Origin of the sequence: Paenarthrobacter sp. CAP02, from assembly GCF_040137855.1 — a bacterium.
In the GTDB taxonomy this organism is placed as follows: Bacteria; Actinomycetota; Actinomycetes; order Actinomycetales; family Micrococcaceae; genus Arthrobacter.
Genome location: NZ_JBEEII010000002.1, coordinates 352,192 through 409,216, shown reverse-complemented (window position 1 = coordinate 409,216; position 57,025 = coordinate 352,192). Strand labels below are relative to the sequence as shown.

54 protein-coding genes (1 of these 54 cut by a window edge) are annotated in these 57,025 nt (G+C 60.2%); 30 read left to right on the top strand and 24 right to left on the bottom strand.

The genetic code is table 11. From position 1 onward, the window contains the following. The 5 genes from ABHM97_RS04750 to ABHM97_RS04730 form a co-directional block, all read left to right on the top strand. Positions 1-250, top strand: partial view of a GAF and ANTAR domain-containing protein gene (locus ABHM97_RS04750; protein WP_235519107.1) — the end only. It extends 488 nt beyond the left edge of the window; the window shows 250 of its 738 coding nt (coding positions 489-738); the start codon falls outside the window, past its left edge; the stop codon is at positions 248-250. A gap of 131 nt (positions 251-381) precedes the next feature. Continuing rightward, the gene (locus ABHM97_RS04745) at positions 382-1,746 is read left to right on the top strand and encodes an MFS transporter (protein ID WP_349469796.1); all 1,365 of its coding nucleotides are present in this window, start codon (positions 382-384) and stop codon (positions 1,744-1,746) included. Positions 1,747-1,968: 222 nt separating this feature from the next. Next, the gene (locus ABHM97_RS04740) at positions 1,969-2,964 is read left to right on the top strand and encodes an NADP-dependent oxidoreductase (protein ID WP_349469795.1); all 996 of its coding nucleotides are present in this window, start codon (positions 1,969-1,971) and stop codon (positions 2,962-2,964) included. A 45-nt stretch (positions 2,965-3,009) separates the two neighbouring features. Beyond that, entirely contained in the window at positions 3,010-3,855 is an 846-nt protein-coding gene (locus tag ABHM97_RS04735; RefSeq protein ID WP_349469794.1) for an alpha/beta fold hydrolase, read from the top strand. Positions 3,856-3,867: 12 nt separating this feature from the next. Continuing rightward, complete coding sequence (locus tag ABHM97_RS04730; protein WP_349469793.1) at positions 3,868-4,470, top strand: TetR/AcrR family transcriptional regulator; 603 nt, start codon at positions 3,868-3,870, stop codon at positions 4,468-4,470. 2 nt (positions 4,471-4,472) lie between these two features. Here the strand turns inward: ABHM97_RS04730 and ABHM97_RS04725 are convergent, their stop codons facing one another. Next, positions 4,473-5,660 (bottom strand): TerC/Alx family metal homeostasis membrane protein, encoded by a 1,188-nt coding sequence (locus ABHM97_RS04725; protein ID WP_349469792.1) that lies wholly within the window; start codon positions 5,658-5,660, stop codon positions 4,473-4,475. A gap of 177 nt (positions 5,661-5,837) precedes the next feature. Here ABHM97_RS04725 and ABHM97_RS04720 point away from each other — a divergent pair, with 177 nt between their 5' ends. Then, positions 5,838-6,281, top strand: a complete 444-nt coding sequence (locus ABHM97_RS04720; protein ID WP_349469791.1) for a hypothetical protein — start codon at positions 5,838-5,840, stop codon at positions 6,279-6,281. Further along, positions 6,278-6,583, top strand: a complete 306-nt coding sequence (locus tag ABHM97_RS04715) for a winged helix-turn-helix domain-containing protein (RefSeq protein ID WP_349469790.1) — start codon at positions 6,278-6,280, stop codon at positions 6,581-6,583. Before ABHM97_RS04720 ends, ABHM97_RS04715 begins: the two co-directional genes overlap by 4 nt. Before the next feature lie 68 nt (positions 6,584-6,651). On the opposite strand, the gene ABHM97_RS04710 is transcribed toward ABHM97_RS04715, so the two are convergent. Together ABHM97_RS04710 and ABHM97_RS04705 are read right to left on the bottom strand one after the other, a co-directional pair. Next, the gene (locus tag ABHM97_RS04710) at positions 6,652-6,891 is read right to left on the bottom strand and encodes a PLDc N-terminal domain-containing protein (RefSeq protein WP_349469789.1); all 240 of its coding nucleotides are present in this window, start codon (positions 6,889-6,891) and stop codon (positions 6,652-6,654) included. Between the two features lie 46 nt (positions 6,892-6,937). After that, a complete protein-coding gene (locus ABHM97_RS04705; RefSeq protein WP_349469788.1) occupies positions 6,938-7,489 on the bottom strand; it encodes a hypothetical protein in 552 nt (183 codons plus the stop codon). Positions 7,490-7,627: 138 nt separating this feature from the next. Here ABHM97_RS04705 and ABHM97_RS04700 point away from each other — a divergent pair, with 138 nt between their 5' ends. After that, positions 7,628-8,449 (top strand): hypothetical protein, encoded by an 822-nt coding sequence (locus tag ABHM97_RS04700; RefSeq protein WP_349469787.1) that lies wholly within the window; start codon positions 7,628-7,630, stop codon positions 8,447-8,449. 32 nt (positions 8,450-8,481) lie between these two features. Here the strand turns inward: ABHM97_RS04700 and ABHM97_RS04695 are convergent, their stop codons facing one another. Both ABHM97_RS04695 and ABHM97_RS04690 read right to left on the bottom strand, forming a co-directional pair. After that, positions 8,482-8,889: an SRPBCC family protein gene (locus tag ABHM97_RS04695; protein ID WP_349469786.1), complete on the bottom strand. Its 408-nt coding sequence runs from the start codon at positions 8,887-8,889 to the stop codon at positions 8,482-8,484. Next, complete coding sequence (locus ABHM97_RS04690; RefSeq protein ID WP_349469785.1) at positions 8,882-9,214, bottom strand: ArsR/SmtB family transcription factor; 333 nt, start codon at positions 9,212-9,214, stop codon at positions 8,882-8,884. Before ABHM97_RS04690 ends, ABHM97_RS04695 begins: the two co-directional genes overlap by 8 nt. 406 nt (positions 9,215-9,620) lie before the next feature. On the opposite strand from ABHM97_RS04690, the gene ABHM97_RS04685 reads away from it, so the two are divergent. After that, on the top strand, positions 9,621-9,833 hold the full coding sequence (locus ABHM97_RS04685) for a hypothetical protein (protein ID WP_349469784.1): 213 nt from the start codon (positions 9,621-9,623) through the stop codon (positions 9,831-9,833). Positions 9,834-9,942: 109 nt separating this feature from the next. Here the strand turns inward: ABHM97_RS04685 and ABHM97_RS04680 are convergent, their stop codons facing one another. Then, entirely contained in the window at positions 9,943-10,110 is a 168-nt protein-coding gene (locus tag ABHM97_RS04680; protein WP_349469783.1) for a hypothetical protein, read from the bottom strand. A gap of 768 nt (positions 10,111-10,878) precedes the next feature. On the opposite strand from ABHM97_RS04680, the gene ABHM97_RS04675 reads away from it, so the two are divergent. Continuing rightward, on the top strand, positions 10,879-12,177 hold the full coding sequence (locus ABHM97_RS04675; protein ID WP_349469782.1) for a hypothetical protein: 1,299 nt from the start codon (positions 10,879-10,881) through the stop codon (positions 12,175-12,177). Then, positions 12,164-12,937, top strand: coding sequence for a DUF6308 family protein (locus tag ABHM97_RS04670; protein WP_349469781.1), 774 nt, complete (start codon positions 12,164-12,166; stop codon positions 12,935-12,937). Before ABHM97_RS04675 ends, ABHM97_RS04670 begins: the two co-directional genes overlap by 14 nt. 68 nt (positions 12,938-13,005) lie before the next feature. Here the strand turns inward: ABHM97_RS04670 and ABHM97_RS04665 are convergent, their stop codons facing one another. Both ABHM97_RS04665 and ABHM97_RS04660 read right to left on the bottom strand, forming a co-directional pair. Continuing rightward, complete coding sequence (locus ABHM97_RS04665; protein ID WP_349469779.1) at positions 13,006-14,613, bottom strand: SIR2 family NAD-dependent protein deacylase; 1,608 nt, start codon at positions 14,611-14,613, stop codon at positions 13,006-13,008. Between the two features lie 6 nt (positions 14,614-14,619). After that, positions 14,620-15,600, bottom strand: a complete 981-nt coding sequence (locus ABHM97_RS04660) for a hypothetical protein (protein WP_349469778.1) — start codon at positions 15,598-15,600, stop codon at positions 14,620-14,622. Between the two features lie 646 nt (positions 15,601-16,246). Here ABHM97_RS04660 and ABHM97_RS04655 point away from each other — a divergent pair. The 5 genes from ABHM97_RS04655 to ABHM97_RS04635 are packed head-to-tail and all read left to right on the top strand — an operon-like array spanning position 16,247 to position 23,209. Beyond that, on the top strand, positions 16,247-18,733 hold the full coding sequence (locus tag ABHM97_RS04655) for a Z1 domain-containing protein (protein WP_349469777.1): 2,487 nt from the start codon (positions 16,247-16,249) through the stop codon (positions 18,731-18,733). Next, positions 18,730-19,722 (top strand): PD-(D/E)XK motif protein, encoded by a 993-nt coding sequence (locus ABHM97_RS04650; protein WP_349469776.1) that lies wholly within the window; start codon positions 18,730-18,732, stop codon positions 19,720-19,722. The genes ABHM97_RS04655 and ABHM97_RS04650 overlap by 4 nt, the downstream gene beginning before the upstream one ends. Then, positions 19,719-21,560: a hypothetical protein gene (locus ABHM97_RS04645; protein WP_349469775.1), complete on the top strand. Its 1,842-nt coding sequence runs from the start codon at positions 19,719-19,721 to the stop codon at positions 21,558-21,560. Before ABHM97_RS04650 ends, ABHM97_RS04645 begins: the two co-directional genes overlap by 4 nt. 55 nt (positions 21,561-21,615) lie before the next feature. After that, on the top strand, positions 21,616-22,428 hold the full coding sequence (locus ABHM97_RS04640) for a hypothetical protein (protein ID WP_349469774.1): 813 nt from the start codon (positions 21,616-21,618) through the stop codon (positions 22,426-22,428). Position 22,429: 1 nt separating this feature from the next. Next, the gene (locus ABHM97_RS04635; protein ID WP_349469773.1) at positions 22,430-23,209 is read left to right on the top strand and encodes a DUF6339 family protein; all 780 of its coding nucleotides are present in this window, start codon (positions 22,430-22,432) and stop codon (positions 23,207-23,209) included. Between the two features lie 15 nt (positions 23,210-23,224). On the opposite strand, the gene ABHM97_RS04630 is transcribed toward ABHM97_RS04635, so the two are convergent. Then, positions 23,225-24,736: a DNA cytosine methyltransferase gene (locus tag ABHM97_RS04630; protein WP_349469772.1), complete on the bottom strand. Its 1,512-nt coding sequence runs from the start codon at positions 24,734-24,736 to the stop codon at positions 23,225-23,227. Between the two features lie 730 nt (positions 24,737-25,466). Here ABHM97_RS04630 and ABHM97_RS04625 point away from each other — a divergent pair. Next, complete coding sequence (locus ABHM97_RS04625) at positions 25,467-26,858, top strand: APC family permease (RefSeq protein WP_349469771.1); 1,392 nt, start codon at positions 25,467-25,469, stop codon at positions 26,856-26,858. Positions 26,859-26,874: 16 nt separating this feature from the next. Here the strand turns inward: ABHM97_RS04625 and ABHM97_RS04620 are convergent, their stop codons facing one another. The 3 genes from ABHM97_RS04620 to ABHM97_RS04610 form a co-directional block, all read right to left on the bottom strand. Then, entirely contained in the window at positions 26,875-27,726 is an 852-nt protein-coding gene (locus tag ABHM97_RS04620) for an SDR family NAD(P)-dependent oxidoreductase (RefSeq protein WP_349469770.1), read from the bottom strand. A gap of 78 nt (positions 27,727-27,804) precedes the next feature. Continuing rightward, positions 27,805-28,179 carry a TfoX/Sxy family protein gene (locus ABHM97_RS04615; protein ID WP_349469768.1) on the bottom strand — a complete coding sequence of 125 codons (375 nt, stop codon included), beginning with the start codon at positions 28,177-28,179 and terminating at the stop codon, positions 27,805-27,807. A 44-nt stretch (positions 28,180-28,223) separates the two neighbouring features. Then, a complete protein-coding gene (locus ABHM97_RS04610) occupies positions 28,224-29,468 on the bottom strand; it encodes a flavin-containing monooxygenase (RefSeq protein ID WP_349469767.1) in 1,245 nt (414 codons plus the stop codon). A gap of 101 nt (positions 29,469-29,569) precedes the next feature. On the opposite strand from ABHM97_RS04610, the gene ABHM97_RS04605 reads away from it, so the two are divergent. Continuing rightward, on the top strand, positions 29,570-29,770 hold the full coding sequence (locus ABHM97_RS04605) for a hypothetical protein (RefSeq protein ID WP_349469766.1): 201 nt from the start codon (positions 29,570-29,572) through the stop codon (positions 29,768-29,770). 230 nt (positions 29,771-30,000) lie between these two features. Further along, entirely contained in the window at positions 30,001-30,204 is a 204-nt protein-coding gene (cspE, locus tag ABHM97_RS04600) for a transcription antiterminator/RNA stability regulator CspE (protein ID WP_011773907.1), read from the top strand. Between the two features lie 69 nt (positions 30,205-30,273). Here the strand turns inward: cspE and ABHM97_RS04595 are convergent, their stop codons facing one another. The 3 genes from ABHM97_RS04595 to ABHM97_RS04585 all read right to left on the bottom strand — a co-directional run bounded on the left by ABHM97_RS04595 (position 30,274) and on the right by ABHM97_RS04585 (position 32,393). After that, positions 30,274-31,002 (bottom strand): hypothetical protein, encoded by a 729-nt coding sequence (locus tag ABHM97_RS04595; RefSeq protein ID WP_349469765.1) that lies wholly within the window; start codon positions 31,000-31,002, stop codon positions 30,274-30,276. 205 nt (positions 31,003-31,207) lie between these two features. Continuing rightward, on the bottom strand, positions 31,208-31,846 hold the full coding sequence (locus tag ABHM97_RS04590; RefSeq protein ID WP_349469764.1) for an ABC transporter ATP-binding protein: 639 nt from the start codon (positions 31,844-31,846) through the stop codon (positions 31,208-31,210). A gap of 64 nt (positions 31,847-31,910) precedes the next feature. Further along, a complete protein-coding gene (locus tag ABHM97_RS04585) occupies positions 31,911-32,393 on the bottom strand; it encodes a hypothetical protein (RefSeq protein WP_284986050.1) in 483 nt (160 codons plus the stop codon). 934 nt (positions 32,394-33,327) lie between these two features. On the opposite strand from ABHM97_RS04585, the gene ABHM97_RS04580 reads away from it, so the two are divergent. From ABHM97_RS04580 to ABHM97_RS04570, 3 genes are all read left to right on the top strand, one after another. Further along, entirely contained in the window at positions 33,328-35,883 is a 2,556-nt protein-coding gene (locus tag ABHM97_RS04580) for a LuxR C-terminal-related transcriptional regulator (RefSeq protein ID WP_349469763.1), read from the top strand. A 66-nt stretch (positions 35,884-35,949) separates the two neighbouring features. After that, a complete protein-coding gene (locus ABHM97_RS04575) occupies positions 35,950-37,221 on the top strand; it encodes an APC family permease (RefSeq protein ID WP_349469762.1) in 1,272 nt (423 codons plus the stop codon). Positions 37,222-38,337: 1,116 nt separating this feature from the next. Continuing rightward, positions 38,338-38,853: a nucleoside/nucleotide kinase family protein gene (locus ABHM97_RS04570; RefSeq protein ID WP_349469761.1), complete on the top strand. Its 516-nt coding sequence runs from the start codon at positions 38,338-38,340 to the stop codon at positions 38,851-38,853. A gap of 4 nt (positions 38,854-38,857) precedes the next feature. Here ABHM97_RS04570 and ABHM97_RS04565 read toward each other — a convergent pair whose 3' ends face one another. Then, entirely contained in the window at positions 38,858-40,249 is a 1,392-nt protein-coding gene (locus ABHM97_RS04565; protein WP_349469760.1) for a UDP-glucose dehydrogenase family protein, read from the bottom strand. After that, a complete protein-coding gene (locus ABHM97_RS04560; protein WP_349469759.1) occupies positions 40,246-41,412 on the bottom strand; it encodes a glycosyltransferase family 4 protein in 1,167 nt (388 codons plus the stop codon). Before ABHM97_RS04560 ends, ABHM97_RS04565 begins: the two co-directional genes overlap by 4 nt. A gap of 201 nt (positions 41,413-41,613) precedes the next feature. On the opposite strand from ABHM97_RS04560, the gene ABHM97_RS04555 reads away from it, so the two are divergent. Together ABHM97_RS04555 and ABHM97_RS04550 are read left to right on the top strand one after the other, a co-directional pair. Continuing rightward, entirely contained in the window at positions 41,614-43,485 is a 1,872-nt protein-coding gene (locus ABHM97_RS04555; protein ID WP_349469758.1) for an FG-GAP-like repeat-containing protein, read from the top strand. 133 nt (positions 43,486-43,618) lie between these two features. Continuing rightward, entirely contained in the window at positions 43,619-45,520 is a 1,902-nt protein-coding gene (locus ABHM97_RS04550; protein ID WP_349469757.1) for an FG-GAP-like repeat-containing protein, read from the top strand. 71 nt (positions 45,521-45,591) lie between these two features. Here the strand turns inward: ABHM97_RS04550 and ABHM97_RS04545 are convergent, their stop codons facing one another. After that, positions 45,592-46,035 (bottom strand): MerR family transcriptional regulator, encoded by a 444-nt coding sequence (locus tag ABHM97_RS04545; protein WP_502921253.1) that lies wholly within the window; start codon positions 46,033-46,035, stop codon positions 45,592-45,594. Positions 46,036-46,180: 145 nt separating this feature from the next. Here ABHM97_RS04545 and ABHM97_RS04540 point away from each other — a divergent pair, with 145 nt between their 5' ends. The 3 genes from ABHM97_RS04540 (at position 46,181) to ABHM97_RS04530 (ending at position 47,605) form a co-directional block, all read left to right on the top strand. Continuing rightward, positions 46,181-46,603, top strand: a complete 423-nt coding sequence (locus tag ABHM97_RS04540; protein ID WP_235519155.1) for an Hsp20/alpha crystallin family protein — start codon at positions 46,181-46,183, stop codon at positions 46,601-46,603. A 226-nt stretch (positions 46,604-46,829) separates the two neighbouring features. Further along, positions 46,830-47,231, top strand: a complete 402-nt coding sequence (locus ABHM97_RS04535) for a J domain-containing protein (protein ID WP_349469756.1) — start codon at positions 46,830-46,832, stop codon at positions 47,229-47,231. Further along, on the top strand, positions 47,228-47,605 hold the full coding sequence (locus ABHM97_RS04530; RefSeq protein ID WP_141283126.1) for a hypothetical protein: 378 nt from the start codon (positions 47,228-47,230) through the stop codon (positions 47,603-47,605). Before ABHM97_RS04535 ends, ABHM97_RS04530 begins: the two co-directional genes overlap by 4 nt. A 21-nt stretch (positions 47,606-47,626) precedes the next feature. On the opposite strand, the gene ABHM97_RS04525 is transcribed toward ABHM97_RS04530, so the two are convergent. Together ABHM97_RS04525 and ABHM97_RS04520 are read right to left on the bottom strand one after the other, a co-directional pair. Further along, positions 47,627-47,851 (bottom strand): NfeD C-terminal domain-containing protein, encoded by a 225-nt coding sequence (locus ABHM97_RS04525; protein ID WP_502921252.1) that lies wholly within the window; start codon positions 47,849-47,851, stop codon positions 47,627-47,629. Positions 47,852-47,855: 4 nt separating this feature from the next. Next, positions 47,856-49,334: a flotillin family protein gene (locus ABHM97_RS04520; RefSeq protein ID WP_257368776.1), complete on the bottom strand. Its 1,479-nt coding sequence runs from the start codon at positions 49,332-49,334 to the stop codon at positions 47,856-47,858. 467 nt (positions 49,335-49,801) lie between these two features. Between ABHM97_RS04520 and ABHM97_RS04515 the strand changes: the two genes are divergently transcribed. Further along, a complete protein-coding gene (locus ABHM97_RS04515; protein ID WP_349469755.1) occupies positions 49,802-51,133 on the top strand; it encodes a cell division protein PerM in 1,332 nt (443 codons plus the stop codon). A 30-nt stretch (positions 51,134-51,163) separates the two neighbouring features. Here the strand turns inward: ABHM97_RS04515 and ABHM97_RS04510 are convergent, their stop codons facing one another. Next, positions 51,164-51,613 carry a hypothetical protein gene (locus ABHM97_RS04510; RefSeq protein WP_257368774.1) on the bottom strand — a complete coding sequence of 150 codons (450 nt, stop codon included), beginning with the start codon at positions 51,611-51,613 and terminating at the stop codon, positions 51,164-51,166. 11 nt (positions 51,614-51,624) lie between these two features. On the opposite strand from ABHM97_RS04510, the gene purN reads away from it, so the two are divergent. Beyond that, the gene (purN, locus tag ABHM97_RS04505; RefSeq protein ID WP_349469754.1) at positions 51,625-52,188 is read left to right on the top strand and encodes a phosphoribosylglycinamide formyltransferase; all 564 of its coding nucleotides are present in this window, start codon (positions 51,625-51,627) and stop codon (positions 52,186-52,188) included. A gap of 37 nt (positions 52,189-52,225) precedes the next feature. On the opposite strand, the gene ABHM97_RS04500 is transcribed toward purN, so the two are convergent. From ABHM97_RS04500 to ABHM97_RS04490, 3 genes are all read right to left on the bottom strand, one after another. After that, on the bottom strand, positions 52,226-53,578 hold the full coding sequence (locus ABHM97_RS04500; protein ID WP_349469753.1) for an MFS transporter: 1,353 nt from the start codon (positions 53,576-53,578) through the stop codon (positions 52,226-52,228). Between the two features lie 61 nt (positions 53,579-53,639). Then, complete coding sequence (gene murQ, locus ABHM97_RS04495) at positions 53,640-54,590, bottom strand: N-acetylmuramic acid 6-phosphate etherase (protein WP_349469752.1); 951 nt, start codon at positions 54,588-54,590, stop codon at positions 53,640-53,642. Next, positions 54,565-55,509 (bottom strand): N-acetylglucosamine kinase, encoded by a 945-nt coding sequence (locus tag ABHM97_RS04490; RefSeq protein WP_349469751.1) that lies wholly within the window; start codon positions 55,507-55,509, stop codon positions 54,565-54,567. Before ABHM97_RS04490 ends, murQ begins: the two co-directional genes overlap by 26 nt. A 236-nt stretch (positions 55,510-55,745) precedes the next feature. On the opposite strand from ABHM97_RS04490, the gene ABHM97_RS04485 reads away from it, so the two are divergent. Then, complete coding sequence (locus ABHM97_RS04485; protein ID WP_349469750.1) at positions 55,746-56,675, top strand: endonuclease domain-containing protein; 930 nt, start codon at positions 55,746-55,748, stop codon at positions 56,673-56,675. The last annotated feature ends 350 nt before the right edge of the window (positions 56,676-57,025 follow it).

Sequence of the window (57,025 nt, the reverse complement as noted above, 5' to 3'; positions counted from 1 at the left end):
GCTTCGCCTTGCGTTGAAGATTGCCCAGCTCAGCGACGCCCGGAACGACCTCGCGGCCGCAATGCAGTCGCGTACCGTGATCGACCTTGCGGTGGGGGCCATCATGGCGCAGAACCATTGCAGCCAGGACGAGGCATTCGAAATCCTCCGCACCGCATCGAGCAACCGCAACATCAAGCTGCGGCACCTGGCACGGTCCATCATCGCAGCGGTTTCCTCGGGCAAGGTCACAACCCACTTCGAGGAGTAACGCCGGCAATCTCTTGCTTGGCCCTAAATCCCGTATTCGCCATATCGGATACCTGGGACAGCAGGCAGTTGATGGTCCGCCCTATGAGCCCGTTTCGTGACCCGAGGCAACCATGGAGCAAACTTGGGTAGGTGACTGCCAACAACCCCCGCCCCGGCTTGGCTATTGCGGCGTTGAGCCTGGGGACGGCGCTGAACCCGTTGAACTCATCCATGATCGCCGTTGCGTTGGTGGTGCTGCGGGAGCATTTCTCGCTGGACGTCGCCACGGTCACCTGGGTCATCACGTCGTTCTACCTGGCATCCGCCGCCGGGCAGCCGTTGATGGGCAGGCTCGCGGACCGCTTCGGCCCCCGCCGACTGTTCATGTTCGGCATGGCGTTGGTCGCAGTCACCTGCGCGATCGCCCCGTTCCTGCCCAACTTCGCGCTCGTCTGCGTGGCCCGCGCACTGATGGCTGTCGGGACCGCGACGGCGTACCCATCCGCCGTCGTGATGGTCACCGAACTCAGCCGGCTGGCTAAGCTGCCGCCCACACGACCGCTGGGCCGGATCCAGATGGCGAATACGTCCGCCGCGGCTGTCGGTCCGGTGGTGGGCGGGCTGTTGGTGAGCCTTGTCGGGTGGCAGGCGCTGTTCGCGATCAACGTGCCTATCGCTTTGCTTGCGTTGTTCGTGGTTCGGCAGACGGCGCCCGCGGACGCTCATCGCGAGACCGGTTCCTTGGGGACGCTGATCCGCGACTCCGACATCCCCGGCATCTTGGCCTTCGTCACCTCGCTCATGCTCGCGATGATGGCGCTCTTGAACGTCATGCCGGGCTACCGGTGGTACCTGCTGGGCGCTGCCACAGTGATCGGGGCGCTCTTCGCCTGGCGTGAGCTGCGCTTCCGTCCGCCATTCCTGGATCTGCGTTTGCTGGGGCGGAACCGTCCGCTGTTGCTGGTTTACCTGCTGTTTATCGTCTTCAGCGGCGTCTACTATTTCGCGTTCTTCGGCCTTCCGCAGCTGCTTCAGGAGGCAGGCCATTACGACGCCGGCATAGTAGGCCTGCTGATGCTGCCCCTTGCGGCGTTGTCGGTTGTGGTGACGCCGCTGACGGTGCGGTTCATAGAGCGGTACGGCGTCCGGCCTGTATTGATCACCGGCGTTCTGATTCTTACTGCTGCGGCAGGAACGTTGGGCGCGTTGACGTTGACGCTGTGGGCGCCGCTGGTGTTCGTGCTGACCGCGTTGATGGGTGTTCCGTATGGGATGGTCAGCACAGCATCCAATCAGGGTCTCTACGTTTCCGCCCGGCCCGAAGAACGCGGAGTGGCCGCCGGGATTTTCCAGACCTGCCGCTACCTTGGCGCAATCACCGCGACGGTGCTGATCGGCGTGTTCTACGGCCCTGGTGTGAACCAGGCCAACTGGGGGCTCATGGTACTGGTGATGCTGGGGCTCAGTGCCGTGGTGCTGGTGCTCGCAGTGATGTGGCGGAAGCCGGCGACGTAACGCTTCAGGCCGGCCATTTCGATGATTCGCTGCGTATTCGACGTTTCCTGCCGTCTTATACGCAGCGAGTCGTCTAAACGGGGCTCAGCAGTCCCACCGGCGCCGTCTCCCGGGGTAGCGTGCGGGCGTCTCCGACGGGGGAGGTCCGCAGCTTCCCTTGCTTAAAATACTGAGTAGACTCATAATTGAGTTAAGTCAGAAATCAAACACGGGAGACCCCTTATGAAAGCCTTCGTCCTCAACCAGTACAAGAAACCACTGCAGCAGATCGACGTACCTGAACCGGTGCTCGGCGATCGCGATGTGTTGGTGGAGGTTCACGCAGCCGGCCTGAACCAGTTGGACGAGAAGATCAGGCTGGGGGAGTTCAAGCAGATCCTCCCGTACAAACTGCCGCAGGTTCTTGGTCACGACGTCGCTGGCGTGGTCCTGCAGGTGGGGCCGAAGGTGCGGTCCTTCACGCCCGGCGACGAGGTCTTCGCTCGCGCAGGGGACCACCGGATCGGCACGTTCGCGGAGCGCATCGCGGTGGCCGAAGAAGACCTGGCCATCAAGCCGGCCACCATCAGCATGGAAGAAGCGGGCTCGCTTCCGTTGGTGGCCTTGACCGCGTGGCAGGCGCTGGTGGAGCGCGGAAACGTAAGCCCCGGGCAGAAGGTGTTCATCCATGCCGGTGCCGGGGGAGTAGGCTCCATCGCCATCCAGCTGGCCAAGTACTTAGGCGCAACCGTAGCGACGACGGTCAGCGCCGGGAACAAAGACTTTGTCCGTGAGCTGGGCGCTGATGTAGTGATTGACTACCGCGCCGAGGACTTCGTGGAGATCCTTCATGACTACGACCTCGTTCTGGACAGCCTCGGCGGCGAGAACCTGGAACGGTCCCTGAAGGTCTTGAAAAAGGGTGGCAAAGCCATCGGCATCGCGGGCCCGCCCGACGCAGACTTTGCCCGGCAGCTGGGCGGAAACCCTGTGCTGCTGGGTGCGACGACCCTGCTGAGCTCGGGTATCCGCCGCAAGGCCCGCCGCCTGGGCGTTAGCTACCAGTTCCTCTTCATGCGTGCAGACGGCGACCAGCTTCGCCGCATTGCGGGACTTATCGATGCGGGGGAGATCAAGCCGGTCCTTGGCCGGGTGGTGCCGTTCGATCAGACGGCCGATGTCCTTGCTGCCATGGAAAAGGGCGGCGTCCGCGGCAAGACCGTTGTCAGCCACCTTTAGCCAAAAACCTTACGCCAGCAACAACCACAGGACAGGACGAACATCATGAGCAGTGAACAACAGTCATATTTGCAAGTACCCGCTAAGACCGTGACAGCAGGCGGAGTCACGTACGCGTACCGGGAGATGGGGCCCAAGGGTGGGGTTCCGGTGGTCTTCCTGATTCACCTCGCCGGGACCATGGACAACTGGGATCCGCGCATCATCGACCCCATCGCCGCGAAGCACCACGTCATCACCTTCAGCAACCGAGGAGTAGGCGCGTCCACTGGCACCGTTCCGGACAGCATCGACGGCATGGCCGACGACGCCGCCACCTTCATCGAAGCTCTCGGATATCAGCAGGTGGATCTCTTCGGCTTCTCGCTCGGTGGCATGATCGCGCAGTCGTTGGTGCTCAAGCACCCCGGTTTGGTGCGCAAGCTGGTTCTCGCCGGTACCGGCCCTGCCGGTGGAGAAGGCATTCAGAAGATTATGGGAACCACGTACTACGACGTTCTCCGGGGCAGCCTCACCCGGCAGGATCCCAAGGAGTTCCTGTTCTTCAACAGGAATGCCACCGGTAAGCCTGCCGCCCGGGCCTTCATTAACCGACTCAAGGAACGCACCACTAATCGCGAGGCACCCATCAAGCTCAGCGCTTTCCAGACGCAACTGAAAGCGATCCGCCGGTGGGGACTGTCGCCGTCGGCCGATCTGGGCGTCATCACCCAGCCGACGTTGATCGCCAACGGCGACAACGACCGCATGGTGCCCTCGGTGCTTTCAAGCGACATGCACCGTCGGATTCCGGGCAGCGAACTGGTCATCTACCCGGATTCCGGACACGGCGGCATCTTCCAGTTCCATGACAGGTTCGTCCCTGTAGCCCTCGAGTTCTTGGGCCGCTGATACGGTAACTGAATGCAGCCTGCGCCCCAGACCCTTGGCCGACGTGAGCGGAACAAGCAGGAAAAGCTTGACCGCATCACCGCGGCCGCCCGAGAGCTTTTCACCCAGTACGGAGTGGACGAGGTCACCACCCAGCAAGTGGCTGAGAAGGCCGACGTCGGGTCGGGAACCTTGTTCTTGTATGCGAAAACCAAGGCGGAGCTGCTGCTTCTGGTGCACAACGTCAAATACGCCGAGGCGCTCGACGTGGGAATCGAAGCTGCCGCCGCCGAAGCCGAGGTCCTGGAAGCGGTGATGGCCATCATCAACCCGATCATCACCTGCAACCGGGTACAGATTGAGAACGGCAGAACCTATCTGAAGGAGATCGTCTTTGGCGATCCGGCTGAGCCGCACCACGCGGAGGCGCTGGCCCTTACCCAACGGACGGAAGCCGCCGTCGTCGATGTCCTGAACCGTGACAAGAAGCTGGCGGCGCGGGGAGCTGAAAAGCTGGCCGGAATCATCTCCGCGGTGATGTTCATCAGCATGACGTCGGCAGCCAACCTGGGCCTGAGCGATGCCCAGGTTGGCGACGATATCCGTGCCCAGGTCAGCGTGCTGCTGGGCGGCTAGCTCTAGCGGTTGAGGAACGCCTCGTGCTGGCGGTGCGCCTCGGCCACTTGCTCGCGGATCTTCTCCACGTCCTTGGCCTTGTTGCGGTACTTGAGTGGCATCTGAACGATCTGGGCTTCTTCCGCGGTCAGCGCGCGGTAGATGCGCTCGCGCTCGTTGGCGTCGGCGGTGTAGTCCAGGTCCAGATAATCGACGGCGTGGCGGCGGGCGTTGTTGATGGCCGTCTGGGCCTTGCCCGCCGGGCTGATCAGTGAGAGCACCACGGTGACGACCAGGACGCCGATGATCACACTCAGCGAGAGGCCGGTGGTGATTTCGACGACGTTGACGTGCTCGCCGTCATTGATGAACGGCAGGTTGTTCTCGTGCAGCGCGTGGAGGATGAGCTTGACGCCGATGAACGCCAGGATCGCAGCGAGGCCATAGGAAAGGTAGATCAGGCGGTCAAGGAGTCCGTCGATCAGGAAGTAGAGCTGGCGGAGGCCCATCAGCGAGAACGCTGTGGCGGTGAACACGACGAAGACGTTCTGGGTCAGGCCGAAGATGGCCGGGATGGAGTCGAGCGCGAAAAGGATGTCCGTGCCGCCGATAGCGACCATCACCAAGAGCATCGGCGTGAGGGCACGCTTGCCGTTGACCATGGTGAAGAGCTTGTCGCCGTCGTACTTATCCGTGGTGTGGAAAAGCTTCTTGGCCACGCGGATGATGAAGTTGTTCGCCTGATCATCCCCGTGATCGCCGGGCTTGAGCAGGTTGCCTGCCGTGAGGAGCAGGATGAGGCCGAAGATGTAGAACACCCAAGCGAACGAGTTGATCAGCGCGGCGCCCAGGAAAATGAAGCCGGTGCGGGCAATCAGCGAGAACACGATGCCGAAAAGCAGGACCTTCTGCTGATCCTCACGCGGCACCCGGAAGCTCGCCATGATGATCAGGAAGACGAACAGGTTGTCGACCGACAGGGCCTTCTCCGTGATGTAGCCGGCAAAGTACTCGGACCCCATCTGGCCGCCGCCAAATATCAGCACCAGGATGCCGAAAACGATCGCGAGTCCCACATAAATGGAGGACCAGATGGCCGCTTCCTTCAGCGACGGGACGTGTGCCTTGCGGATGTGGAAGAAGTAGTCAAAGGCCAAGAGCGCCAAAATGACGACGATGGTGATGCCCCAAATGAGGGGAGAGACGGTCATATGATCCTGCTTTCGTGAGGCGCGCGAATGGTGTTGCTCACCGAGGGTCAAACTCGTGGAATCAAATTTACCGGGTCTGGTGGGGCGGGTGTTAACGGTGATCACTGGAAAGTACTTGACAACATGGAAAGTACTTTCCTACTGTCGAGACATCAGATTCGAATCCTTGGGGGAAGCATGAATGAGACCACCGGCAGCCCATCCGCTGCAGAAGCACGTGAACTGCTGGCCAAGGCAGAGGCCATCGGCGCCGCCTCAACCAACGCCGCCGCTTGGCCGGTTGCTGTCACCTTCACCAGCCTCGCGATCATAGGGTCGCTGCTCATGATCGGCATGCACATAGTGCTCGTCACCGGCTACGGCGCTGCGTTGCTGGCCTGTTCCGTTGGTGCGTGGGCCGCAGTGACGGCCAGTATTTGGCCCATGTTCCAGCGTTCCACGAAGGCTGGGTACACCAAGCGTTTCCTGACATCCTTGGTGGCGTATTTCGCCCTGTATGTGGTGGCCTTGGCGGCAGGAGCCATCCTGTTCCAGGACGGAAACCTGTGGTTCTACCTACCGGCGGGTATCGCGCTTGGTGCGGTGGGCCTGGCCGCGGCCTTCCGGGAGCTGCGCGCATGAGCATCCCTGCGGAACACCCGCGCCACAAGCTCAACGAACTCGTCCACTCGCCGGTCCGCTTCTCGATCATGGCCGCGCTGGCCAAGGCCGAGTCGCTGGACTTCAAGGATTTGCGGGACGCGATCCAGGTCAGCGACTCCGTACTGAGCAAGCAGCTTGCCATCCTGGAGAAGGCCGAGTACGTGAAGATCAAGAAGAGCTTCGCGGGGAAGATGCCTCGGACGTCGGCGAGCCTGACGGCTGCCGGGCGCGAGGTGTGGGCGGCGCACTTGCACACCTTGCGGGAGATTGCGGGCGGTTGACCTGCTTGTGCTCCGTGAAGGGTACGACGGCGGCGGGCGGCTTGGCGGCCTAGGTTTAGCTTGCTCTTTTAGAGGGTCTTCTTGAGGCGGATAGTGGTGGGCGCACCGACGATCCTGGGTTTGGCATACAGCCAAGCCAGGATGCCAAAGACCGGCAGGACGAAGAGAAGTAGAACCCACAGCGCGCGGGCGAGCTGGTCGAGTCGGTCCTCACGGAGGACATCAAAGACGCCCCAAACGATGAGCCCGGTGACGTAGAGAGCTGATGCTCCCGCCAGAATCACCGGTATCCACTGCCAAGCTTCCATGCCGTCCCCCTAGAACCGGCCGCATTCATGCACGGTACCACTTGGCTTATTTGCCGCGCATCGCCCTGAGATGTGCGCCGAAGTCCTCGGTGAGTAGGGCCAATGGTTCTGCAGGGGCCCGCGTGGTGAGCCACATGTACACGCGGTTTCCAGATCGGGCGACAATGCCACGCAGCTCATTATGCTGCAGACTCCACCCGGCAGTATCGATCCCGTTTATTCGGATGGATGTGGGCTGAGCGCTTGCGTGTTGCAGGGCTGCTGGCACGTCGCCACCTCTCGCAACCATGCGGCTGTACGCGAAGCTTGTAAGTTCCTTGGCCAAAAGATCGACAAGGTGCACGCTCCGCATGGGCAGGTTCGGCGCCGGTTTGAGGGTGATCAGGCACTGCGCTACCTTGTTCGCGTCGGCGAAGTTCGCAGCGACCCTGATTCCCGCTTCGACCTTGGATGGGCCGGAAATGGAGGGTGGGCCTGGATCCGTGAGTGACGGGCACACTGCGAACGCGCCGAAGTCGTCCGCGCGGGATGCGCTTTGCTTTCGGGCAGCATCCCGAGCCGGATTGTGCGTTGCCAGTCGGTACGTTGATCCACCCATACCCGCGATTCTCCACCCTGATCTGGGTAATTACGGGAGCGAGCCGATTGTCGGTGGTTCTGTCCTTAGGTTTGGTGCGATTTGGGCTGCTAACGTGAGTTCGCTTCATATCGTCATCGCGTTCGGAAGGTAGGCCTCATGGCAATCGATCTCCTAGAGTGTTCCCGCTGTCAGACTGACGAACATGTCGGGCTCGTCGAACGGTTGACAGGGACACAAAGAAGGCTCAAATGTGCGAAATGCGGGCTGGAATGGCTGCGCGGTGAGCCTCTGCGGCCAAAGATTCAGCTTCCCACCCTGGAAGAGATCAAGAAAAGGTTTCCTCAGCCAACGGACGTCGACCCCGAGAGGCTCGAAATTGTCCGGCGACTTAAGACTGAATTTCTTCGCCGGGAACCCGAGCCTGTACCCAATGTCGCTCCTTACTGGGCGCGATACCAGCAGATATTCAGCGCTGAAGGCCTTCAAAAGGCGGACCCTCAGGAGTTCAAAGACTTCGGCAACTCCAACGTGGGAGCAAATCCAGGGAACATGTCCGTCTTCAATGAAGCATGGAAAGAACTGGGACCAGAAGCCAGTGCGGCGCGAGTTCGTAAGGTGGTGGAGTACCTGCTCCGGGGCACGTCACCAGTCGACCTTGAGGACCGTCTAACGGCGCTGATCCAAGACACGAAGCCCTTCGGAATGAAGGGGTTCAAGGAATCGCTCCTCACGAAGGTGCTCTGCATCGTTTACCCCCAGACGTACCTGACAATCCTCAAGTACACCGGAGAAGCTGGAAAGCGTGAGATTGCCCTTTCCCTGTGGGGCCTGGAACTGCCCGACCCTGAGAAGGTTGACTGGACCATAGGACGTCTTATTCTTTGGAGCAACGACCTTCTGCTGGCACTCCTCGGGGAGGGTTTTAGACACCAACAACATGCTTCCGAGTTCCTGTGGTGGGCCAAGGACAAGGCGTAAACAAGGCGCTCTAACTCGCCTCCTTGCCGACGCTAGCTGGCGTTGACCAAGACTTCGTCGATGCGGGCGAGGAGTCCCGGCCAGCCGTTGCCCATGCCCTCGATGGCCTGGCGTCCCATGGGCGAGTCCAAATTGAAGCCGGCGTGTTCGAAGTAGAGGGTGGTCCCGGCGTCGACCGTTTTCAGCGTCCAGGTGATGGTGGTGTCCAGGGTGCCTTCGGCGAAGCTGAAGCTGATGGACGTGCCGGGCTCGACCGCGAGGACTTCGCAGGGCTGCTGGCCCCAGCCGCCCATGTCCATGGTGAACCGGTGGCCGACCACGGGTGCGATGTCGCCGGGTGCCCACCAGCGCGCGAGGAGGTCGGGCGTTGTCAGGGCTGCCCACACGGCGCCCTGGGGGTGCGGGAAAGTGCGTTCGAGGCGGATCGCGTTCTCAGTCATCGGTGTTTTCCTGTTCAGTAGATTGGCCGTCCAGCAGGTCGGCCAGGGCGTCGAGCCGCTGGTTCCAATATTGCTCGTAGTGCTTCAGCCAGCCGCTGACTTCCTGCAGCCCGGCGGCTTGGAGGTGGTACAGCCTGTGCCTGCCTTGCCGTTCCTCCCGGATCAGGCCTGCTTCCTTGAGGACGCTGAGGTGTTCCGACGCCGATGAGCGGCTGAGTTCCAATCGACCCGTCAGTTCGCCCGCAGTCAGGGGACCTCCGAGGAGGCTATCGAGGATGGTGCGCCGCGAGGGGTTCGCGATGGCTCCGAAGACGTCGATGGGCACCGCTTGATCATATGTCGGAAATTTCCGAAATGACAACTTGCTGGTTGCTTGACAGCACCTAGGGCCTAGGGCGCTGCCACTTATTTTTGGGCTTTTGCGCACCTAGTTCGGCTGGCCCGCCACCTAGTTCGGGGCTTTTGGGCACCTAGCCGATGGATCCCCCGCGCAGGCTTTGCGGGTCAGCAAGATCGTTCTTCACTAGGAGCAACAATGATCCGGAAGTACATCAGCAAGATAACAATCGTCCTGACCGCAAGCACAGCCTTGGAGTTGCGCGTTGGGCGGGGGAGTCAGCATGATCACCATTTTCGCTCCGGGTGGTGCCGTCGTTGGGTGGGCGCTCGAGGGGACGTTGTCGAGCATAGGGTTGACGCTCGCGGGCTGCGCGGGTTGGTAGCGTGCAGCGATGACTGAAGGCAGCCCGAAGAAGCGGATTCCGTCGACGTTCCAAGTGGTGTCGTTTTTCGTGATGGCCGTGATCTTCGCAAGCTGGCAGCCGTTTGTTTGGTGGCGTGCCGCGGCTGCAGTTCTCATGCTGGGGTTCGGCTGCTACGGCGTTTATGAGTTGAGGCGAAGCAAACGACCTGAGTCCAGTGCGGAGCCTCGAGGCACTGAGTGACTCGGGCTTTGATGATGGCTCGCGGACTGACGTCTGCGGGCCATCTCCTGTTAGCGGGTGTTTTGATCCGGGCGAAAGCGATTCTGAAAGTCAGCGTCTCCGGAGGCGGCTAAGAAACCGAGTCGTAGCTTCCATGGTCGGGCACGGTCTCACGGTCCAGCTTCATCGCCGTGGAGGGAGTGAAGAAGCTCTTGGCGATACCGCTTTCGGTTTCGAAAGTGAAGGATCCAAAAATCGTCGGGTCCATGCGATGCCGGAGCGGGAGTGTCGTGTCCAAGCCATGAACTTCGGAGGCGACCGGGTGATAGTCGTCCAAGTGCCTGCCCCAGATGGGCAGAGACAGAGGAAATGAAAGCTGGACGGCTTCGGGAAAGCAAACGGAATGCGCTCAATGGAAAGGCCGTAGGGATCATCCACGCCGTCGGTCTGGATGATCGGTCGTCGGGGGGTCGAACGTGCGCGTAGGTCCGTCCGGCAACTCCGTCGCGGACCACGTAAAGGCCCTGGGGTGCACTAAGACGGCGTAACTCAAATGATGGTTGAGGCCTTGGCAGAATACGGTACCGTCATAGGCGCTCGCTTGCCCTCCGCCCAAGGCTTTTCCGATTGCTATGGCCAGGTTTTCGGAGGTAGTGTCCACGCCTCATCCTTGCACTGGTGGGGACGTCCTTACTCGCGAGCCAGGACTTCCGCCGGAGGGCACCGGTGGTGCGAGCTGAATGTGGTGGGTTCTCGAGGTACCGACCTCCGAGGTGCCGTTAGCTTCGTCGAACTTTCTTGATCGAACTAACCACCAACCGATATGCCTTTTGAGCTTCAGGGCTAGTCGCTGCCTTGTATATTTTTTGGCCGTCTCTTATGAGTCCCTCAACCTTGACACGTGTGGCAGGATTCTTTGCGATCGAATAGATTCGTGACGAGTTCGTTTTTGCTCTTGAAGCTGCATGCTTCAAGAAGGCCGTAGTTTGATCTCGCTTCCCAGCCACAACTACTCCTCCATACAGTGGGTTATTCCGTGAGATTAGCACTGTGCCACAATGTGGCCATGGGGTCACATAATTCAGAGGATATTGCGCTGCACGTTGATGGAGCATCAGCTATCGCCGTAGGCGACCCGGACGCCTTGGCCATTTTGTTCAAGAAGCTCGACATTGGTGCAGACGAGGGCGTCCCCGTGGGGCGAGGGCTTGCTGACGCTGTCGCCGCAGTAAGCGGGCTGGGCGCGATTGGCATGAGTGCCAGCGGCAACTGGTTCCAGATGACTCCCAACTCACTCGCCAAGTTTCATGAGCTTGCCGGTCACGTCGCAAATGGGGACGTGTTCAGCGCCGTACTTCGAGGGACGGATGGCCGCTTCGACACATTTGTTGACTTGGTCCAGTCGAGCGGTATCAACCCTGCTTCAGTTGCCAATGTTCATGCGCTTGCCGCCGCAATGGCACTTCGCATGGCACTGAAGGACATAGAGGAAGCAATCGCATCCTTGGACATTAAGCTGGATCGGCTTCTCCAAGACGCGAGAACGCGCGAGATGGGCAACGTCCAGGGCATCACACACGTGTTGTCTGCGGCCTACACGGCTTATGAAAAGACCGGTTCGGTAACTAACAACGCTTGGGATCTTATAGCGGATCACCCCACGGAACTGGCGCAGTCCCTTTTTGTGGCGCTTGGACATCTGGAAACCCTCGAAGAGGGTTTATCACGAGGATCAGTCAAGGAACGGCTGGGACAAGCACAATTCGCTGCTGACGGCGAACTACAACACTGGCTCATGATGGCTGCTTTGTCACTGGCAAACACGGCCCGAATGGATACTTTAACCATCGCCCGCGCTCACGACGAAGCTGAGGCCGAATATCTCGCCGGGGACCGCGAATCGGCTACGAATGAGCTTCTCTCGGCAACGAGGGAAAAGATAAGGAAGTTGTCAGAGGCTGCGGAGTCGCTGGGGCGGCTTAGCGCGCTTACACGGGTCCGGGCCCCACGTAGTTCAATCAAGGTCGCAGAGTCCGTCGATAGAATTCAGTATCTCCTCAAGGCATTTTCGGAAGTTTTTGGAATGCCTGAGCTGAAGGAGCCTCCAGCTCGGCCAGGGTGGCTGAGATCGGTGGCTGACCTTGCAAAAGAGGTCGGGGGTGGTGTTGCCTCTGTACCGCGGACGATTGGCGCCGCCGTCGAAGATTCAGTGCTCCAAATGGCTGAGGGCATCAACTCACGCCGTGAACGCGCCGAAATGGAGCCAAGCCCCGAACTGAAGGATCAACCTCAGGCTGAACCTAAAGCCGGGGTGGAGTCTGAACCTGAGTGCGGAGCTGTCGAGGTACCTGATGCGCATCGCTGATCACATCGATCTGTCCCCCGGAATGCCCGCCGGCATAGGTGAGCAGCGCCTTGACGACATAGTCAGTCGTGTTCGGGCTTATTGTGGCCACCCAATGAGCGGGTGGCATACATACGACCTTCCCTCGTTCGCCGCGAGGAGGGCGGGACACTTTACACACATTGCGCCGTGGTCCCTGCTCTGGGCGGATGCACTTGGAGGACGGATAACGCCGGCTAATCTTGCGAGTTTCACCCAGGAGTACAGGTCCTACTTGGCAGAGCAGATTCGTGACCTACCGTCGCAAGACTTGAAAAGCATGGAGGACTCCGACGTGGAGAAGGTTGCGTTGCTCTGCAGAACGGGCTTTGCTGGAGCATGGGCTCCAAAAATGACTAAGTTGTTGGCGCTTTACAGGCCCGATGTCATCCCTGTCCTTGACGGTCATGTGGCGGTCGCGATGGGATTTGAACGTACGGCATTCAGTGCAGGCAGGCAACCTCGCTGGGAGAAGATTCGACGGACTCTCTTCATCCTTCAACGGATTCTGAAGGATCAAGCTGCTGAACTTACTCATATTCGCGAAAAAGCCTTGGAGATGTCTCCAGACTTGGGAGAGGCGACGGACGTTCGTCTTTTGGACATCATCTTGTGGACGTCGCAAGATGACCGACTTTCACGGTCTGGTAGCCCGGCCAACTATTGGCGGGATCGGGGGAATGAATCCGCTGAGGTGTCAAGAGCACCACGAATGGATCCGGTTGCGGTCTACCCGTCGTGAAGTTGAGCGGGCAGGCCTTGCCACTTTGGAGGCTGGGGCCCAACTCTGAGCGCACGCCGGCGACTGCTTCAATTTCCGGGGTAGGTCGATGCAGACGGGGTGAAGCCTGGGGTCCAGCCCAAGCGGCGCATTGCGTCGTCAATGACGCCCCAGACTTCGGCTGTCTCGACCGATCGCTCTGAGACCGCGAGAGCGAGGAGTTGGCTCCGAAGATCGGCCTCTGCCTCCGTCATACCTTTGAAGTACAAGGGTGACAGCAGATACGAGTGGCTCTCCGTGGCGTACGCCGCCATCATGTCCAGGAACACCTCCAGTTCTCGACCGGCTGTTGCTGCAGCTGTGCGCTTCGTGGGTTCGTCACCGGAGGGGAACTCCGTTTCGGTCATCGAAACGATGTCCAGCTTTCCCTTCCACACGAGGTTTTGCATAGGTTCCTGGAAGAGGGAAAGAACCGTGCCCATCGCCCGATCAGTGGTGCTCTTCGCGGGAAGAGCACGCCGGACGTCGTGCACAATTTCGTGGAAATGGTCATCCGCCAGCCCGAAGCCGACGAAGAGAAGGTGGTGGGTCAGCAGATGCGCCTTCACGAGCGCCGAGAGGGCGTCGCGGTTGGTGTTGTAACCCAGATAGTCGTCACGGGTGAGCACAATGCTCTCCGGTCGGCTCACGGAACCGTGCAGCTTGAGCAGCCAATTGTTGCCCACTGCGGGCACGTCTTCAGGTAATACAGTGCGTGGACGCTGGGCATCCCGGCATGCCATCTCAAAGAGCTGGTCGTAATTCAGCGTGATAGCTCCGCTGGAGGGCAGGGTCGCCAGAAGAGCCGGGGCAAGTCCGTAATTCTTGAGTTTCACGGCTTCGCTTACGGCTTTACCAAAAGCCTCAGATGTACCGTACTTCTCCCTATAAAGCTGCGACAGAATGCCAGCTTGATCAAGCAAGGGCAGCCACTCGAAGGCCTTATGGCCCTGCTCATCAAGCTCGACGCCTTCCTTTAGCTTCTGCAGCAATTCTTTCCACGTGGGCGCCCCGGCACTGACACTGACGCCCGCGCCAAGGAAAGGGACCACGTGCCCAGACCGTGCCTGGTGCCCAAGCCATTTGGCCTTCTCCTGAAGGCTTGCCTCCAGCCCTGACCAGAAGGATGTTCCGCTCGCATCACGCCGCAGCTTCTGTGCTAAGGAGAATGCAGCACGATCTCTCAGGACCAGGACGATGTCCACTTGGTGTTTGCTGGAGAGCTCTTGGCTTACCGTGAGTATGGCCCGGAGCGCCGCTCCCAGATGCTGTCCGGCGCCACCGCCGTCTGTCCCGAAGAAGGGCAGAGCCAGTAGTCTGTACGGCCGGTAGGCGGGCTGGGCAATCTCCCGAACGGAGCACTCGACGAATGCCTCGATGCGCTGAGCTACGGCGGCCTCGTCCCAGCGACCGTCAATCGGAACAGCCGTGAGGATGGGCATCGGCTTTGACTCATCCCACGGACGAATGACCTCCGCAAGGCTCGTTCCTTGTCTGAACTCGCTTGAGGCCGATTTGGCGGCCAGTTCTCGGAGACGCTTGTCGGCGGCCATCCAATGGTCTTCGATAGTTAGGTGTGAATCCGTGGGGAGCAGCCAGGCATCGCACTTCAGGTTGAGGATGTCTGCCATTGCGACGAAGACATGGGGGGAAGTCATCGATTTCTAGTCCTCCACTATGACCGTGTCGGACGAAACATGGAGCCAAACACTCTGGTCCGTTGTTCCGATAGTCCGCATGATGCCGTTTCCAAGCCCGATAGTTCCGGAACGAGAACCGTTGACGCGCCATCTTGCATTAATTGATTCGCCTTGGACCATGACATTCAGGTACCCATCGCTAGCTGGCAAAACGAACTTCGATCGAGAAGGGATCCGAAGGTTTGATCGCGTTCGATCGCCGGCTGTTATGACTTGCGACTCGATTCGGACGCCTCCTTGACGGGCCGTTTCGTCGTCTCTTTCCGACGCACGGACTTCCGGCTTCGTAGATGTGACTTTCTTGTCCAAGGTCGGGTTCCTATCAGTCTCCGTGGATGTCCGGGTTACTTTCACACCCTGCAGGCCATGCCGTTTCCTCAGCCCCCTCTGCGCATCTATGTTGGCAAAGGGTGCTATTCGCTCTTTGTCGTGAAGTGATTCCTTGACCGAAGCAGGAACGGATGCGGCGAAGGTGTTGAGCAACATGGATTCGGCCACGTTTGGGTCGGAAGCTACAGCGAAGTGAACGTAGAGGTCATTCAGCTCGGCCATGGTTTTGAGCCACCAGCCACCTGCATGTGGTGAACGCTTACCGATTGCCGTGCTGTAGTACTGCTGGACTCTCTTCTGGACCGAGGTTCCGGCTAGGCCCGCGTAAAGGATGGGTGTCTCCGGAATCCAAAAAGCACCAATGCGGGCGGCCAACTCCTCATCGGAAGCCGCCGTGCCGTCAACCGTTGGATTGGGGCAAAGCATTCTCAGTGCGCGGAATGCCTGCGGATCTGTGCTGTAGACAGGAACATGCCCTACCGCGTCATCCAGTTCGAGCGTCGAGGCCACCACATAAACGCCGGGACCGGTCGAAGGTATAGTTGTTCCCCAGGGGACGACACCGGCGGGCTCAAGGCCGCACTTGCTGAAAAGTTGCCCCACAGAGATTGTCATGGGCCAATGTTAATTGACTCGTAGCTCGCAAGTCTCCGGTCCTTATCGCTCCAACCCAGCATGCGTATACGGCGTTGCGAAGCTTTGAACCTTCGGGGACTCGGGTGGGCGGTGGTAGACCTAGTCCTACTTCTCGCCGACGGATTAGTGGCGGGGTCCGCTATCGAGGTGGCTCCGACTTAGCGAGAACTGCTTGCAGTGGCGAGCGGCAACGTTCAGTAGCCGTAAACTTCACGCAATATTCTCTTTGTGCGTGCTACCGATCCTGTAGTAACGCCCCGGAAGACTTGTCGACTGATCGCCCCACGCGTTCGGCGAGAGTGTGCGATGCGCATACGTCGCGACACTAACCTGTTGAGCAACTGCGAGATATTGTGTCTCCGTCAGCGGAGGGCGCTAGCATCAGGTTTATACGAACTTCAACAGAAGACCTACCGAATATGGGGATCAAATGGGGGCACCGCAGTACTCCGACGATGATGTCAATACAATGGCGGATACGCTCGCTGCGCTGGTAGCTGGCGGCATGACGCTGCAAGGGGCCCAGATAGCTCTGTCCCATGCCCCCGAGGGCCTAGTGCACACTGCTCGTCTGGCGTATGAGAAGCGGCTAAACCTAATCAGGGAGATACCGGACCCTGGCGTCTTGGCTGAGATTGAGCGCAAGAGAGGGTTTTGGTATTCGGGCCCCCGCCGAGACGATGTTGTTTGGCCAACACTCAAAGCACGATTGCTGGAGGAGCTCCCCGAAGAAGCTGTTAGTGGGGTTGATGCAGCGTCGTCTAAAGTCATTGGCTTGGGGAGTCCACCCGGCAAGGAAGTTATTAGGTCCCGCGGCTTGGTTCTTGGCTATGTTCAGAGTGGTAAGACCACGAATTTTATGGCGGTAGTCGCGAAGGCTGTCGATGTTGGTTACAGGCTTGTGATTGTCCTCACCGGAACGACAGAGAATTTGCGTACGCAGACGCAAGACCGAATAAATGAATACTTGATAAATCCGTGTACCTCGATACTGCATCCATTAACATCCGTCGATGAAGACTTCAGTGTTGCAACTACGGCTGACGCAATTCTGAGTTCGCAGTCTCTGCGCTCAATTGCCGTTGTGAAAAAGAATCCTGCAAGGCTTCGCAGGTTGAACAAATGGATTAAAAGTGCGTCGGCGACAACGTTGCAAAACTGCCCAATCTTAATTATCGATGACGAAGCAGATCAAGCCTCTATTGATGTCGGAGCACAAAGGCAGTCGACCATCAACGGACTGATTCGTGATCTACTGGCAAACCCCAAGGCGGCTTATATTGCTTACACGGCCACGCCCTTTGCAAACCTGTTGATCGATCCAAGCGTTGAGCAGGACCTGTATCCCAGGGATTTCATCGTTGATTTGCCCCGACCAGCAAATTATTTCGGCGCAGAGCGGATCTTTGGCCAGATGGTAAGCGGCGATTTGGACGCCGGCGTCGACGATGGTTTGGACGTTGTGCGGTTGATGTCCGACATGGAGGTTGATGCCGTTCGACCGCCTCGGAGTAAGAGTTCACTGGAGGAGTGGGCGCCAGACGTTCCAGAGGCTATGGACTCGGCTATCCGCTGGTTCCTGTTGGCAACAACGGCTCGTCGGCTGAGATCAGGCCAGGCGGCCCATTCGTCGATGCTTATTCACACATCAATGTTGGCCGCTGCACATGAGAAGACTGCGGAAGCGGTGGTGGACCACTTGGACGCACTGAGCTCGGAGCTCGCCACCCAAGACAGCACAGCGGAGGAATTTCGAGATCTTTGGAACTCGGAATCAGAGCGCGTGGGTGCGGAGTCATTTGGAAATAGGTCTATCTCCTTCGAGGAGCTCCTTCCTCATTTGCTGACAACGGCTCGTGAAACAAAAGTTGTTGTTGACAACTATCAATCAACTGATCGTCTAAAGTACGACAAGAAGCATGCTCAAACTGTCATTGTGATCGGTGGCAATACGCTGTCGCGAGGGCTCACACTTGAAGGGCTCATCTCGAGCTACTTCGTACGTGCGTCATCCGCCTACGACACTTTGCTGCAGATGGGCCGCTGGTTTGGGTACCGTGTTGGCTACGAGGACCTTATCCGTATCTGGATGAGCGCTGAACTCAAGAGCTGGTTCCTGATGTTGTCGATCGTGGAGGCCGAAATACGCGATGAGATTGCGATCTACGAAGTAGAGGGCAAAACTCCGGCCGAACTGCCGGTCAAGATTCGTACCCATCCGCAGATGTCAGTTACATCTGCCGCTAAGATGCGATCGGCCGTTACGGCTCAGGTCAGCTATTCGGGGCGTCGAGTGCAAACGATCATGTTCAAAGAAAATGATTCTGCATGGTTGAGTAACAACATTAAGGTCACTAGGGAACTCTTCACGCGACTCCTCGAAGAAGGGCATGTGGAGTCCGAATTGCCAGGACGTCGACGCGGATTCAGTAATGTTTCGGCCACTCAAGTCCTCGACTACTTGGAGTCATATGAAATTCATGACGCCACAAAGTCAATTGATAAGGATGCTATACGGCGGTATATACAGAACGAATGCGCGGCGGGTGACCTGTTGCGCTGGAATATTGTCATTATGGAACCTCTGAATGGCAGTGGTGAGCTGGATCTGGGTCTTGCTGAAAAGGTTCGGATGTTGCGCCGCAAAAAAATGTATATTCCAAGCAATGACGGCACTGCAAATCTAAAGGCAATTGCTTCGACTTCTGACCGGGTTGCAGATCTCGAAGGCGGCCTGGAGCTTGTACGTCAGTCTCTGTGGCTGAAGTCCACCGATCAGATTTCCGACCGTCAGTTGCTTCAATACAGGCAGTTACGGGAGACCAGCCGACTAGGGATTTTGTGCGTTTACCCGATCTGTAAGGAATCGGAACCACGGGACGCGGCAGCTTTGGTGGAACCAGTCGAGAACGGGCGGGCACCCCTGTCCGCAGCGGAACACGTCATCGGGTTATGCTTCATGTTCCCTGAATCGCGGAATCCTAGGTCCGCTGTTGACTACGTTGCTGCCGCTGTCGACGCTGACTATCTGGAGACACTTGAAGACGAACTCCGGGCAGCCGACGAGTTGGACGAAGCCAAAGCAATTGAAGAGGAGAAAGTAAGGGCATGAGAGAGACGTCGGGCTCTGTATTCGACTACCTTGCTAAAGATATATCGGCTTTGGGCACCTTTCATTCGAGAAAGTCTGGTGTGGTAGCCGCCTATGGTGACGTTTTGCATGCAGTCGATACAGAAGGTCGTCCGACTGTCTTAGTCCCAATCGGTGAGCCAAAAGATGGTCCTCAGGCTTGGCGTAGCAAATCCCTCGTATTACAGACCGTCAATCTTGACGTTGATGACGGAAAGATGCCCTTCGTCGTCCTCAGATGCATCGCCTCCAATCTCAACCATCAGTTTGGACTACTTGTGGACGATCTCCTGGATGCCATCGAAGTAGAGCCCGACCGCGCTGCCAACGTGGTGAGTGTGGCACTCGATCGATGGAGAAATCTATTCGAGGGCGACGGCGGCGGTGTTTTGAGCCCTGCGCAGCTTGCGGGTTTGTTGGGTGAACTGACTTTTTTGGGTGAGCTGGTGAAAGTTCATGGGCCGGCAGCAATTACGTCATGGAAGGGCCCGCAAGGTAGCCGACACGATTTCGTCTTCGCTGGATGTTCAGTTGAGATAAAGGCCACAACGAATCACAACAATATGACGGTCACTATTCATGGTGGACGGCAGCTGGACCATCCCGATAACGGTGATTTGTACATACGCGCGTTCCAGCTCGAACCGTCGCCAAACGGAGTATCGGTTCCTGAAAAAGTCGAAGAACTCATCGCCCAAGGGGTATCGCGGAGTGAGCTCCTGATGGCACTTCGTGGTGTGAAATATAACTACGCGGATTCGTTGGCATATGAGAGTTCGAGATTTGTTTTGCTGACGCAGAGGTCCTACCTAGTAGATGACGCTTTCCCAAAGATCAGCTCCGAAAACCTAGTTCCACGTGGCATGATAGATCGGCTGGGGAATATTTCATACTCCATTGATCTGGGACAGCTCGAACCCATCGAACACGATGCGCGTAACGTTCAACTTGCTAGCCTAGGTGGATCATGACGCTTTCGCTTTATCGTCAGCAGTACGGAGCGGACGGTGGTTTGGATGCGCGCTCGGCCGACAATGCCATTGGACGAACTTCCCTGGGGCTATGGGACTTGGTGTTAAGAGAGTCTCTGCAGAACAGCTGGGATGCGCGAACTGACAAGAGCGGGCCGATTTGCTATTCAGTGGATGAATATGAAATGTCGGAGTATCAGACAAGTATTCTCACCACCGAAGTCTTCTCCGAGCTGCCACCGAGATGTCGCTCGACGGAGCTCAACAAATTTGTTCATCAAAAAAGAATTCGCGTCTTGGTGATCTCTGATTCTGGGACCAGAGGATTGGGGGGGCCCGTCCGGGCAGATGTCTCAGGCGGTCAGGGAGAGCGTCGGGACTTTGTGGATTTCGTACGCAACCTTGGACGCTCGACGTCCAAAGGCTTGGAAGGGGGGACGTACGGGCTCGGCAAGGGAGTGCTCTACCGTGCGAGCCAAGTTGGACTATGTCTGATCTACTCTCAAGCGCTCCATAAGGGGGCAATTCAGTCTCGGCTTATCGGCGTTTCCGGTGGCGACGGAGACTATGATGATGGAGCCAGCCGATACACGGGCCGCAATTGGTGGGGCGTTCCTGGCGTTGACGGAATTGTCGATCCTCTCGTGGGCCCCTCTGCCCGCGGTCTGGCGGAGCGATTGGGCATGCGGATCCCGAAAAAGGATGCAACTGGGACGAGCGTCATGGTTGTCGCACCGGATTTCGAAGGGGTCACTAGTGGTCGCGAGCGAGTTGCTGCCATTGCCGATGCGGCGTTGAAATGGGCTTGGCCCCATGCGTTGGACTTGGGCAAAGGGCCGAATATTCGATTTGAATTCACCGCTGACACAGTTTCCCTGCCTACCCCAGAGCCTCTCTCACATCCGGTGTATCGGGAGTTTGCGGCAGCTTACATTGAGGCGCGGCAACGCCTCATGGACCCGGACTATCAAAGCAACTGGCAGACGGTATTCACACCAATTCGCATGCAGCGGCCGAAATTGACCTCCGGCCTCCTGACGCATCGAATTAGTCATACTCCGGTGTCAACGGGCTCGGAGCTCGAGAACTCTGTGGCCCTCATGAGAGACCCGAGAATGGTTGTTAAGTATCTGCCTGTGGCTCCGCAGCCGAACGGTGTTCCCATTTTCGGAGTGTTTATTTCGACCCCGGGGATGAATGAGCCATTTGCTAGGTCCGAGCCAGTAACACACGACGATTGGGTGTACCAGAAGGCGGCTACGGAGAGAAACACCCCGAATCCTGTCAGGATCACGTTGGACAGGATTCGGGAGACGTTTCGCGTCCTTTCGGCGCAAGGCGCCAAGGCCGGCAGCGGAGTGGCATCTAAGGGAGCATCGCGGGTGTCTGCCGCCCTTGGCAGCTTACTCAGTGGGTTCTCGGGTGCAGGTGCTGAAGTGCAGGAGCCCTCGGACACTCCGAGGTCATCTGGGACGAAACGTCCGAGGAAGGCTTCTATTCGACAGATCGCAGAGTCCTCACTCGACCTCCTGGATGGAGAAGTGGTTGCAAGATATTCGTTCTCGCTCAGCGGGGGGAGGCCTGGGAACGTGGCAACAGTCAGCGTCGATGCCCGGGTCGTCACCGAATCGGGGGGCAACGAAGCGTCGAGCCCCGAGCATGCTGAATCGCCGCGCTTTGCTGGCTGGGTTTCCGGTAATGGTCTTTTGTCGTCGGCGGCAACCCTAACTGTGGCGGTACCTAGTGATGACGTAATTACTGCAGTTTTCACTCAGCCTTCCGACGCCGCTATTCGTGTCACCGCTTCCGTGGAGGAGGTGGAGCATGCGAGGAGTTAGTCTGGGTCACCTGACATTGCCTATACACCGAATTTCCGACCTCAGGTGGGAAGTTTTGATTGGCGACACCCTCTTGGCTGAAGATGAAGTCTTTGCCAAAGACTGGACTTACTACGATGATGTCAACGTTAAGTGCTCATTCGAGTTAGATTTGCGGGAAGTTCAAGACGAACTGCGACTGGGATCGGCAGCGAAGTTTGGGGCCGCTATAGTAGCTCGGTCTACGGGTGCACCCCTCGTTATCGTGTCTGATGTGCGGACTGTAGGGAGCGGACGACAGCAGATTTACCTATCGGTACCAGGCGATCAAATATCGGGAACTTTATCCGTAGAGTTCCAATTATCGCTCTTGGAACTTAACAGCGAAGTCGTTAGTCCATTTGCCCCCAAAAAGCTAGGCAACACCGTCTTCCGACTAGAGCGAAAAATTACTCTTGAAGGGTCTGCGCCCCGCCTCCCAATGCTGCCGGTTAGCTTCGCCGAACATGGCTTCGCTGGTTCGAGTAGGTCGCTTTGGTGGTTGCGACTCACTACTCGTGACTTGTCAGTGAGTGCATCTGCTGCAATTTGGCTTTGGCTCAATTCCGACAATAGCTACATTGAGGAGCTGCTGAGGGATTCAGAGTCAGCTGAGTCGGCACCTTGGCTGCGCTTCCTTGAGTTGGACTTTATGAGGCAACTGCTACGTGAAGCCCTCAGTTCTGACGAGCTAAGTCTTGAGATGGACTATCCCGAGGACTCACTCGGCCAAGTACTCTCCAGCGTGGTGCGTCTTCTCGGTGGTTCATTAAGCCAAGTTCGGCAACGGTATCGGGAAGATGCTGGCCGTGTCGAGGCTGAGCTCCAAGCAAAAGTCGGGGGGAAATAGCGTGACAACGTCCATTACCCTTCTGTGCTATCCACGTATGCCTTTGCACGACGCCGCACGCTCCTGGGAGTCGCTTCGCACGCAGAGCTTGTCCGAGATCGCGGCCGGAGTCGATCTCGACGTGAGGAACGCGCAGTACTATCCCTTGGCAAGGCAGCGTGCAGGTTCAACTGAACTGCTCAACCTCCGTACCAAAATCTTGGGGATTGCCGGGGAGTTTGGTTTCCCGTCTAAGGTTAGCAATAAGGTTCTCGTCGAGTTCGACCGGAACGTAGGGCCGGAAATTCATGCTCAAATGGAAATTATGCCCGCGGATGCGTCTACGATTGACGTATGGAACTTCATCAACTCAGCCGTAATTCCCGATGTTGTGCTTTGGCGGTATGGGCAGTTCCATGCGGAATCCAAGAAGTGGACTATTTCCGAAGATCGATTGTTTGACTTCACTAGAACTGCCATTGGTCGGCTTTGGTGGAGAGTTCATCTCCTTGGGCCGGAATTGGCGGGGGAGCTCGGTGAAGATGAGGTGGTGAACCTTTTGGAGAAGCCGAGAATTGGTGGGTACCCCATCCTGGCACGCTCCATGGGGCGTCACTTGCTAGATTTTGCGGCGACGGCGCAGACCGGCCGACGCATGGAGCTCTTCCGTGACGCGACGAAGCGGCTCCTCCGAAAAATGGCTGTTCAGTCGGTCTTTGTCATGACACCTGAACAGATTGACTTCTTCGTGGAATCGCTGTTTCGTGAGTCCGCGGAAGCCTTGGGGATCAATATTGAGTGACGACTATGGGCAGGTTTACGAAGAAGTGCTGCACAACAACAAATCGGCGATAGCTTTGCCTATTTTGTGTGCTAACAGTGGCGGGACGGCGTTCCCGACCTGAGTATATTGCTGTGTCCGGTTCCCAACGAAGACATAATTGTCGGGAAAGGTTTGCAACCGTGCTGCTTCTCTGACAGTTAGACTGCGCATTTGACTCGGGTCGGGGTGGATGTAGTAATGACCGTCCTTGGCAATGTGCGACACGATGGTTGTCGAAGGCTTATTCCACACCTGAACACGGAAGCGATCTTCGAAGGGCATAGCAGCCGATTCGACGTTCTTGTGGTTCGGCCAGTAGCCCCGAGGCAGCTGCCGAACCTTGGGGCTATCAGTCACCGAATGAGCTAAAGCACTTAACAGGTAGTAGCGTTGCAAGTCCTGAATCATGTGTCCCCGAGCTTCATGCTGAAGCGTAGCCGAGCCTGCATGCTCAGCTATCCAGTCGTGGTAGCACTTCGCCGAGGCGTTGTTTAGCACTGTATCGCTCGGCGCCACCGCTTGGGCTAGGGACAGCGTATCCAATTTCACGTTGGAAGGGGCCGGGAGAGTTTCGAGCAAAGTGTCTCGCCTGGCAATCTCGCGGATGTTCCGGCGCACGTCGGCCCAGAGCTGGCCGTCATGGTCCGCAGTTCGTGAAACTGACGAACGGATCTTGGGAAGGTTGCCGATAGCCTCGCGAACGGTCACCGGCGCCGATTTCTCCAGTACTGCAGGTGCGCCAAGGTTGAGATCTTCCCTCACGCCTATAATGATCACGCGATGACGCTTCTGCGGAATTCCGAAATCCTCAGCTCGAATTATGAAATCTTCAGGGCCAGGCTCTTCCTCATCTGTTTCGACCACCATGGAGTGGAGTTTGTAGGTGAGATTATCTGACGGGCTTGTGAGGTCGCGGCGGATTAGCTCAAACATTTTACTGCCGCCATTAGTGGCGGACAACAGACCCTTAACGTTCTCCATAACGTATATTGCGGGCTTGAACCGTTTAATGATGTGGAGGTATTCCCTGTATAGGAAGTGCTTGTGATCATTCTCGAAGTCAAGGTCATTTGTGCGACGCGACCGTCCCGCGAGTGAATATGCTTGGCAAGGTGGGCCACCGATCAAGATCCACTCTGAGGGGTCGTTTCCGAGTGCCTCTTCAATCATTTTGTCTGAGTCCGCCCGTGAATTCTCGGAGAGTTCGAAGTGCCGGACTTCCTTCTGTGCCTGCTTGTACGCCGACGCGAAGCGGGAATCGTTGTGAAGATCGGTAAGAGACGTCCTGCCATCTAGGAAGTCTTGGTAAGCCTGAGGAAGCCCCTCATCAGAGCGGAGCAGATGTCGATACGCCGCGCGTAGTGTCAGCGTATTGACCGCTGATTGCTCCATCTCGATAGACACCGCAGTTTTGAAGACGGGTTTGTTGGATGCGGGATCCAGGACACTTGAAAAGCCCTCGTTGAGCCCTCCAGGGCCCGCAAAAATGTCTACTACCGGAATCAAACTGGCCTCCACCCGAAACTGCCGACGTTACAGAGTACCAGGTGCCGGGGGTCCGTGGCCTACCGCTGGTCACGGAGGCCGGAGGTCGATTCCGGGCCGTTGCGTTCCTTCCTTGTCACGCCTCGTCGTGACAGCTTTTGGAAGCGAACCGCTGGGGTACAGAATGGCCAAAGTCTCTGGCGTCGTCGGAGCTGATTGGCGAGGTGAAGCGGCTGGCTGTAGCTCGATCGGATCATTACCACTCCCGCAAGCCCTCGCCGTGGACTTTTTCAAAACTTGATCGCTGTGAGGGGCACGGGAAGTCGTCGCTCAAGTTGACATAGGTGTCGTCGATTGCCTCAGGTTGACCTTGTAGGTGCCTGGCACGGCGGCCCTGCGTGAGGGGGGTGGAGGCTGTGGCCGGAAGCACCGGCCGGAGAGGAACTCTTGCAGGCATAACGGTCGGCGAAGGAGGGTAGCCCCGGAGACTCGCCGCTCGACCGCGTTGTTCGGGCAGGTGGGCTGCTACCTGAAGAACTGCCCGTCACATATTGACTGTGACTCGCCTCACCGTCACAATAAATGAACGCTATTCATTTGAAGCGCATGGTCCATGTCGTACATCAGGGCTCACGTACCAAACCCCCAGCACTTCAGGATCTCGGTGACCCCGTAGATCCGGTCGCCGCTACGAAGTTCTGCAGCGTCGCAGCTTCCCAGCACACACCAGTATGACCATCAAGGATCCCCAATGACCCCCACGTTTGAAACTGATACACCGGCAGGCGAGAAGCCTGTGGGGCCCGCGTCCACGGAGTCAGCGAACCAGGGTTGGCGCCGAGTCCTCGGCGTTCCGTCCCTGGTCCTGCTGGGATTGGTCTACATGGTGCCACTGACGATCTTCAGCACCTACGGCATCGTCGTGGAACTGACTGGCGGGCGGCTCTCGACTGCCTATGCCGTGACCCTGGTGGTCATGCTGTTCACGGCTCGTTCGTACGGCCGAATGTCGCAGGCGTTCCCGTTCGGGGGATCCGCGTACACCTACGCAACCCGATCCTTCGGGGCAGGGCTTGGTTTCATGGCCGGGTGGTCGCTCCTGCTGGACTATCTGTTGCTGCCGATGATCAACTACCTGCTGATCGGCATCTACATGGAGGCCGCCTTCCCAGCCATCCCGGCCTGGGTGTTCATGATCGTTTCGATTGTGGCTGTGACAGTGCTGAACATCCTTGGAATTACTGCGATTGCGAAGGCCAACTTTGTGGTGGTGGGACTGCAGGCGCTCTTCATCGTGCTGTTCGTCGCCCTGGGACTTTCCTCCATCACGGGAACCGGCAGCGTTGACTTGCTGACGCCCTTCACCGGAGCCGAAGGTACCGAAGGCCTTTCGCCCGTCTTCGCCGGCTCGGCAATCCTCTGCCTTTCTTACTTGGGGTTCGACGCCGTCTCAACCTTCGCCGAGGAAACCAAGGATCCAAAGCGGAATCTGCCCCGCGCCATCATGATCACCACGGTGCTGGCCGGCATGATCTTCCTGGGACTCGCGTACATCAGCCACCTGGTTCTCCCCGTCAGCACCTTCAAGGACGTGGACTCGGCGGCCATCGAGGTCATTGGCGCAGCGGGCGGCGAGTTGCTGGTTGCTTTCTTCACGGCTGCCTACATTGCCGGCAGCCTCGGATCAGCATTGACCTCCCAAGCCTCGGTCTCGCGGATCATTCATTCAATGGGTCGCAGCGGAGTTTTCCCGGCAGCCTTGGGACGGTTGCACGAACGATTCCGGACTCCCGTTCTGCCCATCCTGCTGACCTCTGCGGTGTCCCTACTGGCGTTCGTATTGGACCTTTTGACCATCTCATCGCTGATCAGCTTCGGAGCGCTCGTAGCGTTCTCCGTGGTCAACCTTGCCGTCATCAAGCACTACTACTTCGACCAAAAGGCCCGCGGAACTCGCGGCGTGATCCATAACCTTGTGCTTCCGGGCATTGGTTTTGTGCTCACGATCTGGCTATGGACGAGTCTGAGTGGCTTGTCGATCGGATTCGGTCTGGCATGGGCTGCCGTTGGCTTGGTGTGGCTCGCCTACTTGACGCGTGGTTTCCGCAGGCCTGCGCCGCAGCTGGACCTGAAGGAGGCGTAGCGGCCTGAGCGGAAGCTCAGAGGATTGTCGCCAGTCGGGTGCATTCCTCCCACAGCCTCTTCCGGGCGGCCGGGTCAGAGCCCATGCCCGGAGTCGGCAGTTGCTTGCGCTTTCCCCAGAGCTTGCCGGACACCGCCGCAGTCTCCGGTGAGGTCGCCAGCCAGACGGGCGTATCGGCCGCTTCCTCGGCAGGCTTGCCCAAGGTGTTCGTTAGCCAGCGGAACGGTCCGCCAACGTCCTGGAGCAACCCCGTGTTCTTTACAAGGCCGGGGTGCACGGCATTCACCACAACGTTTGAGCCCCGAAGACGCTCCGCGAACTCCTGCGTCAACAGAACCCGGCCAAGCATCGTTGGTGGGGTAGCGCGCATGTAGCTGTACTTGCGCTTGGTGGTCTGAAGGTCGTCGAAATCCATCGTGGTAACCGACGGCCCACCTGAATACTTGGACGCGATATTGACCACCCGCGACGTCCAGGCATCGTCTTTACTCGCGCCTTGTTTCAGCGAATCCACGAGCAGATTGGTGAGCAGGAAATAGCCCATCACGTTGGTGGCGAACGTGACTTCAAGGCCGTCCGGAGTCACGAGGCGCTCCTTGCGGAACACGCCGGCGGCGTTGACGAGCACGTTGAGTTTTTGATGACGGGAATGGAACTCGTCAACTGCCGACCGGATTGAGGCCTGGATAGAGAGGTCACACGCAAGCGGCTCCAGCGCCGCGTTAGGGACTACAGCCTGGATGTCGCGAATCGCGTCTTCTGCCCGCGCTTCTGAACGGCCAAGCACGACGACGGTCCCTCCTTCGCGGGCCAGCGCCGTAGCGATGGCCTTGCCAAGGCCGCCCGTAGCGCCCGACACAAGGGACACTCGCCCATTCATTGATGCCATAGCAGGATCACAGCACTTCCGGACATGTTTGGCGAGGGCTTTTGGGTGCAGCTTTGCCTATTTCTTGGGCTGCTTTGCCTTGGAGGCTTTCGGTGCTTTGGGCGGCAATTTCGCCACGTTCTCAAACGCCTTGGCCACCCATTCCGCAGTTTGCTCGGCGTCGTCCTGCCATGCCTCGGGAAGACCGACATAACCGCCCATGGGGCGTTCTTCGGGGCCAAAGGGCTGGGTTTGGTGATTGGCTTCCAACTCCTGCTGGTCCGCCTCGGAGAGCTTCACTCCGATGGTGGGCCCGAACAGGCCGGCGAACATGTTGCCATGCACGAAAGCGCCGAGGTTCCCGAACATCGGCTTCACCTCTACCTCCGGATTTTCCGGAACGGCCGAACGGAACCGTTCTTTGTCCGCCTCTGAGGGCTTGGGCATTTGCATGGAATCGTCCTCCTGGGAGCGTTTTGACTGAGTGGGAACAGTGTTCAAAGGCCGGAGATTCGCTCAGCGATAAATCTGGCGTCTAAACCCACACCACCGACTATCGCTGAATAGTGCCGCGTGAGCCAGGGCAGCCCGACGACGAACAGTCCAGCTGCCTCCATCACCCCACCCATGTGCTTCGGGTAGCCCCACTCATCAACCACCGGCATGTCAACGAAGCTGAAGTCGAGTTTGTACCCGGTTGCCCACAGGACGGACGTGATGTCGGCGTCGGCCAGGTTCAGCAGCGATGGTTCATCCGGCAGCCAGTCATCCGCTGCCAAAGGTGGCTGCGACGGCGCATCGATCCCAGCTGCCGCAATATACGCATCAATCGCTTTGCGTGAACGCTGTCCGAACGCGGACTCGACGGCGGCGAGACGTTCGGGGAGGTCGTCGCTGAAGGTGATGTCGCCGTCGTCGATTGCTTCAACATGGCCATGCAAGTGCATGCCGCGGCGGCCGAGTTCGCGGAGGTGGATGCTGTGGCCGCCGTCGATGCCGGAGAGCAGGGGATTGGGGGCGAACCGCGCAGCAGGGGAGGGCAGTGCCTCGCGCGTGAGCGCGTTGACGCCGAAGTCGGGGCCGTGCTTGCCGGTTTCGAGCATCCAATAAATGAGGTCCTGGCCCCGGTACCGGCGGGGCGCTTCGGGGACGATCGAAACCGAAAGGTGGACGTCGCGTCCGGCGGCGTGGAGTTCCTCGGCGATCTGGCCGCCTGATTGTCCTGTCCCGACGACGAGCACGGCACCGTCGGGTAGCTGCTCGGGATTGCGGTACTCGTGAGTGTGAAGCTGGATTACACCGCTTGGGAGCTTCGCGGCGAGAGCCGGGATCTTGGGAACTTGGTAGGCGCCCGTTGCAAGAACAACGTTGCGCGCCTTCAAGCTGCCCAGAGACGTCTCAACCTGGAAGCCTCCGTTCGACGTCGGGGATATCTTGGTCACGTCGACGCCGGTGTGAACTGGCGCTGCGATCAGCTCCGCGTACCGCCTGAAGAGGTTCACCGCGGCATCGCGGGGGATGAACGCGTCCCGGTCGTCGCCGTCGTACGGCATCCCAGGGAGGTCCAGCGAAAGGTTGGGAGTGTTCATGTAGAAGCCGTCCCAACGATCCTGGAAGGCACCGCCCAAAGTGGCGCGCCGCTCGAGGATTTGATGCTCGACGCCGAATTGCGTGAGCCAGTAGCTCGTCGTGAGGCCCGCCTGGCCTGCGCCGATGATGACCGTGTCAGGTGTCGGTCCCATGGGGTGAACGTTACGCTTGCGGGCGGCGTTTGGGGATGGGCGAAGAAGGTTTTGAAAAGACGTAGGCTTTCCGGAAGACAATCTGGGGGGATGATTTGCACATGTCGACCACAAGCTTGATCCGGGCTCTCGATATCGCAACGTGGGTGGTGGCGGCCCTTAGCCTGGTTCTGCTCTTCAGCGGACTATTGGACAACCTCTGGGCAACTGCGTGCCTGATAGCGACTGCCGCTCCGGCGATTTCCAGCTGGGTGATCAAGGAAAGGCTCCAGGGTGTAGGCAAAGGCGACGAGCGGCAGTAACGCCCAAGTGGGCGTGTCCCGAACACACCTGATGGATAAATATTTCCCAGCACTAGCCATCTGCTCAAAACTCTGTAGACTTGACGGTGTTGTTGTGTTTGGCATTTGGTAGTTCAGGCAGTCCCCACGATCCTTCCGGATCGTGACTTTCTGAAGTAACTGTGGAGAACACCCCACACCCGGAGACCCGAAAGTCGGGACAATCTCCACCTTCAGTAAGGACTGAAAAAATGGCTACAGGTACCGTAAAATGGTTCAACTCCGAAAAGGGCTTCGGCTTCATCTCTCCTGAAGATGGCAGCCAGGACGTTTTCGCTCACTACTCTGCGATCAACTCCTCGGGCTACCGCTCCCTCGAAGAGAACCAGAAGGTTTCCTTCGACGTCGAGCAGGGCCCCAAGGGTCCCCAGGCAGTAAACATCCAGGCTATCTAGTCTTCGGATAACTCAAAAGCACGGCCGGTCACTGACCGGCCGTGTTTTTTTGTCTGCCCAAGTGGGCCTTTACACAAATTTCGTCATCCGTGACCAGATGACGACGGTCACCAGGGCAACAAAGACCAAGCCCCCGGCCATGGCGGCCAGCCCGAGTTCGACCTGCACTGGGAATGGCGGGCGTGGACTGAACCCGCCCCAGTAGTTGAAGACGCCCTCTGCAGCGGCGGTAAGAATATTTCGTGGATCGTAGGGCCCAGCGAAAGGTGCCACCATAAGCAGCCCGCCGGCAGCCAAGCTCGGTATCAGCATGCTTCTGGCCACGAGTCCGACAAACAGACCCAGTAGCCCGAACATGATTGCCGTAGACGCGCTGAATGCAATTTGGACGGCGGGGCTTCCAACAGCCAGTGTTGCAACAGGGTAGGGAAAGCTGCGATCGACGGAGGGTAGAAAGGCCGCTCTGACGATAGGCGCTACAGCAAGGCTCAACGTCGCCGCAACCAGGACCGCAGCCAAGGAAACGGCCACAACAATAGCCGCTTTGGCAACGACGTATGGCGTTGCGTCTTGTGTGACCACTCGATCCTTCAAAATACGACGGCGGGCGTCGCCGGCCGCTACGCCACACCCGTACACGAAAAAGAGTAGCGGGATGACCAAGAAGGTGATCATTTCAAGTCCGGTTCCGACTCCATTCGTTCCTTCGAGGGCTTGGTAAGCAAGGTAGGCCCTTTCATAGTCATAGCGAAGTGGATTGTCCACCAGCTTCTGACCGTCCTGAACCACCAAGCTCATGGGCTGTTCCATGGCCTGAGCCAGGGACAGTCCGTTGGCTGATGCTTGTGCCGCCGTCGCCTCGAGACGAGTCATGCTGGCACCGACGTTGCTGACACTCCCCGTGAATGCGAATACGAGAGCCAAAGCGAGGCCACTGAGGGGAAGCAAGAGCATTCTGCTCCAGTGCTGATACCTCAGTTCGGTTCTCATGGAACGAAGTAGGCTATTCATCAAAATCATCGATCTTGGAAGCTTGGTTGCCTGGATCTCGATGGATCTTGCCACGTCGAATGGTGAACTCAGATGAGGCAACGCTGCGGTAGAACGCGGATTCGTGAGCTGAAATCAGTACACAGTTGGTGTCGGCGCTGGACTCCAGCAATTGCAGCAGGCCCTCTCGACCGGATTTATCCAGGCCAGACAGCGGTTCATCCAACAAGATGCATGGTTTCAGTGCTGCGAAAGCCGCTGCTATCTTGATCTTTTTTCTTTGTCCGAGAGAGTAGTTTGCAGATCTCTTCCTGAGAAGATCATTATTGAAGAACATCCGAACCGCAGGAGTTTCCTCAATGACTTCTGAAGATGCATCTAGAAGGGCCCGCAGATTCTGCAAACCTGTGAGTCGCCCGTGCAATGTGGAATCATCAAAGGCTACGGCAATGTTCTTCAACAATGATTCGCTATGCCAGAGAACGCTTCCTTGGTATCGTTCAAGCCCAGCCAAACACTTGAGCAAGGTGGTCTTGCCGCTCCCGTTTTCACCCCGAAGCACGTATATGCCGCTTGAGGGAATAGTCAATGATACGTTGTGCAACACGTTTATTCGGCCGTACCGTTTGGAAAGATCTGTTATGCGTAACATGAGTCCTCGTTTATGGAGGGGCCGGCCGCTCAGGACCGGCCCCTTTGGGCACTAAGTCCGTTGACTAGCCCTGCCACGCATACCAGGCGCCGTCACCGTATACGTTTGCGCTCTGGATGACGGTTGAGTGATAAATGTTGACATTTCCCCAAGGCGTGGGGGTGCCTACGCCTGCGTCGGTCAATGCTCTGAAGGAGTGCTGCCAGTTGCTCACATAACTTCGATTGATGCCCAGTGCCTGAACCGTGTTGAACCCGAAAGCACCAACGCGTTGATAGCCGTAGCTACTCGTCACCCGGCTCCAGTCGTAGTAGAAGTCCACGTTTTCCTCCGTGAAGAGCATCCAGTTTCCGGCGTAAAGACTGGCGCGGCGCGATCCGACAGCTGTTGTTGAATATGTCGGTTCGCCCTTCTTGAGACTCAAGTGATTTGTGGTTCCGTCGCTTGATGCAGATCTAGGTGCGGTGACGTCTTTGAGTGTCTGCGTGCTGTCGGGCTCATCAGCTGCATGGGCCGGAGTCGCCAGGGTTGCGATGAATACTGACATACATATTGCTGTGATGCTGGTGCGAATTTTCATGATCTTGTGTCCCCCAATGGACGTGATCTCAAGGGCCACTCGGGCCTACTTGATTTAATGTTTCCCAACACACTCTCGCGAGATGAGGTTAGTTTGAGTGCATTATTGAGTTATTGCAAGGGAAATCACTTTCACTTCTACGGTTGCCATTCCGCGAGTCGTTCAAGTGATTGAGCAACACTCTCAACCCCAGATCTGCATTTGTCAAACGTGTACGTTGCGAGGAGCACAAACAATCCAAGGATTGTTTCACTGCGGTCACCTATGTAGCAATGCTTTCACCACCTAGGGAAGATGCGCCGCCACCTAGTTTTGGATAAATCGCCACCTAGAACGCCCTAAAACAGTCTGTGCAAGAACGAATTACCACCTAGTTCATGTTTCTCGCTGTATCGCTCGGAGAGAGCTGCATATGCAACTTCATAAAAGAAGGTGAGAGCGACATGTGATTCCCGAGCTTCGATGACCCGGCGCCTACACAGTGGTGGTCGGGTGCATCCCGTCTGTGTGCCGGGCGGTGGCAGCTCACTACTCTGCGATCAACTCCTCGGCGTATGGCTTTTTGTCTGCCCGAGTGGATATATGTACTACAAAGCAAGTGGTCGTTCGAACACATATCCACATAGCGAATTACACCCGTGTAATTCGACCTCGGCCCTCCGTAGCGTTGAACCCAAGCAACCACCACGGGAGGGATCCGGATGGACACCTTAAGCACTGGCCAACATGCCTCACACCACCTAGACGAGGCGGCCGAGCACCTAGTTTTGCCTAAATCGCCACCTAGAAGCCCCCAAAATGGCCTGTGCAAGGCCGTTTTGCCACCTAGTCCTGTTTCCTCGATCTAGCCTGCGAAGTGAGCCGCATGTCGGGCGTCCACAGAAACAGAAGGTCAGGTCGAGTGTTCGATTCAGAGGTTCAACGAATCCTCGATTTTGTTGCACGCGGCATAGGAGTGCGCGTTGTCGGCGCCCCTGGAAGCGGCAAGACCGCCGTCGTCAATAACGTGATCGCCAACCTGGAGAAGACGGGCGTCGCTGTCCACTTCATCAGTGGAATGCGTACTCACCGCGGCATCCCGTTCTCGGCCATCAAAGGACTGGGCCTGGACATGCGTCCCGGCCGCAGCGGGGTCTTTGATATCGCGGACGTTTTCGCCGCCCAGTTGGCGAAACCGGGGAAGCACCTGATGGTGGCTGACGACATCCACCTGGTAGACAACGAGTCCCTGGCAGTCCTGGAAGCCGTCCGCCGTCGATCGGACTGCCCCATGGTGGCCACCGCTCCCGACACGTGGGCGTTTTCAAAGGGCCAACTCGCTGTCCTCAACCAGGGCCGCGAGGCTCACCTGCAGCTGGACCCTCTCCACTACGAGCAGGTCCACATGCTGATTGCGCAGGTTCTTGGCGCGCCCGCGGATGCGGAGGCAACAGCCAGCATCCTCACCAAGTCCGCGGGAAATCCCCGACTCATTGTCCGGATAGCCGAGACAGCCTCGCTGAGCGATCTCCTCGTGCTGAAGGACAAGCAATGGCGTATGACCAGCGGCTCCCTGTGGAACGAACACCTCCGGGGGACTTTGGAAGCGCTGCTGTCTGAGCTCACCGCCGAGGAGTTCACTGCGCTCCACATCATGGCGATACTGGGCACGGCGCGCATCGACATCCTCCAGAAGGTGGTCAGCCTCGAAATCCTGGAGAACCTCGAGCGCCGCGGATTTCTGTCCGTCATGAACGATCACCACAGCGGGGCGATCGCCGCTATCAGTCCTCCGGTCATCGCCGACTATTTCCGTGGGCAGAAAATGCTCCGTGACCGGCACCTGCTGCGCAGCAAAATCGCAGGGATACTTGAGACCGCACCCCAGACGACCGGTGAAAACTCGTCGACGAGTGATTGCCTCACTCAGCTGCTTGCCGGCCTCCGCTTGGAAAAGGGCGACGACGACGCCGTCACCGCGCGCCATTTCCACGACCACAACGCAGCTCGTGAACGCACCCGCTTCGAACGATGGGAGGGCAACAAGACGGCGGCGAACGCGGTGGCGCTCCTTCGCACCTATTGGGGGGCGCCCGTCAACATTCAACGCGCCACTCGCGTCTGTGCGGAAACACTAACCGCCGACGCCGAGGCAACAGACATGCTGTTTCTCACCATTACCGAGGCGATGCTCGCTATCCATACGGGCCGAGGCCCGGGCGCCGCCGTCGAAATTCTCCAAGCCTTGGCCGCAACTAACCCTGAGTATGAGTCGGACGTTACAAATGCCATCGCCTTTCTCACTGCATCCCATGGTCGCATTCAGCGCAGCGGGGAGCAGCTGACGGAAGACCCCGATTCGCAGTCGGGGATGCGGAACCTGGTGTGCGGGCTGCTGGAGCTGTACCGACTGCGGCCCGACGCTGCCATCAGGGCCGTCGAGGGTGAGGGCGATGAGGATGCCTTTCCGCATCTCCGCCCCTTCATCCGAGGGTTCGCAATGTTCGCCGCGGGAAGGGTGGACGAGTCCCTTGTTTTCGCCTTGGAGTGGCGTGCCGAAGCCCGCAGGAACCTGGATCAGTTTGGCGTAGTTACCAGCAGCTACATTGCTGCCCACGGGTTGCTGTACCGCGGCAACTTCGAAGAGGCCGAGTACCTCATGAGCAGCGTTTTCGCCATGGGCCGGCCCGGGTTCGTGGTCGACTCCCTGTACGACGCCATGCTGCGGCTTGCCGGGCTGAGGCACGCAACCAACGTGGTCTCACCGGCTTTCTCCATCGCCGCACAAGCGCGGGAAGACATGCACGATATCGGCCCGCTTCCCGGTATTGGCAAAGGCGCCTACGAACTCATCGCCCACAGCAGCGCCCAACCCGCAACGTTCGATCGCAAAGCAACCAAGCTCATCAAGCGCCAACTGAAGAGCGGCTATGTTCTGGAAGCCATGATGACGGCGTTGCTGTGCACATGCCTGTGCCCGGGGCGGCCAGTACTGGACCTGCTGCAGAAGATCCTCAGGGAGAGCGGCATAACCATCCACGACAACCTCCTGGCCATTGCCGCCGCAGTTGTTGAAGGGGACCACCAGCTGCTGGGTCTCCTCCTCAAGCACTACGAACCCGATCCCGACACCTACCAAATAGGGATGCTGCTCCGCGGCGCCCTCAAACGCCACGTCGTCGAAGGTGACAGTGTTGCAGCTGACGCTCTTGCCCAGGCCTCCTCGATGTTCGCGGTTCGGTTCCCGTCGGCCAACGAGCAACTGTCCTTCAACACCTTCAGGACTACGCCGCTCACCGAGAGGGAGATCGAGGTGGCAGTACTGGCGGGACATCGCTCGAATGTCGAAATTGGCGAACACCTGGGCATCAGCGCCAGAACGGTGGAGAACCACATTTCCAACGCACTCAGGAAAACGGGTGCAACGTCGCGGAACAGTCTCTTCATGCTCGTGGGGAATTCACTTCCACCGCGCTGACCCGGGATACGCTCGGAGTAACGCACCTTTTGTGGCGTACAGACTCCCAACGCGTGAAGGGTTTTCGTGAGCAATTCCCCGGCCTTGGTCCGCAGGCTCGGCACCTTCGACGCCTCACTCATCGGCCTCGGTTCCATGATCGGTGCCGGCGTGTTCGCTGCGTTCACCCCCGCTGCGGCTGCTGCAGGTTCGGGGCTGCTCGTGGGCTTGGTAGTTGCAGCCTTCGTGGCGTTCTGCAACGCCACATCGTCCGCTCAACTGGCCGCGGCCTACCCGACATCGGGTGGTACCTACGTCTATGGACGCGAGCGACTCGGACCGTGGTACGGGTTCCTGGCCGGTTGGGGTTTCATCATCGGCAAGACGGCCAGCGCCGCAGCAATGGCCATGACGTTCGCCGCCTACGCCGCACCCCAAGGCTGGGAACGCCCGGTGGCGGTTGCCGCCGTCGTACTCCTGACGGCAGTGAACTATCACGGCGTAACCCGAACAGCCGGCCTGACCCGGATCCTGGTGGTTGCTGTGTTGATTGCGCTGGCCATCGCAGTCGCTGCGGTGTGGGGCGGATCAGGGCCTGACTTTGGCAACCTGGTGGGGGAGGGGCTGCTGGCCCACGGCTGGTACGGGATTCTGCAGTCGGCCGGGTTGCTGTTCTTTGCCTTCGCCGGGTATGCGCGGATTGCAACGATGGGCGAGGAAGTCCGGGAGCCGCGCCGCACCATCCCACGGGCCATCAGCATCGCGCTTGGGATCACGATCCTGATTTACGCGGTCATTGCGGTCACGCTGCTGGCTGCGCTCGGTCCCGACGGAATCGCGGGGAATACGACGCCGCTCGCCGCCGCCGTCGAACAAGGAACCTTTGCGTGGGCTGCTCCCGTGGTCCGGGTCGGAGCTGCGGTCGCTTCACTCGGGGCTCTCCTGGCACTTATCGCCGGGCTCGGTAGGACCAGTCTGGCGATGGCTCGTGAGCACGACTTGCCGCACGCGCTCGCCGCCGTCCACCCGAAGTACAAAGTGCCCCACCGTGCTGAACTGACGCTGGCGGTGGCCATTTGCGTCATCGTTGCCGTCGCCGATCTGCGGGGTGCGATCGGATTCTCCTCATTTGGGGTGCTGCTTTACTACTTGGTGGCCAACATTGCGGCGTCCACCCAGCCGGCTGAGGATCGTCGGTACCCGAAGGCACTGCAGGTTGCTGGAGCGGTGGCCAGCGTGGTGCTTGTGGCGACGCTGCCGCCACTGTCCGTGGGGCTTGGTGTTCTGATGTTCGTTGTGGGCATCGTGTATCGGTTGCTGCGGCTTCGGCGGGCTGGGCACGACTCCACCTGGGGGTAATCGGGTGGAGCCGTGCCGTAATGCCTCCGACGCCGGGGCGGGTGGGGTTTCCCGCCGGACACCGGGATCCCGCCCCAGAGGCACAAGAAGAGACTATGACCGGATTTCGGGACTAGGTGTTGGGAGGGGACTCTTGCGCGCTCTCGGCATCTCTAGCCATGTACTTGTAGAGGCTCAGAACAGCCGCCGTTAGAGCGCAGACCGCAGCGACAAGGGCGATGGTCTCTTGAATCGGCACGGCAAGGGGCGGGCTTAGAGCTACAGAATTGGCAAAACCCGCGCTGGCGAAGATGCCTGCCCTGAGTACAAGGAGCCGGTCCGGATTCATGAAGTGAAGTGCGAATGGTCCTAGGACACTAAGGAGCAGCAATCCGATCATTACTGAGCTGAGAAGGATACTGGGGTTGAGCTTTGACAAGCCGGCGGGCGGTGGATTGAGCCCGAGTATGACCGTTGAAAGGCCCGAGCATACTGCGACTGCTAAGCCCAGAATGCGCAGTGCAGGCGAGAAGTCGTGACTCAGCATGAGGCAGTATTCCGGATGTTGTTCAGTGCTGGGAAGAGTCCAAAGGACTCGGACAACCTTTCGACGTTACTAAAGTTCAATGCGTCCTCGCTCAGAGCCGTTAGTGATATTAGGAACCCGCGCCCAAACACCGAAGTTGGTCGCGGCTTCGGCGGGCTGGGCACGACTCCACCTGGGGGTAATCGGGTGGAGCCGTGCCGTAATGCCTCCGACGCCGGGGCGGGTGGGGTTTCCCGCCGGACACCGGGATCCCGCCCCAGAGGCACAAGAAGAGACTATGGGCGGATTTCGGGACTAGGTGTTGGGAGGGGGAAACTAGGTGCTGAGCACGCCCGATTTGTGTGGTTCATGGCCCAAGATGAGTGGAGATTTGGCGTCCCTAGGTGCTGGGGCTCGACGACCTGTGCCACGATGGTCCGATGATTGGGGAGAGCCTACTGGCTGGCAGAGCGGAACTCTTGCAGTTCCTGGCGAGAGACATTTTGGAACTCGGCGAGGGCCGCCGCCTGATTGGCATTGATGGCGCCGACGGAAGTGGGAAAACGACGTTTACCGCTAGCCTCGCAGCATCGATTCGGGACCGCCCGGTCGTGACCATTCACCTCGACGATTTCCTCAACCTGCAGGAAGTCCGGCATCGGCGCGGACGGGCATCGCCCGAAGGGTTCTGGCTGGACACCTACGACTACGCGGCCTTCCAGGACAACGTTCTGACTCCGCTGCGAAAGGGCGGGGACGGACAGTATCGCCCCGCCGTCACGGATGTCCGTCAGAACCAGAGACTTGAGTTACCTCTACGGGAAGCGCCGGAGGACGCTTTGGTGCTGGTCGAGGGGATGTTCCTTCACCGGGACGAGCTGATGGGCCAGTGGGACTACTCGATCTTCCTTGATGTCCCGTTCACCGAGACCGCACGACGTATGTCCGTGCGGGACGGCGGCAACCCTGATCCAGAACATCCGTCCATGCGCCGGTATGTCGGCGGCCAGCGTCTCTACTTCGAGGCCGCGGAACCGTGGACGCGCGCAACCAGGGTTGTCGACAACACTCAGCCGGACGAACCCAGATTGCTACCCGGAGGTGAGGCGTCGAAGCGCCGACGCTGATCGGCTAAGCCCGCGCGTGCTTCCGTCGCGTGGCGACGGACGTCCCAACCCCACGCTCCTCACCGACACCCGCACCCGCACCCGTCCCCAGACCACGGACCGTCCACCCGGCGCTCCGCCAAGCCTCAGTGTCCAGGACGTTTCGAGCGTCAAGCACCATCCGGCGTCGTACCAGCGAGCCGACAGCAACGGGTGACAGCGAGACGTATTCGTCCCATTCCGTCAGCAGCAGCACCAGTTCGGCGCCTTCGAGGGCTCGTTTGGTGGAGGCTTCGAAGCGGATCTGCGGGTAGCGGATCCAGGCGTTGTTGATGGCTTTGGGGTCGCTGACGGTGACGTGGGCGCCGGCGGCAGCGAGTTGTTGGGCGACGTCCAGGGCGGGGGAGTCGCGGATGTCGTCGGTGTCGGGCTTGAAGGCCGCGCCGAGTATGGTCACGGTGCGGCCGGACAGGAAGCCGCGGCACATTTCCCGGGCGATCTCCACCGCGCGGGAGCGCTGGTCGAGGTTCACCGAATCCACCAACGCCATCCACTCATCCACTGACGGCACGGATAGCTCGCGCGCCTGGGCCCGGAACGACCGGATGTCCTTGGGCAGGCAGCCGCCGCCGAAGCCGAGCCCGGCGTGCAGGTACCGGTTGCCGATGCGCGGATCCAGGCCCATCGCCTCGCTGAGTTCGCTGACGTCCGCGCCCGAAGCGTCGCACAGCTCTGCCATGGCGTTGATGAAGCTGACCTTCGTGGCCAGGAACGCGTTCGACGCCGACTTGATCAGTTCCGCCGTCGCAAAATTGCAGACCAAGCGCGGGATCCCGGCGCTGATCAGTGGCTCGTAGACGGCGTCGAGCACGGCGGTGACTGGAGCCCCGGCCGCGGCATCCTTACCACCCGGGACGCCGTAGACCAGCCGGTCGGGGACCAACGAATCCTTGACGGAAGTGCCCTGGCGCAGGAACTCTGGGTTCCAGCCGAGCAGCACGTCCGAGCGTCGTGCCAGCAGCTCGCGCAGCTTCTCCACCGTGCCTACCGGCACCGTCGATTTCCCGACGACGGCGGCCCCCTTTGCCAGGTGCGGCAGGAGGCTCTTCGTGGCGCCCATGAGGTAGGAGAGGTCCGCGGTATCCGAGGTTTTGGACTGGGGAGTGCCTACACAGAGGAAGTGAACTTCGGCAGCCGCGGCGAGAGCGAAGTCCGTGGTGAACTGGAGCCGGCCGGTGGTGCGACCGTCGCTCAGGAGTTCGTCCAGGCCGGGTTCGTGGAAGGGGGCCAGTGCCTTGTTGAGCTGTTCAACTTTGGAGGAATCGACATCGATACCCACCACAGTGTGGCCCATCGAAGCGAGCGTTGCTGCGTGGACTGCGCCGAGGTAGCCGCAGCCGATCACGGAAATCTTCATGAGGTGGGTCCTTTGCTTGAGGTCAATTCGGTGGGGCCGTTTTCCCGCGAGAAAGAGGCGATGACTTCGGTGTAATGGCGGACCAGGTCGGCGCTGAGCACAGGCCACGTCCTGCCCTGGACAGACGCGGCTGCTGCCGTTGCGAACGCGCGGCGCTTGGCGTCGTCGCCCATCAGATCCTGCACGTAATCGCGCAGCTGGGTGAGGTTCCCGGGCTCGTAGAGCCAGCCGGTGCGCGAGTTCTCCACGAGGTCCAAGGGGCCGCCGCGTCCGGTAGCCACCACGGGAACGCCCGACGCCATGGCTTCCTGGATGGTTTGGCAGAAGGTTTCGAACTCGCCGGGATGGACGAACAGGTCAAAGGAGGCAACAGCTTCGGCCAGGGCATCCCCGCCAAGGAAGCCCGTAAATACAGCGCCCGGCAGCGCAGCTTCAAGGGAGGCGCGCTGCGGGCCATCGCCCACAATCACCAGCTTCGTGTTCGGCAGATCAGCGAGCACGGCGAGGTCCTCAACCTGTTTCTCCACGGCGAGCCGGCCGACGTAGCCGATGATGCGGTGACCGTCGGGCGCTACTTGGCTGCGCCACGCCGTCGAACGTTTAGCGGGGTTGAAGCGCGCGGTATCCACACCGCGACGCCACATATCCACGCGCAGGATGCCGCGACCGCGCAACTGGTTCAGCGCGAATGTGGACGGCGCAAGGGTTCGGGTTGCCAGGAGGTGGATGTTGTCCACACGGTTCCATGCCCAGTTCTCCAGGAACGGCACGCCATAGCGGGCGGCGTAGCTGGGAACCTCGGTTTGATAGATCGCCACGCTCGGGATGCCGAGTTGGTGGGCGGCCTGCACGGCGCGCCAGCCGAGGACGAACGGGGAGGCGAGGTGCACCACGTCGGGCGAGAAATCGGCAAGGATTCGCTTGACCCGATTTACGCCACCCAACGCAACCCGCACATTCGTGTAGCCAGCCAGCGGCACCGAGGGAAGCCGGTGCACATACGCACCCTTCTCGACGCTCGAAACATCAGTGTCCGACGTCGACGGCGCGATCACCATCACCTCATCCCCGCGCTCTTGCAGATGCTCCAGCACCCGCAGTATCGAGTGGGTTACCCCATTCATCAATGGCAGGAATGATTCGGCGACGATTGCGATCCTCACGCCTTCAACGGTGGTCGGGGCGGGTGGCGGTGCGGGTGCGGGCGGGTGGCCTGTGGAGGAAGAGTTGGTTAACAGGTGGTTCTTCGACATGTTCGTTGCAGGCTTGAGACTCAATGCTGGGAGTTTCCTGTGCCCGCTGTAGACTCCGCTCATCGACGCGACAGTCGCGTCTCAATTAGTGGGGGTCTCATGGGTTCTGTCGTGCACCGTACAACTGTGTCCGGGGTCAGGAAAAGAGGGCGGAATCTTCCGACGGCGGCCCTCACGGTTGCGGGTGCGCTGGCAGTATCGCTATTGGTGGGTTCGCCGGCCACGGCCGATGTGGTGGTGGCTGACATACCCGTCGGATCGTCGCCACGAGCACTAGCCGTTGGTGAGTTCAGTGATGACAAGGTTTATGTTGCTACGGACTCCGGCGTGTCCATCATTGAAAAGGGCACCCACAAGGTCACCACCGTGGATGTGGGCGGAGTCCCCCAGGACGTGGCTGTTTACCACGGTTGGGCCTACGTCAGCGTCTCGGCTGGGGCAGGCAAACCGGGCAGGGTCGTATTGCTCAACGGCAACACGAATCAGGTTGCTCAAACCTATCCCACCGGCGTAGATCCCCGGCAAGTGGTGGTCAACGAGACCATGGGCAAAATCTACGTCTCGTTCAAGACCGGTGTGACGGTGCTGCAGCCCGGCTTGTCTTCGGCAACGGTGGCGTTGCCCGCACCCCCGAAGGATATGAGTTACAGCCCGGCAAACTACGACCTCTACGTTGCCAACGGAAATTCGGTCACCGTCATCGACGGTCGAACAAACGTGCCAACCACTGTTGACCTTGGTGCCCCGGTGCAGGGAGTGGCTGCTAATTTCGTCAGCAATACGACTTTCGCCACTGTTGATGGCCAAAACAAGTCTTTAGTGATGGCCATCAGTGGTGTTGACAACACTGTAAGTACAGTTTTTGAGACTTTCTCCAAGAAGCTTGGGGACATCTTCACTGATGGAAATTCGCGGCTCAATGTGGCTGCGTCGAACGGCTTGAACGGTGGTTCCGTAATAGTGTTCGACGTCCAATCCAAGGCCAGGGTCGCTGAGGTAGGGACGAGTGGCCAATCGGGCACCATGGCGGGCGACAGAAGGCAAAGCAAGGTGTACGTCCCGAACCTCGCTGGCGGGGCCACCATCGTCGACTATTACTACGCAACAAGTACTGTTCGGACGGGAAGCAATCCCGTAGCCGCCGCCGTCGACATGGATGGCCAAAAAGCCTACATCGCCAACAAGGGCAGCAACACAGTCACAGTCATCGACGAATCCGTTCCGGCGCCCGTAAAGAATGACTTCAACGGCGACAGGAAAACTGACGTACTGGCACGGGATGCTGAGGGCCTGCTTTGGCTGTACCCCGGCAACGGCGCAGGCGGCTGGTTGCCGAAGGTTCAGGTTGGCTCGGGTTGGAACGTCATGAGTGCAGTGATCGCCCCCGGCGACTTTAACGGTGACAAAAAGGCGGACGTGCTCGCCCGGGATGGCGCGGGCACCCTTTGGCTTTATCCAGGTGACGGCTCCGGCGGGTGGCTTCCCCGGAAACAGGTTGGCGCCGGATGGTCAGCCATGACCGCCATAACTGCCGGCGGCGACTTCAACGGTGACGGAAAGGTCGACGTTCTGGCCCGAGACGGCGCGGGTCTTTTGTGGCTCTACCCGGGCAATGGTTCGGGTGGCTGGCTGTCGCGCGTTCAAGTCGGCTCTGGCTGGTCGGGGATGTCCGGGATCACGGGCGTCGGCGATTTCAACGGCGACGGTACGGCTGACGTGGTCTCTCGCGACGGTGCCGGTGCCCTCTGGCTCTATCCCGGAAATGGTTACGGTGGATGGCTGGCTCCGCGCCAAACCGGATCGGGCTGGAACGTCATGAACGTTCTAGTGGGTCCTGGTGACTTCAACGGCGATGGTAAGACTGACCTGATGTCCAGGGATTCATCTGGTTCGTTGTGGCTATTCGCCGGTAGCGGAGGACCAGCGTGGCCCACTGGAAACCGGGTTGGTACGGGCTGGAGTGGGATGACTGCCATCCTGTGATCCCACTGAGGATCACGTAATTAGTGCCGCGAAAAGAATAAATGTTCCCGATGGGGCCGCTGATTGTGCGGCCCCGCTTGTAGACTCCCTTCAACGGGACGCGCTCAGGCGTCCTTTATCTGGGGGTTCTGCCATGGTTGCTGCTGGGGATGTTTCGCGCGCGCATTTTGAGGTTTCGCGACCGGGCTTAAGACGGCGGGGTGGCGTACGACGGCGGCGCCGGGCAGCGGCGGGAACTGTCGCCGTCGGACTGGCGCTGGGGCTGTTGTCGGGAACCTTGGGTTCGCCCGCTGTAGCGGACGATCTCACCCGCGTTGTCCCCGTCGGCGAGCGTCCAACGGGTATAGCCGTGAATCCGGCCACCAACAAGGCGTATGTGGCCACCTTTGACGGTGTCGATGTGGTTGACGGCGAGCTCTCCAGTGGCCTCCTGTACACGGGGGACATGCCGGTGGACGTCGCGGTGAACCCAGTGACGAACAAGGTTTTCGTCAGCGAAATCGGTGGGGCCGTGGCCGTGGTCGATGGTGCTACCCGCGCCGTGACTTCAGTTCCTGTCGGCGCGAACCCGGGCAGGCTTGCAGTGAACCCGGTGACGAACAAGACCTACGTCGCATGGCAGAACGGCGTGAAAGTGATCGACGGTGCCACCCTCACCGCCACTGCTTTGCCGGTAGCCGGCGCCCAGGAGATCGCGGTGAACTCGACCACCGGCAAGGTCTACATTTTGGGTGGCGGAGTCATCAAGGTGATTGGCGCTGGTGGTGTGGTGACCTCGACCATCAGCATCGGCGCCGGCGGCATCTTGGACCTGGCCATCAACGAAACCACGAACAAGATCTACTTCACCACCCTGGGCAAGTATGGTGCCGGGGTGCGCGTAGTTGATGGCATCACGGACACCGTCACTGACACGATTCCGACCACAAACAACGTGGGCAAACTGGCAGTGAATCCGGTGACCAACACCGTATACGTCGCCGGGGACAGCGAGGGCCTGGACGGGTTCGTGCAGGTCATTGACCCAGCCACAAAGACACAGGTCGCCAAACTGCGAACTCCCTCTCGTGTCACCGACATTCTGGTCAACTCCAGAGGCAACAAGGCTTACGCGCTCCTGCAAGGGAGGGGAGTCACCGTGGTGGATGGCGACAACCGTTTCTCCGCCGTGTTCTCCGGACAGGATCCCCTGGACGCCGCGGTCAACCCGAACACCGGCAAGGTCTACGTCTCCAACAACGGAAGTGCCTCCGTGTCCGTGATTGACGGCTCTGCTGCAGCGCCCGTGAAGAACGACTTCAACGGTGATTCGCATCCTGACGTGTTGGCGCGCGACGTGTCCGGGGCCTTGTGGCTCTACCCGGGCAACGGATCAGGTGGCTGGCTCCAGCGCGTCCAAGTCGGCCAAGGCTGGAACGTGATGACGGCCCTGATCGCGCCGGGCGACTTCAACGGCGACTCGTTTGCCGACGTGTTGGCGCGCGACGGCGGTGGTCTCCTGTGGCTCTACCCGGGCAACGGTGCCGGTGGGCTTGGAACCCGGGTGCTGGTTGGCAGCGGCTGGGAAAACATGAGCGCCATCGAGCCCATCAACTTCTTTGGCGCCGGCTTTGGGGACGTCGTGGCCCGCGACCGTGGCGGGGCCTTGTGGCTGTACCGCGGCGACGGAAAGGGTGGCTGGTTGCCCCGGATGTGGGCTGATTCGGGCTGGTCGGCACTGTCTGAAATCACTGGCGCCGACGACTTCAACGGCGACGGCGTCACCGACCTCGTGGCCCGCGACAGCGCTGGGACCTTGTGGTTGTACCCGCCCAAGGGAACCAGCGGATGGCTGCCCCGCCAGGTCACCGGTCAAGGTTGGAACGCGATGAACTCACTGGTTGGACCCGGCGATTTCGACGGCGACGGGCGGGCTGATCTGCTGGCCCGGGACTCTAGCGGTGGGCTGTGGTTGTACTCCGGTCAAGGAGGATCGGCATGGCCCACGGCGAAGCAGGTTGGTGCCGGGTGGAATGTGATGACGGCGATAATCTGACGCGTGCTGCTCGACAAGGTGTCTGAGCCTTGGGTTGTGCACATGTCAGGCCTTTTCGGCATGTAAACAACTCATGAGCCAGTGCCAGCGCCCCCATTTCGCGCAGCCTTCAAGTCCTTCCGCAGCCCCTTGTTGTCTGCCCGTAGTTCCCGGGTGTCCTGCGTGAGGCCGTGGTTATCCTCGGTTAGCCCCCGGTTCGCAGCTTCCAACTCCAGCACGAGCTTCACGCCTGCCAGGTTCAGCCCCTCATCCAGCAACACCCCGATCCGGCGCAGGGTCGCCAGGTTCCGTTCGCTGTAGCGGCGGGTGCCGCCGTCGGTCCTCTCGGGGGTGAGTAGCCCTTTACGTTCGTACAGCCGAAGGTTTTGCTGGCCGGTGCCCACGAGCTCAGCTGCAACGGAGATCGCGTAGACGCCGAGCGCGTCCCGGTCGTCGGTAGAACCCGACCCGCCGTCGGACGCGGCGGCGCCCAATCCGCCGTCGTGCCCTCCAGATGAACTGTCCGCAGTACCCATCCGAAACCTCTCTCCAAAATTCTTCCGAAAACCTACTTGCACCACTCTCTCACCAGTGCTATAAAAAATCTATACCAGCCAACACAGATCTGGAAGGCTGGACCAACAGAAGAGTCAGCATCAAGATCTAAGGAGTGAGAAAAAAATGCTGATGCGCACTGACCCGTTCCGCGAATTCGACAGGCTCGCCCAACAGGTTTTTGGCACAACAGCACGCCCCGCCGGCATGCCGATGGACGCCTGGCAGGAAGGCGAAGAGTTTGTGGTCGCTTTCGATCTGCCTGGTGTGAATCCTGAATCGGTGGATCTCGACGTCGAGCGCAACGTCCTGACCGTTAAGGCAGAACGGAAGTCGCCAGCGGGCGAGAACACCGAACTGATCGCCGCCGAACGCCCCCAAGGCGTTTTCAGCCGCCAACTGATCCTGGGCGACACCCTGGACACCGACGGCGTCAAGGCCAGCTACGACGCAGGTGTGCTGACACTCCGCATCCCCGTCGCCGAGAAGGCCAAGCCCCGGCGCATCGAAATCACGTCCAACGAGCAACGACAAGAAATTAACGCGTAATCCACCCTCTCCGCTGAGGGCTCGCCCGGGGGTGGCCCTCAGCGGAGCGCAGGACGGGAGCTTCGGATCGGCCGCAGCATCGGAAAATGGGCGCAGGCTTCGCGCCACGCCACAGCGCTTGACGCGCAGAGGAAAACGCGGCCCCTGACGTCGCCTCCCGATCGGATGGCCCTCGGCTTCGGCCGGGGGCCATCTCCCATCCACCGCATCCCACCCGGAACCAGCAGTGAACACCCAGCCAGACCACTACGCCACCCTGCACGTGCCGCCCGATGCCACCCCGCGCGAGATCGCACGCGCCTACCGGGCGCTGCTGCGCACCCACCACCCGGACACGCGCCAAGCAACCGACGACGGCGGCACTCCCTCAGCGAGCGACGTTCAGGAACTGCACGCCATCATGCAGGCGTACGTCATTTTGTCGGACCCAGGAAAGCGGGCGGCATACGACCGTGAGCGGCGCTCCAGTGCTCCATCCGGTGATCGTGGAACGCCTGTGAAGGTCCGAGTCCATCGATCGCCGGAAGCTACGCCCGGTCCCACCTCGGGGCAGGGGCCGCTGTCGTTTGGCCCGGCCCGATGGGAGCCCCTGCCCCGAAGCACCCGACTTCCAAGGAGACATTTATGAGCGCATGGCGTCCCTACGACGGCCACATCATCCCGGCCTTCTACGAACGGTTCGAGAAACGCTGGGGGAGGGGGACCGCGCCGTTCCTCGATCCCGAGGTCCATGAGCAGCCCATGCCCCGTGCCCAGTGGATCAACCCCGATACGGGCGCGGCCGTGGCAGTCGTTCCTATCTGGACCGACGACCCCGAGCACAGATCCTTCGGCGTCTTCTATCTACCGCCAGCCGGCGATATTTGGATGCTACGGCCTGGACCCACCACGTTCCTGGAACCCAGCGGAGGAGCGAGTCGAGAGCAGGTGACACTGCGCAACGACGCTTTCAAGAAAGCCGTGAACCACGCGAAGGAGTTCATCTACGGGCCACAGTTGTAAGGGCGTGCCGCGCGAGGGCGGCTATTCCTGCAGGACGTCCGGCAGTTCGTCCACGTAGACCGATTGCGGCGGTTCGAAGTAGATCACCAGAACTTTCTCGCCCACGGTAAAGACACTCGTCTTGTCAAATGGGTAGGCGAAGAAGGCGCTGGTCCCGCCATGGAAGGGAAGCATGACTTCGCCAATGGTTCCAGGCGCGACCGTGCCTGTGACCCTGCCGATCTTTCCGGTCAGACTTCGATCCACCGCTCTAGGCATCTGGTGCCTTGCCGGAAGGGGATTGAGCGGGTGGTGCCTTGACCGGAGCTGGGCGGGGAGAAGGAGCAGGCGTTTCCTTGCCCCGCAGCGCCGAAGCAAGCGACGGCAGGAAGTTGCCCACCTGGGACAGGATTCCGCCCACCATGCTGTTCAGCCCCTCGCCACCATTGAGTACTGTCAGCTGCCCAATCCGTGAGAACGGCTCAGCGGCTGCCGACACGATCGCGGGCATGTTCTCCGCGATCTGCTGGGAGATGACGGCATCCTGGTTGGTTTCGAGCGCTTCACCGCGTGCCTTGATGCCTTCAGCTTCAGCCAACGCCTTGGCCTTCACAGCGGAGGCGGCCGCATTGCCGCGCGCCGTCGTCGCCGCTGCCTCGGCCTCACCCGTGACGCGCGTTGCGCCTGCCATGGCTGCGGCTGCCCCGGCGTTGGCTTGGGCTTCGAGTTCGACCCGCCGGGCGTTGGCTTGGGCCTCGAGTTCGGTGCGCTTGGCCAATGCTTCCGCGGCGCTGATGTCAGCCGCCTTCTTGGCTTCGGCGTCGGTACGTTGGGCGTATGCCCGGGCATCTGCGGGCTTACGGATGGTGGTCTGCAGTTTCTGCTCTTCGCGATCGGCCTCAAGCTTGGCCACTTCGGTCTCCTGAACCACCACCTGCTGACGGGCGGTGGCGTCGGCCAGCGGCCCGGCTTGCGCGGCCTGGGCACGTGCCTGCTCCGCGTTGGCCTGTGCCGCGGATTGCTTGATAGCGGAAAGGCTCTGTGCGTCCGCGATCAGGGCCGCGGCTTCCGCTTCTTTCTCTGCAGCTTCCCGGTTGCTGGTGGCCTCCGCTATGCGGGCCTCCATCTTGACCTGCGCGATGTGAGGCTTCGCCAGGTTCTGGATATAGCCGGTGGGGTCCTGCAGGTCCTTGATCTGCAGTGAATCCACCACCAGGCCCAGTTTCTCCATCTCCACGCCACTGGCACTGCGAACCAAGGAAGCCAGCTTGTCGCGCTCGCGGATGATTTCCTCCACGGTCATGCTGCCGATGATCGAACGTAGGTGCCCTTCGAAGACGTTGTAGACCTGGCTCTCCATCTTGGGCTGCTGACCCAGGAATCGCCGGGCCGCGTTGGCGATGAAGGGGGGAGCGTCGCCGATCTTGTAGATCACCACTCCGTCCACGATCACTTGAATCCCCTGCGAGGTAACGCAGGAGACCTTGAGCTCGGTTTCGTTCAGGGTCAAGGCCAGGCTGCGAACCGTCTGCAGTCCCGGGACCACCAATGCGCCTTTGCCGGTGACGATTTTGAAGTCCATGCCGTCCGTATTTTCGAGGGTTCCGCGCGTCAGCCCCGAGATAATGAGGGCCTCGTTCGGTTCCGCTACCTTCCACATCGCCTTGGTGGCCAGCCAAATGAAGCCGATCACGAGCACCACGCCCAGAATGATGGCGATCAGGGGAAAGAAAGCTGCGAGGTCGTCCATTGACCTTGTCCCTTCAGACGGTGTGAGCGACACACTTTGGTTGACCCCCAATAGGCCAAATGGTTGCTCGTGTACACAGTCTCGTTGCGCTGGAGCAGGGAAGTCCAGCACATTTGTGCGTCATTTGTGTGGCTACTTGGTGAGCCCAAATTGCCGAGACGTCGCCCCTCGGCGCAAGGAAGGAGGGAACAAAAGAAGGCTGGTGCAGCCTGGGAAAAGATCCGAAGGTGGCTGCACCAGCTGCTAGTACGACTTTCCGTTTAGAAGTTGTGACACCTATCCATTGGCCGCTCCTAGTTCCCGGCTTCGTTTGTTTCCGGGTCTTTCAACATCAGTTGGGGGCGGTCATCTGCCCCGGGAGAACACCTCCCATCTTACGGCGGGCCACGGAAAAAAGCGCAGGAATTCGCGGTATTTCGGGGGAGTCTGACGGGCGGGTGCTGCCCACCATGGCACGATAGATCACGATGAAACTGCGCGCTGATCAGACCGGAAACCGTGGCCTCCCCATGCCCCTTTGGCTGCAGGGCGGTTTGGAAGCGGCTCAGTCGGCGTTCATTTCGGCCATTGTTGTGGTGTTGCCGCTGGTGGGGGTGTGGGCGACCGACGGTTTTCACGACCGCAACGTCGACACCCTGGCCCGATTGGCCGGCCAGGCCTGGCTGCTGATCCACGGTGTTCCGCTTGGACTGGCACACGTCGACATGGGCACCGCGGCGCAACCGGGATCTGGCCTGTTGTCCCTGCACCCGCTGGGGCTGACGCTCATCCCGTTCCTGCTTGCCTGGCGTGCAGGCCGGCGACTGGCCCGTGCCTCGTACACGGACCAGCTGTGGCAGGCGTTCATGGGCGCGTTCGTGGTGTACGCGGCGTTCGGGATGGCTACCGGGTTCGTGTGCCGCACCCCGGAAGTGGTCATCAACCTTTGGTACGCCATGACCATCCCGCTGATTTCCTTCGCCCTGGGCATGATCGTCGGTGCCCGGCGTGAGGCTGGTTCGTGGAGCCGGCTGATTGGCGTGGACGCCGTCGCCTGGCTTTCGAAAACCAGTCAGCATTCACGGTGGGCAGGCTCGTATGTCGGCTCCGGGTTGAAGGCCGGTTTCGTGGCGATCGTGGCCGCCGTGAGCTTGTCAGCGGTACTGCTGGCCGCCACCATCGTGTGGCATTGGACAGACATTATTGCCGTCTACGAGGGCATCCAGGCCGGCGCGTTGGGCGGCGCCGTGCTCACCATTGCGCAGCTCGGTTTCCTGCCGAACCTGGTGATCTTTGCGCTTTCGTGGTCCTCCGGCGCGGGCTTCTCCCTGGGTGTCGGCTCCACGGCAGGTCCACTGGGCACCACGGTTGGACCGCTCCCGGCAGTCCCCATTCTGGGAGGTCTCCCGGCCGGGCAGCTCGACTTCGGTTCCGCCGCCCTGGCACTGCCGGTAGTCGCCGGGATATTGGCAGGGTGGTGGTTCCTGCGCGAAGGCGAAAACCACTTCGACGAATGGCTCTCCATCAAAATCAAAGCCCGCTGGTTCACCGCCGCGGCATCAACGCTGTTCCTCGGCGCGTTCATCGGTACTGTCGCAGGGCTGCTCGGTGGCGCGATGGCGTGGATCGCCCGCGGTTCTGCCGGTATTGGCCGGCTCACGGAAATCGGACCTCACCCGTTCTGGACGGCAGTCTGGCTTGCCGCCGAAGTGGGGATCGGCGTCGTGATCGGGTACGCCGTGGGGCCATGGCTGGAACGCAGCCAGAAGCAGCGCGAGGCGAACCTCGACGAAGCAGCGTACGACGACGAACACGCCTAAGCGGTCAGCGGCCGCCAAGCGGACGCCGGGCTACCGCAACGGCCCCGGCATGGAGTTTTCCAGCTGGGTCAGGCACTGCGACTTCGCGGTTTCCGTGAGCGCACTGCGGGAGCAATCCTGGTAGGTGCTGACCTGCTTGAAGAAAAGCACGGACGTCAGGATGAGCAGGCACATCACGGCGGTAACGATCAAGCCGGAGATGGTCCCGAACAGGATCAGGCGGGGCTGCTTGAACTTCACTGTCCGCACCAGCACCACAACGCCCAACACCCCGGCGGCGAGCGTGAGGATGGCGCTCAGCCAGACGTAATCCACGTTCAGGGAGAACACGAAGAACGCGCCCAAGGCCGACAAAAGGAAGGCGCGGAACAGGATTTGGGTCACGCCGAGCGCGGACTTTTCGGCCTCGGAGCGGGATTGCTGGCTCGGCTTGGGACCGACGTCGGGATTCATGTTTTCCAGCCTACGCGAGCCGCCCATAAGCTAGTGCAATGCGCATTGTTGTCCTCGTCTCCGGTACCGGTTCCAATCTTCAGGCAGTCATCGACGCCGTGAAGTCAGGTGAACTGGATGTCGAGATCGCCGCTGTGGGCGCTGACCGGCCCGATACCTACGGGGTGGAGCGTTCCGAGGAAGCGGGCATAGAGACGTTCGTGGTGAACTTCAACTCCTTCGAAACCCGCGCGGAGTGGGACGCAGCCTTGCGCGACAAGGTGCTTTCCTACAGCCCGGACGTGGTGGTTTCCTCCGGGTTCATGAGGATCGTTAGCGCCGACTTCATCGATGCTTTCGGCGGCAAGTACGTCAACACGCACCCGGCGCTGCTCCCGTCCTTCCCGGGCGCCCACGGTGTCCGCGATGCGATGGCCTACGGCGTGAAGGTCACCGGCTGCACCGTCCACTGGGCCGACGCCGGCGTGGACACGGGCCCCATCATTGCACAGGAGGCCGTCTCTGTGCTTCCGGATGACACCGAAGAAACCCTGCACGAGCGCATCAAGATCGTGGAGCGCCGACTGCTGGTCCAGACGCTGCGGGACCTCGCGGCCCACTAGCCCGCACCCGCACCCGCCCGGGTCAGGAGAGCTCGCGTCAGGAGAGCTCGCGCTGCTTGGTCTCCGGGGCGAAGAACGCCATCCACAGCACCGACAGGAGCACCAGGCCGCCGGCGAGGGCAAAGGACGTCGCCAAACCGAACTCCGGCCAGAAGAACGACGCAAACACCAAGGGCCCAAAGCCCGCGCCGATGCGGGAGAACGTCGAAGCCCACCCGAAGCCGGAGCCGCGAAGCTCGGTGGGATACAGCTCGGACACGTAGGCGTACAGCACGGGGATGGCCACCTGGACCACGAACCCGAACACCAGCAGCCAGAACACCGCAGCCGAGGGAACGTCCACCACGAGCGCCACGATCACCAGCGTCACCGCGGACAGGGGACCGGTGATGGCCAGGATCCATTTGCGGCCCACCCGTTCCACCAGCAGCGCAGCAACCACCACGCCCAAAAGCCCGACGGCGGCCATACCCGCCGTCGTCACGAACGCCTTGTATTCCTCGAACCCGGCGCCGATGAGAATGCGCGGCATCCAGGTCAGCGACAGGTAGTAGACCAGGAGCACGGAGAAGAACAGGGCCCAGGCCGTGGTGGTGATCTTCCAGTTGAACTGCCAGATCTTCTGAAGCTGCGACCACGCACTGCCGGGGGAGAGCCGGGGTGCGGCCTGCGGCTCGGGCAGGCTGTAGGCGCGGGGTTCAGCCCCTGTGGCGTCGACCAAGCCGTCGATCACAGCCGCAGCTTCAGCGCGACGACCCTTCCGGATCAGGAACAACGGCGATTCGGGGACCGATCGGCGCACCCAGAACACGAGGAAAGCGGGCAGCACCATGATCAGCATGGTGAGCCGCCAGTCGCCGAAAGCCGCCACCAGCCACGCGGACAGGAAACCACACAGTGCCGCCCCCACCGGCCACCAACCATCCATCGCGGTAAGGACTTTGCCTCTTTGCTTGCGGGGCGTGAACTCACCTACCAATGCGTAGTCCACGGGGATGCAGCCGCCCAAGCCGAAACCGGCCATGAAGCGGAAGATGCAGAACCACACGATGTCAGGCGAAAACGCGCCAAGGACAGTGAAGATGCTGAAGATCAGGAGGGTGGCCGTGAACGCCTTCTTGCGACCGATGGTGTCGGCTATGGTGCCCCATGCGAACGCGCCCACAGCCATGCCGATCAGGTTGGCCGTCCCGATCCACGCCGCGTCAGCGGGTTGCAGGGACCAGTGCTTGGACAGCAATGGGATCAGGATGCCGTTGAGGGTCACGTCCCAGGCGTCGAACATGAATCCAAGGCCGCCGATGACGAAGATCTTGCCTTGGACCTTCCAGCGCCATGGCAGTTCCTGCACCACTTGTTCGCCGCTGGGCACGGTTGTGTACGTATTCATAGGGCCTCCTGCATGCAACTTTAGGCCCTGCCGGGCAACACGTTTGGCCCGGCGGCCGACGTTACTTCTGGTTCTCGATGGCCCTTCGCAGGAAACCGCCCGCTTCCTCAAGCGCGCCCTTCGCAGCGGAGGCTTCGATTCCCGTGAGGAGCACCAGAATTGCCGCCTTAACAGAGCCGCCCACGGAGTCCAACGCCGCAGCCGCTTCCGCCGCGGAAACACCGGTGGCGTGCTGCACGGTCCGCTGTGACCGGGCGAGCAACTTTTCGTTCGTGGCACGCAGGTCAACCATGAGGTTCCCGTAGGTCTTGCCGAGCTTGACCATCACCAACGTGCTGATCATGTTGAGGACAAGTTTCTGGGCGGTGCCCGAGTTCAGCCTTGTCGAGCCCGCGATGAACTCCGGACCCACCACCACTTCGATCGCAGCATCCGCCACATGGCTCACGGCCGATCCCTTATTGCAGGCCAGCGACGCCGTGAAGGCACCGTGCTTCCGGGCCTCCTCAAGCGCGCCGATCACGTACGGCGTCCTACCGGAGGCAGTGATACCTACGACGGCGTCCGCTTCCGTCACGTTGATGTCGAGCAGGTCCCGCGCGCCGGCCGTTGCGTTGTCCTCGGCGTACTCCACCGGGTGCTGGATCGCTTTGGTGCCGCCGGCGATCAATCCGACGACCAGCCCCGCCGGTGTGCCGAACGTTGGCGGGCACTCGCTGGCATCGAGCACACCCAGCCGCCCGGCAGTCCCGGCGCCCACGTACAAGAGGCGGCCGCCGCGCTGGAGTCGCTCCGCAACGGCGTCGACCGTTTGGATAATCGCGGGACTGGCCGCTTCAACGGCAGCGTGAACGCCTGCAGTGTGGGCCAGCATTGCGGCCACGAGTTCTTCCGTGCCAAGGATGTCCAGGTTCTCCAGGCCCTCCGCGGTGGCTTCGGTCTGCAATCCGGCGAGTTCCGTGCGCAGGCCCGCAAGTTTGTCGGCGTCAGTCGGGCCAGTTTGTTCCGTCACGGTGGATGTACCTTTCCTGGATGAGCCCGCGGCGCGTCGCAGCGAGAGCGGCGCCGTCCAGGCCATCGCCCAGCGGGGCCACCACCTCAATCCCAGCCGAAGCGAGGGACTTCCGCAAGAGCGACGCGAAGAAGTCCGAACCCACCACGCCGCCCAGCAGCGCCACGCGGTGCGATGTCTCGTCGCCGGAGGCTCTTTGCACTGTTGCCGTCAGGATGCGGCACGCCTCGCCAACGATGTTAAGTGCGACGGCGTCACCCGCCTCCGCTGCCTGCAGAACCAGCGGCGCGAAACGGGCCATCGCCCGGTAGGGGTTTTCCTGGTCGGCCAGCCACCCCGGGAGCATCTCCGGCGACTCAACCAAAGCGCCGGCCGCAGCGGACAACGATGTGGCCGGGCCGCCGTCGTGCGCTTCAAGAACTGCCTGCAGACCCTGCTGGCCTATCCAACGGCCGCTGCCGCGATCACCCAGGTAAGGTCCCCAGCCGTCGGCCCGGTGCAGGACCCCGAGCTCGTCGAAGCGGAAAGCCACGGCGCCTGTGCCCACGATCAATGTTGTGCCGGGGGCGCCCTGAAGTGCGCCGAGTTGGGCAGCTGTGGCATCGGAGAGGACCGCCGCGGGAACTCCGAAGCGTAGGGACAACATGGTGGCAAGCTCCTGTGACTTCTGCGCCGAAGCCTCGACGCCGGCCACAGCAGCGCCGATACCCGTTACCGTCGCCAGGGGCAGGCCCGGCGGCAACAGTGCAACGGTCTCAAGCAGGAGGTCGAATGCGAGGGTGGGGCCGTTGTCCACGTGAACTCCCGGGAACCCGTGCTGGTCCGCGGCACCCAGCAACTCCGAACCACGGCGCAACTCCACGCGGCAGCGGCTCTTCCCTACATCGGCAACAAGAACGACATCCTGGGGGTCTTCCATGGCACAACCCTATGTTGCGGGGCCCGCTGTGCGTGGTACTTCGGGTGTTTGGGGCGCAGAGCGGGCCTCACAGTGTTGGGACCTCCCGTTGCGGGGCCCGCTGTGCGTGGCACTTCGGGCGTTTGGGGCGCAGAGCGGGCCTCACAACACCTGTGGAGGAGTAGACAGAGATGCCTCTGGTGGCGTTTTCTGTGGATAACCGAATGTGAACCATCGTTTCCGGCAACTATGGACCCATGCGAAATCCCACCCCTTTGCCGCCGGAGGTCGATCCCCGAGGTTTTCTCGTCGCAGACGCATATGCCGCCGGTGTGCCGCGATGGCGGCTCCAGACGAAAGGGCTCCTAACGCCGAGTCGGGGCCTTCGTGTTGCAGAGGCAAACGAACGCGACCTCGAACTGCTCGGACGGCTGCACACCACAGTCACACCCCGCTGCGCAGTGAGCCATGTCACGGCGGCACTCTTGTGGTCTATTCCGCTTCCTATCTACCTCGAGGAAGAGGGAAAAGGCGGGTTGATCCACGTGACGCGTCGGCAAGAAATTGGGAGGGTCAAGCGTCGCGGAGTGATAGGGCATCGGGCACCTCTGCTGGCTCGGGACGTGCGCGTGCTAAATGGAGTTCAGCTGACGTCGCCGGAATGGACATGGGTAGATTTGGCCAGGCATATGGGCAGGTCATCTCTCGTGGCAGCAGGGGATTCGCTGCTGTCCCGGAAAAATCCTTTGTCCTCGATCGAAGCGCTCCAAGAAGTTGTTGATCGGCGCCCGAAGGTCAAAGGGATCCGTATGGCGCGGGAAATTTTGCCATTGTTGCGGTCGGGCGTCGACTCGCCGCAGGAGTCAAGGCTGCGCCTGAAGATAGTCGACGCCGGGCTGCCGGAGCCAGCAGTAACCCAACCAATCTTCGATGATCATGGCCGTTACGTCTCAACGCCCGACCTCCAGTACAAGGAGTACAAAATTGCCATGGAATACGAGGGCGATCATCACCGCTCCGACCCTGTGCAGTGGGGCAAGGACATTGAACGTGACGACCGGCTTCGGGCCATGGGGTGGATCGTGCTGAAGTTTTCTGAGGTCCAAATGAAGGCCGGGTGGGCCAACGCCGAACGCAAAGTACGTGACGCGTTGACATCGCGCGGTTGGCGAGGGCCGTCGTCGTAAGTCACGTCTGGGCGCGCACTTGGCGCGGAGTGGGCCTCGCAACGTGGGGCGACGGGGGGGCAGCGATTTGTGGGGCCCGGTGTGCGTGCCGGGTCCGAGTGTCGGGGCGCGGAGTGGGCCTCGCAACGTGAGGTAACGCGGGGGCGTGATTTGTGGGGCCTGGTGTGCAGGGTATTTGCGCCAGGAACCCTGCAGAGCGGGCCTCGCAACGTGGGGCGACGTCGGGCAAGGATTTGTGGGGCCTGGTGTGCGTGTGAGGTACGAGAGTTGGGGCGCGGAGCGGGCCTCCCAACGCGGGGGCGCACTTGTGGGGCCTGGTGTGCGTGTGAGGTCCGGAAGTTGGGGCGCGG

Coding starts and splice junctions, on each gene's coding strand:
- ABHM97_RS04740 (WP_349469795.1), top strand. CDS start 1,969: ATGAAAGCCTTCGTCCTCAACCAGTACAAGAAACCACTGCAGCAGATC.
- ABHM97_RS04710 (WP_349469789.1), bottom strand. CDS start 6,891: ATGGAAGCTTGGCAGTGGATACCGGTGATTCTGGCGGGAGCATCAGCT.
- ABHM97_RS04625 (WP_349469771.1), top strand. CDS start 25,467: ATGACCCCCACGTTTGAAACTGATACACCGGCAGGCGAGAAGCCTGTG.
- ABHM97_RS04700 (WP_349469787.1), top strand. CDS start 7,628: ATGGCAATCGATCTCCTAGAGTGTTCCCGCTGTCAGACTGACGAACAT.
- ABHM97_RS04720 (WP_349469791.1), top strand. CDS start 5,838: ATGAATGAGACCACCGGCAGCCCATCCGCTGCAGAAGCACGTGAACTG.
- ABHM97_RS04715 (WP_349469790.1), top strand. CDS start 6,278: ATGAGCATCCCTGCGGAACACCCGCGCCACAAGCTCAACGAACTCGTC.
- ABHM97_RS04605 (WP_349469766.1), top strand. CDS start 29,570: ATGTCGACCACAAGCTTGATCCGGGCTCTCGATATCGCAACGTGGGTG.
- ABHM97_RS04685 (WP_349469784.1), top strand. CDS start 9,621: ATGACTGAAGGCAGCCCGAAGAAGCGGATTCCGTCGACGTTCCAAGTG.
- ABHM97_RS04615 (WP_349469768.1), bottom strand. CDS start 28,179: ATGCAAATGCCCAAGCCCTCAGAGGCGGACAAAGAACGGTTCCGTTCG.
- ABHM97_RS04540 (WP_235519155.1), top strand. CDS start 46,181: ATGCTGATGCGCACTGACCCGTTCCGCGAATTCGACAGGCTCGCCCAA.
- ABHM97_RS04500 (WP_349469753.1), bottom strand. CDS start 53,578: ATGAATACGTACACAACCGTGCCCAGCGGCGAACAAGTGGTGCAGGAA.
- ABHM97_RS04520 (WP_257368776.1), bottom strand. CDS start 49,334: ATGGACGACCTCGCAGCTTTCTTTCCCCTGATCGCCATCATTCTGGGC.
- ABHM97_RS04695 (WP_349469786.1), bottom strand. CDS start 8,889: ATGACTGAGAACGCGATCCGCCTCGAACGCACTTTCCCGCACCCCCAG.
- ABHM97_RS04705 (WP_349469788.1), bottom strand. CDS start 7,489: ATGGGTGGATCAACGTACCGACTGGCAACGCACAATCCGGCTCGGGAT.
- ABHM97_RS04550 (WP_349469757.1), top strand. CDS start 43,619: ATGGTTGCTGCTGGGGATGTTTCGCGCGCGCATTTTGAGGTTTCGCGA.
- ABHM97_RS04665 (WP_349469779.1), bottom strand. CDS start 14,613: ATGACTTCCCCCCATGTCTTCGTCGCAATGGCAGACATCCTCAACCTG.
- ABHM97_RS04515 (WP_349469755.1), top strand. CDS start 49,802: ATGAAACTGCGCGCTGATCAGACCGGAAACCGTGGCCTCCCCATGCCC.
- ABHM97_RS04595 (WP_349469765.1), bottom strand. CDS start 31,002: ATGAGCTTGGTGGTTCAGGACGGTCAGAAGCTGGTGGACAATCCACTT.
- ABHM97_RS04645 (WP_349469775.1), top strand. CDS start 19,719: ATGACGCTTTCGCTTTATCGTCAGCAGTACGGAGCGGACGGTGGTTTG.
- ABHM97_RS04730 (WP_349469793.1), top strand. CDS start 3,868: ATGCAGCCTGCGCCCCAGACCCTTGGCCGACGTGAGCGGAACAAGCAG.
- ABHM97_RS04545 (WP_502921253.1), bottom strand. CDS start 46,035: ATGGGTACTGCGGACAGTTCATCTGGAGGGCACGACGGCGGATTGGGC.
- ABHM97_RS04670 (WP_349469781.1), top strand. CDS start 12,164: ATGCGCATCGCTGATCACATCGATCTGTCCCCCGGAATGCCCGCCGGC.
- ABHM97_RS04590 (WP_349469764.1), bottom strand. CDS start 31,846: ATGTTACGCATAACAGATCTTTCCAAACGGTACGGCCGAATAAACGTG.
- ABHM97_RS04585 (WP_284986050.1), bottom strand. CDS start 32,393: ATGTCAGTATTCATCGCAACCCTGGCGACTCCGGCCCATGCAGCTGAT.
- ABHM97_RS04485 (WP_349469750.1), top strand. CDS start 55,746: ATGCGAAATCCCACCCCTTTGCCGCCGGAGGTCGATCCCCGAGGTTTT.
- ABHM97_RS04660 (WP_349469778.1), bottom strand. CDS start 15,600: ATGACAATCTCTGTGGGGCAACTTTTCAGCAAGTGCGGCCTTGAGCCC.
- purN (WP_349469754.1), top strand. CDS start 51,625: ATGCGCATTGTTGTCCTCGTCTCCGGTACCGGTTCCAATCTTCAGGCA.
- ABHM97_RS04675 (WP_349469782.1), top strand. CDS start 10,879: ATGGGGTCACATAATTCAGAGGATATTGCGCTGCACGTTGATGGAGCA.
- ABHM97_RS04725 (WP_349469792.1), bottom strand. CDS start 5,660: ATGACCGTCTCTCCCCTCATTTGGGGCATCACCATCGTCGTCATTTTG.
- ABHM97_RS04610 (WP_349469767.1), bottom strand. CDS start 29,468: ATGGGACCGACACCTGACACGGTCATCATCGGCGCAGGCCAGGCGGGC.
- ABHM97_RS04650 (WP_349469776.1), top strand. CDS start 18,730: ATGAGAGAGACGTCGGGCTCTGTATTCGACTACCTTGCTAAAGATATA.
- ABHM97_RS04565 (WP_349469760.1), bottom strand. CDS start 40,249: ATGAAGATTTCCGTGATCGGCTGCGGCTACCTCGGCGCAGTCCACGCA.
- cspE (WP_011773907.1), top strand. CDS start 30,001: ATGGCTACAGGTACCGTAAAATGGTTCAACTCCGAAAAGGGCTTCGGC.
- ABHM97_RS04510 (WP_257368774.1), bottom strand. CDS start 51,613: ATGGGCGGCTCGCGTAGGCTGGAAAACATGAATCCCGACGTCGGTCCC.
- ABHM97_RS04735 (WP_349469794.1), top strand. CDS start 3,010: ATGAGCAGTGAACAACAGTCATATTTGCAAGTACCCGCTAAGACCGTG.
- ABHM97_RS04530 (WP_141283126.1), top strand. CDS start 47,228: ATGAGCGCATGGCGTCCCTACGACGGCCACATCATCCCGGCCTTCTAC.
- ABHM97_RS04490 (WP_349469751.1), bottom strand. CDS start 55,509: ATGGAAGACCCCCAGGATGTCGTTCTTGTTGCCGATGTAGGGAAGAGC.